The sequence below is a fragment of the Clostridioides sp. ES-W-0016-02 genome, assembly GCF_020641035.1.
In the GTDB taxonomy this organism is placed as follows: domain Bacteria; phylum Bacillota; class Clostridia; order Peptostreptococcales; family Peptostreptococcaceae; genus Clostridioides.
The window spans coordinates 2,381,799-2,439,469 of sequence record NZ_CP061361.1 but is presented as its reverse complement, the minus strand read 5'-3'; the positions used below and the strand labels follow the sequence as shown (position 1 = coordinate 2,439,469).

The following is a 57,671-nucleotide window of genomic DNA, read 5'->3' as shown; positions in this document are numbered from 1 at the left end:
CTATAATTGCTCCTATTATAGCTGTTAAAGCTGAGACGATTTGAGAGTATTTAAGAGTATTTTTTAAATCATTAAACTCTATATTAGGATGTAATAATTTATTATAAATATCTCTCGATATTATGGCACTCATTGAGGTCATTAATGAGTCAGCAGTAGACATTATGGCAGCTAATATAGCAGCTAAGAATAATACAGAAACTAAAGGAGGTAGAGTTGTTGATATCATTTGAGGTAAAACCTGAACAGATGATATGTTTGGAAATAAACTACCACCAATAGCTCCAATTATGCCTATAGGGAAAGCAAGAAATAATAGTATAAATCCTGCAATAACACTGCTTTTAACTGCATTTTTAGCATTATCAGCACATTGGTATCTCAAAAAACTTTCATAAGAAAATATTGAGCCTAAAACCAATGGTAAAACTGTATACATAAAATCACTAAGCGACTTATTTCCTGGGAAGAATGGTTCTTTTACCATTGATTGTAACATAAGTAAAGGATTGTCGCCAACTAATTTTAAGCTTATATAAGCTACTATTGGCAAAAATACTACACAAATAGCAAGTTGGATAAATGCTGATACTGCAACTCCCCACATTCCTGATGCATAAGTATATATAATGATTACTATGACTCCTACAATTACAGCTATATCATAAGGGATACCAAATGCAGTAGATACAGAACCAAAAGATATTAGTTGACTGCCCATAATAGCTAATATTGATATTGGTGTTACAAGACATTGATAAGCTCTTAAGAATATACTATGACCATATCTAGTTTCAATATAGTCAGCAGGTGTTATATCACATGATAAGCTTCTTAATTTTCCTGCAAAAAACGCATTTACAAAACAAGCTAAAGCCGCACCTATAGTAGAGTACATACCAACCCATAGTCCTCTTTCAGCTCCCCATTGAACTCCACCAACCAAACATCCTCCTCCAAAAGACGTAGCAGCAATAGTTGCGGCAAGTATGGGTAAAGGAAGATTTCTACCCGCAATTAGGAAATCGGATGCTGTTTTAACTTTTTTAGAAAAATAAAAGCCAATCCATATGTACACTGCACATGTAGCAATTAAAAGTAACATAATTTTTTCTCCTTATATAATATTTTTTAAATAAAATTTATAAAATATATTTATAAAATATATTTTATATAAAAGTAAGACAATATTGACTTTAACTGGCTTTGGATTAGTGTAGCTACAATAATTTAACATATGATGTTATGTAAAAGTTAGATAAAATAAGAAAATTGAAAATTCTGAAATTAAAGATTATAATAAACGTTTACTTGATATATTCTTTTTTGTAATTGTAACATGCTTTTATTTTAAAATCAATAGTACATGTATAAAAATAAAAGGAATTTAAAGGGTGAAAAAATATTTTTAATATCTGATTGTAGTATATAAAAAGAAGATAAAAATTATTCTTGAATAAATTTATAATAATTTAAAATAAGTAAAATTTTGATAAAATAATTTAGAATGTATGCTTTGGTGACACTTTATATGGATATATTAATAAAAATAACGATTTAAATTAAGTATAAATGCCTTTTTAGTTCATTTAAGTAATGAAAAAATAAAACCAAAAAGTGTTTGACAATTATGAATTTTAAGAATATAATTAAATTAAAATTATACACATATAAAAATTTGGTTCGAATCATAGAAAGTGTAGAGTTGGATTTGAAATTCAAATTATTATACGTGAATAAAAATAAATAAAGAATAAATTATATTAAGGAGGGGTAGATGTGAGTAGTCAAGAAAGCAAACCAAAAGGAAACCTTATATCAAACTTTAGAGATGATATGAGAGACCCTAAAAAGAGAGCAGTATACACTTACTCAGGTTCTATAAATTTGGCATATAATTTTATAGGCTACTTTGTATCAACAGTAACAAACATATTTTTAACTGATGTAGCAAAGCTTGGGGTAATTATGGCAGGTGGTATGCAAATAATACAATCTTTCATAAAGATGGCTGTGGCTCCGATAACAGGGACTGTATTTGACAAACAACCATTTAAAAAAGGAAAATATTATCCTTGGCTTAGATATACACCAGCAGCATTAGCACTAACATATGGAGTATTTTTCATAGTTCCATTAATGAAAATAAGCCCAACATTGCTTTTACCTTTAATGACAGCATTATTGTTAATAGCATCTTGTGCTCAGCAAGTAGTTTTCACTATAATCTATGCTATTTACCCTGTGGTTACTAAAACACCTAGAGACAGAGTTATAGGTTCGACTACTACAAATATATTCAAAGAAGTTGGAAAATTTTTAGTAGGTTTTTCATATCCGTTATTATTAGTTTTATTTGCAGATGTACTAGGTGGAGAAGGAATGGGTTATTTAGGTACTTATCTATTCTTTGCAGTAGGATGTCTTCTAGTATTTTGGTTTTCTTCAACAGAGATAATAAAGTCTGGAGCAGAAGCTGAAGTACTTCAAAAAGAAGAAAAACCAAAAATTAAAGCAAGTGAAATGCTAAAAGCTTTATTTACTAATGTACCACTTATGATGGCATTCTGTTTAGAGTTTCTTATATGCATAAGATCTATAGGTTTAGGACCTTTAGCTCCTTATTACTTTAAGTATGTAATAGAAGATGAACGTGGATTAGCAGTATTTTTAGCAATAATGCCTTTGGTAAGTGTAGGCTTTATGTTTTTCGCACCAGTATTTATAAGAATTTGTAAAGAACAAAAATTAGCTTCAATAATTTCTTTCTCTATATGTGCATTATGTCACTTGTTAGTTGCATGGACTCCTTGGGGGAGAACAACTTTAGGTGTAACTATGTTATTGGCAATTGGTGGAGGTTTCTCAAATGTAGTATCAATAATAAATCTTAACTTCTTTGCTGGTTCTTGTGATTATGGACATTGGAAATCAGGAAAAGATTTACCAGGTTTAAGTATGTCACTATATCCAGTTGCAATACAAGTAGGTGTATTACTTGCGACTACTATAAGAACAATTTTAATGAATTCAATGGGATATCAAGCTGATATGGTAGTTACAGCAGCAGTTAAAACAGGTTTTATAAATATGATTTCTTACTCTATGGCAATACCTTTAATAATAGCTGTTGTTATAGCAATCTTATATCCAGTAAGTGATAAAAAATTAAATCAAATAAGAGAAGAATTAAATCAAAGAAACGCTTAATAAAAAATTTGAGTAAATGACTTAGTTTAGTTGTGAGAGTAAGTAGACGCAATAGCGTTTATATAAATGAAAATACATATACAGAGGGGGCTTTTAAAAATGATAGAAAAATTATTGAGAAATACAGTAAAAGAATTACATCAATATGTTCCAGGTGAACCAATAGAAAAAGTAAAAGAAAAATATGGTGTAAAAGAAATAATAAAACTAGCTTCAAATGAAAATCCTCTAGGACCATCACCAAAAGCAATGGAAGCTATGATTGAAATGTTAAAACAAGGTCAACTTTATCCAGAGCCAGAAGCTAATGAACTTAGAAGAAAATTAGCTGAAAAATTGAATCTAAAAGCAGAAAATTTCATTGTTGCTAATGGAGCAGATAACGTTATCACGCTAATAGGTGAAGCTTTTATAAATAGAGGGGATGAAGTTATATACTGTGACCCAACATTCCCGTCTTATAGAACAGCAACTGTTAAAAATGAAGGAATACCAGTAGAGGTACCTTTAACAGAGGATTATAAGTATGATTTACAAGGTATATTAGATAAGATTACAGATAAAACAAAGTTAATATGTGTATGTAATCCTAATAATCCAACAGGAACAATTGTAGATGATAAAGAATTGGAAGAATTTTTAAAGAAAGTCCCTGAAAATATTATAACTATATTAGATGAAGCATATATAGAATTTTTAACAGTACCTAATTATGTGGATGGGCTTAAATATGTAAGAGAAAATTACAATGTTATAGTGACAAGAACTTTCTCTAAAATATATGGTCTTGCAGGACTTAGAGTAGGGTATGGTATTGCTAAAGATGAGATAATAAGAACTTTATTTACCGTAAAAGAACCTTTCTCTGCTAATCGTGTTGCGATAAGTGGAGCAACAGCAGCACTTGATGATGATGAATTTATAAAGGAGACATATGAGTTAAATAGAGTTGGAATGGATTATTTCAAAGACGAGTTCACAAAAATGGGATTTGATGTTGTAGATTCACAATCAAACTTCCTTTATGTAGATATGAAAACAGATATACCTAAGCTATTTGAAGACTTAAAACAAAGAGGTTTTGTAATAAGACCAAATGCTACACATGCACGTGTAAGTATTGGAACTATGGAAGAAAACAAGAAATTTGTAGCAGTTTTAAAAGAAATATTAAATCTTAAGGAAGAGCCAAGTATTGGCTAATAGATAGAAATATTACGAAATGGGGTGTAACTATGAGTTTAAAAATAAACGCAGAGAGATGTAAAAGTTGTGAATACTGCGTTATATCTTGTAAAAAAGGAGCATTAAAAATATCCGATAATATAAACACAGAAGGATATACTCATGTAGAAGTCGATGAAAGCAAATGCATACTTTGTGGAATCTGCTATCAAGTATGTCCAGATAATGTATTTGAAATAATTAAAGAAGAAGCATGTCAAGAGGCTTAAAAGGAGTTGGGAGAATATGAAAAAAATGTGGAAGGGGAATCACGCCATTGCAGAAGCAGCTCTAAGAGGTGGTTGTGAGTTTTATGCAGGATATCCAATTACACCACAAACAGAGGTAATGGAATTTTTATCACATAGAATGTCTGAACTTGGAAGAACTTTTATACAATCTGAAAATGAAATGGCTGCTATATATATGGTATATGGAGCATATGCAAGTGGAATGAGGTCTATGACAAGTTCTTCAGGACCAGGAATATCTTTAAAACAAGAAGGAATCTCATATTTATGTGCAAATCATTATCCTTGTGTAATTGTAAATGTGCAAAGATGGGGACCTGGTCTTGGTTCACTAGATTCAGCACAAACAGACTACCTAAGAGACACTAGAGGGGGAGGAAATGGAGATTATCATCTAATAGTTTATGCACCAAATAGTATTCAAGAAACTGTAGATTTAATGTATAACTCATTTGATGTAGCGGAGAAATATAGAGTGCCTGTTGAAATTTTGACAGAAGCAGCTTTAGGTCAAATGATGGAACCAGTAGAGTTTCCTGAATTTAAGAAAAGAGAAGAAGACTTAGGTTGGACTTATGATGGAAGCAATAGAGACCATGCAAAAGTTCCAGATAACCAAAAACCAGCTTTTTGTATGGAAAAGCGTATGAAAATAACTGAAAATGAACAACAATGGGAAGATTATCAAGTTGAAGATGCAGAATATGTGTTTGTAGCGTTCGGTATACCATCAAGAACAACTATGAATGCGGTTAGAAGACTTAGAGAACAAGGCGAAAAAGTTGGAATAATAAGACCAATAACAGTGTGGCCTTTCCCATATAAAGCATTTGAAAAGGTAAATAAAGATGTAAAAGGATTTATCTCAGTAGAGTCAACTGATACAGGGCAGTTAGTAGAGGATGTTGCATTAGCTTCAAAGAAAATATGCAAAGAAAATGTACCTGTTTATGGATTATTTAGTGGAAATCATATACCAAAAACATTACAAGTAATGGACACTTACAGCAAAATAAAATCTGGCGAAATTAAGGAGGTGTTCTAATATGGCTACAGATAGATTAACACCTAGCATTGTTTCAATACCAAATAAATTTTGCCCAGGTTGTGGTCATGGAATAGTAAACCGTATAATAGCAGAAGTGATAGAAGAAAATGGATATGAAAAAAATCATGTATTAACTTTAGGCGTTGGCTGTGTTTGTAATATGAATTTTAGCTGGAATGGAGATAAGATGCAAACCGCACATGGTAGAGCTTCATCTACAGCTATAGGAGTAAAAGTAGCACGACCAGATATGTTAGTTATGACTTATCAAGGTGATGGAGATGCATATGTTATAGGTCTTTCTGAAACATTAAATACTGCATATAGAAATCATAATATAACTGTGTTTGTAATAAATAACAATAACTTTGCAATGACTGGTGGTCAAATGTCATGGACTACTATGCCAGGTCAAGTTACAACAACAAGTGTAAATGGAAGAGATATAAAAACTACTGGTAGTCCATTAAAAGTTCCTGAAATGGTGGCAAATTACTTTGATGTAGCCTATGTAGCAAGAGGTTCAGTTCATAGTCCAAAAGAAATAATTAATCTAAAAAAATATATAAAAAATGCTATAGAAGCTCAATTGAATGGAGAGGGATATTCATTGGTTGAAATATTAGCACCTTGCCCAACTAACTGGGGTGTATCATTAGAAAAATCTATCCAGTGGATTGAAGAAGAAATAGTGCCATATTATACTCTTGGCGAATTTAAGCAAAGGGATGGTGAATAGTTATGGAAAAAGAGTTAGTATTTGCAGGATTTGGTGGTCAAGGAGTCTTAACTTTAGGTTTAATTGTGGCTGAATCAGCACTTGAATTAGGAAAACAAGTTACTTGGATGCCAGCATATGGTCCAACTATGAGAGGTGGAAAAGCATATAGTGTGGTTAAGTTTTCTGATGAGAGTATAGGTGGACCTGATATGGAAGAAATAGATGTTTTAGTAGCAATGAATAAGCCATCCTTAGATTATATAAATTTAGTAAAAGAAGGAGGAACAGTAGTTATTAATACGTCTGCTATAGATGAAAATATAGTATTAAGAGAAGATGTAAATGTAGTTAAAATAAATTGTCAGGAATTAGCTCAAAAGGCAAACAATCCAAAAGCCGCAAATGTAGTAGTTCTTGGAGCATTGATTGCAAAAACAGGATTATTTGAGAAAGAATTAGCTATAAAAACTATGTGTGATTTCTTTGAGGAAAAAGGAAAAGGCAAATTTAATGTTCAAAATGAAGCAGCATTCATGGAAGGCTATAATAACGCCATTTAATAAATTACCCTTATCTTAAGTGATTCATCTCAAGATTTAGCAAATCTTAAGTGCCAAGAGAAGCTTTATCTTGAGATGGAATTTACTTAAAATCACAACTATAAACATATAGGAGAGTGAATTTATGAGTTTGGAAAAACTTATTAGACCAAAGAGTATTGCTATAGTAGGAGTTACTGATAAACTTGGTTTTGGTAGAAGTGCTGCACTTAGCATAGTAAAAAGTAAAGATACAGATAGAGTATATTATGTAAATCCAAAAAGAGAAGAGTTATTTGGCAGAAAATGTTATAAGACAATACAAGAAGTTCCAGAAGTTGTAGACTGTGTGGTAGTATGCACACCTAGAAATGTAGTTCCATCTGTATTAAAGGATTCTGGAGAATTAGGAACAAAGACGGCAGTGGTATATGCTAGTGGATTTGCAGAAGAAGGAACAGAAGATGGAGTAGATTTAGAAAATCAACTTATAGAAATATCTAATACATATGATATGAAAATATTAGGTCCAAACTGTATGGGATTACTAAACTGTATAGATAAAGTTAATCTATGGGCTGGTGGTTCTAAGTGGGATTTGGATACTAAAAAACCAGGGATAGGAATTGTAGGGCAAAGTGGATTTATAACTGCAGAAATTGTTTCAAGTGATTATTTTAATATATCTTATGGTTTTTCAACAGGAAATGGAAATATAGTTACACTAGAAGATGCAGTAGACTTTCTTGTAGATGATAATTATGCATCAGTAATAGCTATTTATCTTGAGGGACTAAAAAATCCTCAAAAATTTATAAATGCACTAAAAAAAGCAGCTCAAAAAAGAAAACCAGTAATAATCTTGAAGTCAGGAAGGTCAGAAAAAGGAGCTATATCAGCTGCTTCCCATACAGGAAACTTAGCTGGTTCAAGTAAAGCTTTTGAAAGTATTTTTGAAAAGTATGGAGTAATTTCTGTAGAGAATTTAGAACAATTTATGAGTTTAGCTCAGGCTTTTAGTGTCTTAGAGGGTAATTTACCTAAAAATTCTAATTTTGCAGCAATAAACTTCTCAGGCGGAGAAAATACTATTTGTGCAGATTTAGCAGAAGAAAATTGCGTAGAACTTGCAGAAATATCTGCTGAAACTAAAGAAGAGATGAAAAAATATCTTCCAGGATTTGCAACACCTAAAAATCCATTGGATGCTACGACTGCACTATTCCATGAAAAAGATATGATAGTAGGATTATTACACACATTTGATAAAGATGATAGTGTTGGATTTACTATGATAGGTGCAAATATAAGAGATGAAGAAAATGAAATGCATGAGACTCTTTGTCAAGCTGTAAGCGAAGCTAGAGAGCAGGGATTAAAGAAACCTGTATTTGCAGTTCCTACACTTGAAGGAAATAGATATCTGAATTATAGGGCTAGGTTAGAAAACAGCCAAGTACCTATAATGTCATCAGTTGGGACTACATTTACTTGTTTCAATAAAATGGCTAAATTTGTAGATTATGATTATTCAAAGAGAACTTTAGAATTTGAAGCTGTTAAGAAAAGAAACTCAAATAATGTAGTAGCTTTATCGGAATTAGACAGTAAAATTGAAATGAAGAAATATGGAGTACCAGTGCCAGGTCAAGGTATTGCAAAAAGTATTGATGAATTGGATGAAATTTTAAATTATATAAACTATCCTGTTGTCCTAAAAATAAACTCTTCAGAGATATTACACAAGTCTGATGTTGGAGGAGTCAAAGTAGGAATTAATAATAGAGAAGAGGCAGTAAACGCATATAATGAGATTTTAACTAACGTAAAAGAAGCAAAGCCAAATGCCAAGATTGATGGTATATTGGTTCAAGAAATGGTTGAAAGTGGAATAGAAATAATTATTGGTATAACTAATGATGACCAGTTTGGACCAATGTTATTGGTTGGTTTAGGTGGAGTATTTGTAGAAGTATTTAAAGATACTACTTTATATCCTTTGCCTATAAATCATGATGAAGCTATAATGATGCTTAAGAAGTTGAAATCATTTAAGCTTTTAAATGGATACAGAGGTAGTGAACCTTGTGATGTTGATGCTCTTGCAGATATGATGGTTAAATTAGGTAAATATGCTTATGAAAACAAGGATGAGGTTAAGGAAATAGATTTAAATCCTGTGTTCGTATATCCTAAAGGAAAAGGTGTATGTGTAGTAGACGCCTTAATAGTTAAATATAAATAGTTAACAAGTTTTGGTATTCAACCATAATTAAAGTACTGACTGAAAATCACACTAATTTATAGATTGTGATTTTCAGTCACCCCACATTTAATACACCTTATCTATTATACTAAAAATTTTAATGGTAATATTTTTATATTGTTACAGGTGGATTTGTTGGTGCTGAATATGTACGAGTAGCCAATTCTTGGTCCACAAAGAATAACCCACCTTCTCCAGCAAGTTTAACACGTTTTATATTGTCTTCGCAAGTTGTCTCTTCTTCTGCTTGTTCAGATATAAACCAAAGTAAGAATTGAGAAGTTCTAAAGTCTGCTTCAGAGTTTGCTACAGCAGCTAGATTGTTTATTAAAGCAGTAACTTTTTGTTCATGAGCTAATGTACGCTCAAGAACATCCATTGCAGAAGTGAAGTCTGCATCTGGCATTGGTATAGCATCAAGCTGAACATTTCCTCCTACATTATGTAAGTATTTGTAGAAATACATAGCATGGTCTGTTTCTTCTTTATATTGAACATAAAACCAATTAGAAAATCCTTTAAGTCCTTCTGCTTCAAGGTAAGAAGACATAGAAAGGTAAAGATATGCAGAATATAATTCATGGTTAATCTGTTCATTAAGTAATTTTTCCATTTTAGCTGAAATCATTTTTATACCTCCAAATTTTAAACGCTCTTATAAGATATAATAATATTAAATGGAAAAATATTCAACAAAAGTGATTAAATATTTTAATATTTTACATATTTAATCAAAACTTATACTACCATTAAAAAAATTATAGCTTACTATGGCTACAGAACCAATTAGTGGTGCATTTGCTCCAAAATTTGAATGCCTTACATTTATTTTTTTATATTTAGAAAAACTTGCTGAAGCAGTCAATTTCTTTAATAATGTATTTTCTATAAATGTACCAGGAATATTAAAGTCATAACCTATTATTATAGAACTACAATCAATTAAGGTAAGTGTATTTACTAATGCATATGATATATATGTACAAAATTCATCAAGTAAAAACATACCTAGATTATCCTTGTTATTGGCTTCATCTATTAACTTGACTAGAGAAAAATCTTTACAATTAATTAGTGGAGAATCTGGATAAATATGACTTAACGATTCAATTCTTTTAATTAACTTACTCACACTTGTATAATAGTCTAGACATCCATTATTGCCACAACTGCATACTGGACCACTAAAATTAATAGATGTATGCCCTATTTCACCACTTTGCCCTAAATTACCAGTGTGAAGTTTATTTTCTAATACTAAACCAGCTCCGATTCCATTCATTATATGTAGATATATATAATTTGGAATATCTTTACCTAGACCATACATTTTTTCAGCCAAAGCACCTGCATTAGCATCATTTATCAAAAATATAGGTAAATCAGATATTTCTCCTATAAAATTTACTATGTTTAGGTTTGATACGTTTCCAAAGTCTGGAGGATTTAATATTATACCATTTATATTATCTACAGGACCTATTGAAGAAATCCCAATTCCAATTATATCTCTTTTGTTATTTTTCATTATTTTAGAAAACATTCGTTTTATTATATCTTTTAAAACGTCATTTGACAGATATTTAGGGTAAGTCTCAAAAAGTTGTTTGACAATATTACCTTTTAAATCTGCAATGATTACCTTACAAATATTTCTTCTTATCAAAATGCCACAAACACAAGGCGAGATATTAGAAATATCTAATAAAATAGGTTTACGACCTGATGAATGTGCATTTAAAGTTGATGATTCTATCTCTCTAATCATATTTTCATTAATAAGTTCAGTGACTAGGTTTGATAAAGTCATTTTAGTAAGACCTGTAGATTTAGCTAAATCAACTCTAGACATAGGAGTATTTGTAGAAAGTAGTTTCAGTATTATTAACTTATTTTTAATTTTTACATCTTTTATGTTAGAACCTTGTTTGTTGCTCATCGTAGATCTCCTTAAAAAAGTTAAGTATTTTTATGTATTTTCATATATATACTATGACCTTATAATAGAATAACATTTGATTAAGTTCGAAAATACCATTAATTAGAATATATCACATTATATATTAGAATAGCACTAAAAATATGTTATAATAGTATGAAAAAATATTAGAGTAAGTTAAGGTATACAATAATAAATTAGGATTTGAGGTGAAATACTTATAGATAAATATACAAAAGAAGAATTGATACAAACACTAAGAGTTGTATCTTCAGTTATCGTAAGATGTGAAAAAGCACAACTAAAGTTTATGGAAGGGACTTCTCAACACTCACTCCTTAAGAATAGGATAAAAGCAATGTATATTTCAAAATCATTAATAACAGATGAAAATATAATTGATAAATATACAAAAGAAGAATTAATAGAAGCACTACGACCTGTATCTTCAAGTATAGGCAAATGTGAAAAAGCACAGTCAAAATTTGCAGAGGGTACTACTAATTACAAACGATTTAGAAATATAATAAAAGCAATGTATATTTCTAAATCATTAATAACAGACGAGATTAATAGAAGAAGTTAGATTCCAGATTTTTAAGTTATTAGAAGCTTATTTTTTAGGTTATTTTGAAAAAATAATTATTCCTATTTCTAAAATGGGAAAGTCATTTTATATAATCAATTAGAATAATAGTCATCCACTTAAATGCTATATTTTTGTGCCCTTTCTTAACTTTTTCATATCTAAAATTTTCTATTTTAATATCATGATGAAGGATTAGTCATACCTGCTACACTTGTTACTATAATATTTCTGCTTAAATTTATTACAATTGTTCCTGCACATGTAGTTACAAATACAATAATAAGGGTTTCAAGAGCAAAACCGAACATTAAAGAAAGAAGCAGTGAAATATTGATTGTTATTTTTCTCATTAACTTTAAAATAACAATTAGTACAATAAATAGAAAGAACAGTGTAATAGCAAATAACATGCAAATGATAAATGATAATATGATTTTTGAAAAAAACAAATCCTAAATTGTCTTTGTGCTGTTATTGAAAAGAGCTACAGTACCACTAGTCAGTACAGGTATTAAAGATAGGAGCAGAAGAGAAATCATTTTTTTGACTCCTTGGTTCTTATCTCCTACGCAATACATTATATTTCGTTTATTCAAATAAAGCAATAAAAGATATCTTTTATTGCTTTTTATAATATGTTTATTCAATAGTGAAAGTCTTATATAATTTTTATTAAATTTTTATATGCAATAAATTTCATTATTGTATAATATTAAAATGAATACAAAGTGTATTTACTATCTTTTATTACAAATTGTTACCAAATATGTATACATTAGAATTAAAAAATGGAAAATTGTAACTAAAATGTAAATTTTTTCTCTAATCTATCTAATATTATGGAAACTTTTTGTAATTTATGATATAATAAGAAACATATAATTATTAAATTATAATAAATGACTATAGCGTAGATGTATTACTATGTTATAGTCATTTTTGGATTAAACTTGATATATCAAGGGGGAAGAATATGAGAACAATTAAAAGAGTTTTAGCATTAGGTTTAACATTAGCTATATTTCTAATGAACGCACCTAATGTAAGTGCATTAACATCAGATACCATTAAAGGTAAGAACATATACGAGACGGCTGGATTAATAGCAGATAAAACGAGTTATGATACAGCAATTGTGGTAAATATGGATAGTTCTATAGCAGATGGTCTTTCAGCAAGTGGTCTTGCTGGTGCTGTAGATGCTCCGATTTTACTTGCTCAAAAAAGTAACATACCAAATGAGACAAAACAAAGATTAAAAAATGTAAAAAAGATATACATAATAGGTAAAGAGTTATCAATAAGTAAGTCAGTAGAAACTGAACTGAAAAATACAGGAGCACAAGTAACTAGATTAGGTGGAGATGATAGAATAAAGACTAGTTATAGTGTTGCCAAAGAAGTAAGTAGCATTAAAAAAGTTGATGAAGTTATATTAACTAATGCATATAAAGGAGAGGCTGATACTATAAGTGCTGCACCTGTCTCAGTAAGAGATGTAGCTCCTATAGTACTTACAGATGGAAAAAGTGTTCCTTTTTCAACAAGTAATGTAAAATCATATGCTGTAGGTGGAAGTATTTCTATGAGTACGAGTTTAGTTAACAAGACTAACTCTAAGAGACTTGGTGGTTCAGATAGATATGATACAAATAAAAAAGTTATAAAAGAATTTTATCCAGATTCATCAGAATTTTATTTAAGTGATGGATATGATTTAGTAAATGCTCTTACAGGTTCTACAATTGCTAAAGATAATCCAATTGTATTAGTATCAGAAGATAGTGATAAATCCATACTAGCAGGAGCAGATAAGATTACTAGATTAGGCTCAATAAGCGATAGTGTATATAATAAGTGTGTTTCTGCTGCACAGAATAATGGTGATTCGTCTACAAAAGGGGATTCACCTATGAAAGATGAAACAAGTATATTAGGTGAACCAACAGCTAGCTTAGAAGCTTGTTTAAAATGGGCAAAATCTAAAAAAGCCAATGATTTATTTATAGAATTAATACCAATACTGTATGATACAGCTGTTCAAGAAGGTGTAAATCCTGTTTTAGCTGTAGCTCAATCAGCAAAAGAAACTGGTTTCTGTAATTTTGGTGGAGTATTAGATGCATCTTTTAAGAATCCTTGTGGACTTAAGACTTCTGTTGGTGGTTCTGATACTGACAAAAATGCACACTCAAAATTTGATACTTGGGAAGAGGGAATACTAGCTCAAATTCAACATTTATGTCTATATGCAGGACAACAGGGTTATCCACTTTCAAATCCAGTAGACCCTAGACATGAAAAATCTTTGTTTGGGAAAGCTAAAACAGTTGAAAGTCTTTCTAATAATTGGGCTGGTGGTCAATATGGACAAGACTTAGTTAGAATGATGGGAGAAATTGAGGCGATAAAGTAATTAAATTATTAATTTAATGGTTATATTTAATGAGTTTCATTAAATAACCAATTCAAAATTACAAATAAGGAAAATTTATTATGAAAAAGAGTAATGTTTTTAGTATTATATTTCCTACAATCATAATGTTATTGGTGTTTTTGACTTTTGCTACAGATATATTCAATATACCAGATATTCATTCTAAAGGGATTTTTGTAATAGGGATGATTTTAATTTTTCCAATTGCCTTTTTAATTCAAGGGATAGTTTGTGTATTGAGTAAAACCAACTGGATTTTATCACTTGTAGTATCTTTAATAACTTATATAATATTAATGTATATGTTTTTAAATGATTCAGCATATATCTATATTTTACTTTATGCCGCTTTTTATATGATTGGATATATAACCACTAAAATTTGTCAAAAAATGCAAATTTTTAAAAGATAAATTAACCAAAATATATTACTAAGGAAGTGTCTGCATTGATTTTTTTAAATCAAAAGATAGACACTTCTTTTATTGTAAAAATAAAATATTTATTTAAGAGGAAGTATTGTAAATAAAATTTAACTATTATCATTTTCTTTTAACAATTGTATACAATAAACCTGTAGTATAATTAAGATAGATAAAATAAAGGGAGGGATAATATGAATTTAATTGATAATCATATTCATACTAATTTTTCAAGTGATGGAAAGGATTCAATGGAAGATACAATAAAAAAAGCTATAAGTATAGGTGTTAGATATTTAACTTTTACAGACCATTTAGAACATGATGAAGGGAAGGGATTTTGTATAGATTATAACAACTATGTCCCAGTGTTTAATACACTAAAAGAAAAGTATAAAAAGGATATAGAATTATTGTTAGGTGTTGAAGTAGGATATAGAAAACATTTAAAAAATGAAATAAAAGATGTAATAAGTTCACATCCTTTTGATTTTATATTGTGTTCAACTCATACAATTGATAACGTACCTGTTCCATCAAAAAAATACTTTGAAGGACTTAGCAAAGAAGATGCGTACTATAAATATTTTAATAGCATACTTGAAACTAATCATGAGTTTAAAGATTATAATATATATGGACATTTAGATTATATATCTAGATATGGGATATATTCAGATAACAGAGTAATATATAATGATTTTAAAGATATTATTGATGAAGTTTTAAAGTCAATAATTAATAATGGAAGTGGAATAGAGTTAAATACATCTGGTTATAGATATGGATTAAATGCCATACATCCAAATGAAGATATCTTAAAAAGATATAGAGAACTTGGTGGTTTTATAGTTACTGTAGGTTCTGACTCTCATAGAGTAGAAGATATCTGCAAAGATTTTGATGTGGCTTACGATATGCTTAAATATCTTGATTTTAAATATGTATCATTATTTAAAGAAAGAGAAACTTATTTTTTAAACATAGAAAAAGTTAAATCTAATAATATAGCATAAAGAACTAATATGGCATATAGAGTCTTTTTAAATAATTTGAAAGTTAGTATAAAAATTAATAGCAGAATATTGTATCCTCTAGGAAAATACTAGAGGTTTTTATTTTGTAAAAAATGATAATAGAGAAGAGTTTAAGTTTAAGAAAAATGATTGTCTCAAATTAGAAAACTATTACTATTATATTTAACTATTATATCTTTTTATTATGATATAATAGTTAAATACATTAACCTATCTTTAAATCATGCAAATTATTAGAAAGAAGGGATAAAGTTGTCTAATAAAAATAAAGAAAATATAACCTTAAGTAATCAAATCACAGAATCAACTCAACAAACTTTAACAAAAGAGGCTATACTACATATACCAATGAGCAACTATGCTTATGGCTATGATAGAGAAACATTACATATAAGAATTAGAACCAAAAAAAATGAGGCAAAAAAAGTGACCTTAAGGATAGGAGACCAATATGTATGGGACAAAGGAGGTGCAGGAGGAGGGAATCTAAATGCATCTGGACTTGGTTGGTCTGGTGGAACAAATATAACAATGAACAAAGAAGTAGAAACAGAATTATTTGATTATTGGATAGCTGAGTGTAAGCCTTTAAATAAACGTTCGAGATATGGATTTATAATAGAAGGTCAAGAAGAAAAAATTTTATTTACAGAGAAAAAGATAATAAAATTAGGAAACGAAAATGATGAAAAAGAGTTATGCGAAATAAGTAATTTTTTTGGATATCCATATTTGAATTATATAGATATACCTAAAGTTCCAGATTGGGTAAAGGAAACTATTTGGTATCAGATATTTCCTGATAGATTTGCAAATGGAAATCCATCTATAAATCCAGAAGGAGTAGATATATGGGGCGCTATTCCAACAAGAGATAATTTTACAGGTGGAGATTTACAAGGTGTAATAGACCACCTAGATTATTTGAGCGATTTAGGGATAAATGGAATTTATTTTTGTCCTATTACAGTTGGAAAAACTAATCATAGATATGATACGATGGACTACATGGAAATAGACCCTACCTTAGGTGATAAATCTACTTTGAAAAAACTAATAGAAGAAGCCCATAAAAGAAATATAAAAATAATGTTGGATGCTGTATTTAATCATATAGGATATTATTCTAAGCAGTGGCAAGATGTAGTTAAAAATAAGAATAATTCGAGATATAAAGATTGGTTTTATATAAAAGATATGAGTAAAGTTGATACTCCAATAGAAGAAATAGATGAAAAAAACATACCTTATGAAACTTTTGGGTGTGAAAAATATATGCCAAAACTTAACACAGAAAATTCAGAAGTAATAGAATATTTATTGCGTGTAGGGAGGTATTGGATACAAGAATTTGATATAGATGCATGGAGATTGGATGTATCAAATGAAGTAGATCATGTTTTCTGGCGAAAATTCAGACAAGAGATTAAAAGAATAAAACCTGAGATATATATATTAGGAGAAATTTGGCATGGAAGTTTACCATGGTTGATGGGAGACCAATTTGACTCAGTTATGAATTATTTAATGTCAGAAGCTATGAAACAATTTTTTTGTACAAATGAGATAAATGCTGAAGAATTTAAATACATGATAAATGATGTAATAGTAAGCTATCCAATGCAAGTTAATGAAGTTATTTTTAATTTACTTGGAAGTCATGATACTACTAGAATATTGAGCTATGCTGATGGAAATGTGGATAAATTTAAACTTGCATATTTGTTTATGTTTATACAATCAGGAGGTCCGTGTATATACTATGGTGATGAAATAGGAATGCAAGGAGAACTAAGTCCAGTATCTGAAGGACAAAGAAAATGTATGGAATGGAATGAAGGAAAGTGGAATAAAGATATACTTGATTTTATGAAGAAGATTATTAGACTTCGTAAATCAAATAGAGAACTTAGAACTGTATCAAATGAATGGATACTAGCAGATAAAGAAAATGGAACAATTATATTAAGGAAAGAATCTATTACAATAATAATAAATAATTCATCCAAAGATTTAACCTTAAGATTACCAGATTATTTGGTAAATAGAAAAGTAAAAGATTTATATGAAGAAAAAATAGTTGATTTAAAGGAAGAAATAACATTAAAAAAATACAAGTTTATTATTTTAAAATAATATAACCATGTGTTTGTTAGATTATACTATAACTTTTTATATTATTTAAACAAAGTATCATTAATTATAATAAGTGAATTCAGTATAATTTTATATACAAATTATTTGCAGTAAAACTTGTTAAGTAAAGTTTTTATTTGAATAAAAATTAATATTGAAATTTTTAATTATTTTGTAGTTAAGTAAAGATGTATAATTACTGAATAAGTAGAGGGAAGAGAAAACATGAATGACTATGAAGAATATATAGTTACAGTAAAATCTAGTATCGTGAATCTAATTTTAGGTTTAATATTTTTATCAATTGGGATTGTATTAATTGTATTTTGTGTATATATTAAACAGTATTATATATTATTAATTACTCTTGTACTTACAATGTATGGATTAATTTCAATTCTCAAATATACAAGAAAGTATATTATTTTTGATTTATATAATATTAAAGTTCGTAAATGTATAGGGAGTGAAAAAGAGTATTCATATAATGATATTACTAGAATTTCAATAAATAATAAGAAACAGGAATGTCCAGTTAATATATATGTGGATAATAATAAAATTGCAACTTTTTTTGTATCGGATAAAAGTTATATGTCTGCTATAGCAGAAATGAAGCGAAGAGAGTTGCCATTTGATGATAAAAGTATAGACTATATATCAGATATGCCACTTTGGATTCCAATTCCATCTAGTGAGATTAAAAAATTTTGCAATGAAGCTTCAAGAAAACTTGAAAAACAGGTTAAAGAGGATTTGTGTAAAATAGAAAAGGAGTTTGGAAAAGATATATCCTTTTCTTTTGGTATAGATGTTGAAGAAAAAATATTTGTATGTGTATTTTTAGTATGTATTATGAAAAATGGCAACTATACAAAAGTTATAAAAAAATACAGAGGAAAAAAAGCATGGGCTATGTTTCCTGTATATATAGTGGGTCCACAACTATATAAGAAAGAGATTGAAGATGACAAATTTATTTGTAATATAAATTATTTAAATGCTTTTTCTGGAAAAATGTGGTCAAATTTTTCTAAAATGATAAAAAAATATGGTGTGCAAGAGAGTGAAATAGAAGTTGATTTTGAATTAAAGAGTGAATTGGATTAAATAGTTCTATAGAGAATATCTTAAATATAAGGTATAGACACAAAATAAATTAATTATTAGTCTAAAAAATCCTTATAGAGAAAGGGGTACAAGAATGCTAGAAGCACTTATATTTGATTTAGATGGAGTGATTACAGACACAGCATATTATCATTATTTAGCTTGGAAAAAACTAGCTGATGACATTGGCATAGATATAGATATAGAATTTAATGAGTCTTTAAAGGGTATAAGTAGAATGGAGTCATTAAATAAAATATTAGAATATGGATATAAAAAAGATTTATTTTCAGAAGAAGAAAAAATGAAAATGGCAGAAGACAAAAATAACTATTATGTATCTTTAATAAACAAAATAACTTCAAATGATATTTTGCCAGGTATAAAAAATTTACTTGATGATATAAAATCTAATGATGTAAAGATAGGGTTGTCTTCTGCAAGCAAGAATGCTACAAATGTATTAAAACATCTAGGCATAAGTGATAAGTTTGATTTTATAGCAGATGCGTCAAAATGTAGGAACACCAAACCATATCCAGATATATTTCTTATGTCAGCAAAGGGACTTGGTGTAAATCCTAAAAATTGTATAGGAATAGAAGATGCAAGTGCAGGTATTGATGCTATAAACTCAGCCAATATGTTTTCTGTTGGAGTTGGAGATTATAAAAATCTAAAAAAAGCAAATTTACTTGTAAATTCAACAAGTCAGTTAAATTTTAAGTATATATTAAGTGAGTATAATAAGTATATAGTTAGGAGCATTATATGAAATGTTTGTTTGATAATATAAATGAGTGGAAAGTTATACAAGACAAGATTGAAATTAAAGAAAATAGATTAGCAGAGTCTATAATGAGTATAGGCAATGGTTATATGGGTATGAGAGGAAACTATGAGGAAAGATATAGTGGAGATAGCCATAGAGGTTCTTATATAGCTGGAGTATGGTTTCCTGATAAAACTCGTGTTGGATGGTGGAAAAATGGATACCCAGAATACTTTGGTAAAATTCCTAACTCAGTTAACTATATAGGGATAAGAATTTTCATAGATGGGGTAGAGTTAGACCTTGAAAAATGTAATGTTGAAAATTTTTATAGAGAATTAGATATGAAAAATGGTATTTTAAAGCGTAAATTTACTGTGAATATTAATGGTAAAAAATTTGAAGCTAATATAACAAGATTTTTAAGCGTATCAGTTAAGGAATTAGCTGTAATAAAGTATGATATAAAAGCTTTGAATTCTAGTGCTAAAATAAAATTTATTCCATACTTAGATTCAGATATAAAAAACGAAGATTCAAATTACGAAGAAGAATTTTGGAATGCAGTTTCTTCAAGTTCCTCAGAATATAGAGGAAATATACTTTCACGTACAAAAGAAAATACATTTAAGACACCCATATTTACAGTAGGTGCAACGATGCATATTAAAACAAGAGGTAAAGTAGATGATATATCTTATTTAAGTACTGATAATTACTGTGAAAATTCAATAACAATGGATGTTTTAGAAAACGAAACTATTGGAATAGAAAAATATGTAACAATAACTTCCACTAGAGATTATAGTGAAAATGAGTTATTAAAGAAATGTGATGATATCTTAAATATAGAAATATCTAAAGAGTATGAAGAAATTTTAAATGAGCATACAAAATTGTGGAATAAAAGATGGGAAAGTGCAGATATAAAGATAGAAGGAGATAAGAGTAGTCAACAAGGTATAAGATATAATCTATTTCAATTATTCTCGACTTATTATGGAGAAGATTCAAGATTAAATATAGGGCCAAAAGGTTTTACTGGTGAAAAATATGGAGGTGCTACTTATTGGGATACAGAAGCATATTGTCTTCCAGTCTATTTAGGTGTAGCAGATAAGAGTGTAGCAAGAAATCTTTTAGTATATAGATACAATCAGCTAAAGCAAGCAAAAGATAATGCCAAAAAACTTGGACTTAAGGGAGCACTATATCCAATGGTTACTTTCGATGGAGTGGAATGTCATAATGAATGGGAGATAACATTTGAAGAGATTCATCGCAATGGAAGTATAGTATATGCAATATATAATTATACAAATTATACAGGTGATTTTGGATATATAAAAGAAAAGGGCATAGATGTAATAGTAGAAGTAGCTAGATTTTGGGCTAGTAGAGTACATTTATCTACAAGAAAAGATTTATATATGATACATGGAGTTACAGGTCCAAATGAATATGAGAACAATATCAATAATAATTGGTATACTAATTATATAGCTAAGTGGTGCTTAGAATATGCTGTAGAAAATGTCTTAAAGTTAAAAAAAGAGTACAGCGAATGTGTTGAAAGAAATAATGTAAGTTTAGAGGAAATTGAAATTTGGAGAATAATATCAAATAAAATGTATTTGCCATATGATGAAGACTTACAAATAATAGTTCAAAATGATAATTTTTTAGATAAGGAATTTATAGAGGTAAAGGATTTGCCAAAAGAGAATCTTCCTCTTAATCAAAAATGGTCTTGGGATAAGATTCTTAGGTCATGTTTTATAAAACAAGCAGATGTGTTGCAAGGAATTTATTATTTTGGAAACAGGTTTACTAAAGAAGAGAAAAAGAGAAACTTTGATTTTTATGAAAAATATACTGTACATGAGTCTTCTTTATCTTCTAGTGTTTATTCTATTATTGCTTCTGAAGTAGATGACTTAAAAAAAGCTTATGAATTATACTCAAGAACAGCTAGGCTTGATTTAGATAATTATAATAATGATACTAATGATGGTCTTCATATAACTTCAATGTCTGGCTCATGGCTTTCTATTATACATGGATTTGCAGGGATGAGAACATGGAATGAAACACTATCTTTTGAGCCTAAGTTACCTCAAGAATGGAATAATTATTCTTTCAATATAAATTATAGAGATAATAATATCCATGTTGATGTATATAGTAATTTAATTAAGATAGAAAATTTAAAGGGAAAACCAATAAAAATTATTGTATATGGAGAAGAGTATGTATTAGAAAAATCTATAGAAATTAATAGAAGTAAATTGAAATAATGTCTTAGTGTGTAAATAGTTAAAATAAATTTATCTAATTTTAAATTTATTTTAACTATTTTTTATTTAATGCAAACCTATATATTATAACAATAATCGTGCTTTAAATTAAATATATTACATAAATCTTCATAAAATCTTCATAATTTCGTAAAGAATATGTAACAAAAGTAGGGTATATTGTATTCTGTAGAGAATATAAGGGAGGAAATAATTTATGAAGAATAAGAAGTTCATTATAGCAATACTGATAATAATAGTTGGAATAGGTGTGTTAGTAAAAGAATATTCAATTAAAGAGATAAATAAGGCTGATATAGATGTTAGTAAGTATATAGAATATGCTGATTTAGCAAGTGAAAATAATGCACAAGTTAATTGGAAGTATGTGGCTTCTATCATTGCTGTATTAAATAAAAATAAGTTAGAAAAAGTTAATGATTCACAAATAAAAGAAGTATCAGATTTATTTGTTAAAGATTTTTCTAAAAATAATAAAGTAGAAAATTTAAGTAGTGTTTTAGATGAGTTGAAATTTAATAATAAACAAAAAAGATTGGTTAATGATTATATAGAGGACCTTAAAGATTATGGAATAAAGCCAGAAAGATTAAAATCTGATACACAATATATGAAATTTATTAATGAGATTGAAACATCTGCTATACAAAACTATAAAAATTATAAAATATTGCCATCTATAACCATTGCACAAGCAATAATTGAGTCTAGTTGGGGTAAATCAAGTTTAGCAAAAGAGTATAATAACTTATTTGGTATAAAGGCTGATGCCTATTGGAAAGGAAAATCAGTTACTTTAGAAACAAAAGAACATTTAGATACAATTATAGATGATAAATTTAGAATATATGATGATAAAAGTGAATCTATAAAAGACCATGCAGAATTTTTAGCTACAAATAAAAGATATAAAGCCAATGGTGTATTTGATGCAAAAACATATATCTATCAAGCTAAAGCATTAGAAAAAGCAGGTTATAGCACTGCAAAAGATGAAAGTGGAAGTAACATATATGCAGAACGTCTAATAGAATTAATTCAACAATATAATCTTCAATTAATAGATAGTGAAATTCAAAGTAAATTGTAACTTTGGTGTAACATGAGGGTGATATATTTATCGAGGAGGTGGATTTTATGAAAAAAATATTCTCGGTATTTACAAGTTGTATGATTATTGCAACTACTATCACTGGATGTAGTAGTAGTGAGGTTATTAATGACACATCATCTATGTATAATGTCAAAAATCTGGACTTTAATTTTGAAGTAAAACCAGAAACTTTTGAGGTATCAGTAGAATCTAATGGTTTAAAGGAAAAGATATCTGAACCATTAAAAGAAAGGAAAGTATCAAATTTTAAACAGACAAAAACAGAGACATCATGGACATATCCTGATGAAAACATAGACATAAATATAAAAAAAGAGGAAAGCTATTTAGATGTAGATATTAAATCTAATTCAGAAAAAGAAGCTAGTTTTAATTGGCCAAGAATTGAAGGCGAAAGTTATGTGTTACCACTTTATGAAGGTAAATTTATACCAAGTGATGATAAATACTGGAAAGAGCATTTAAATGAATCAGCTTACAATGTCATAGAATCCTTTTCGATGCAGTTTTTTGCAGTAAATAAGACAAAGTATTCTGTGCTTTATATTATTGAAAATGAATTTAATAATGAGATTAAATTTAATTCTAAAGATAAAATTAATTTTACATTTACACATGAATATCCAAGTATAAATAAAAATAAAGAGTATGGATTTAAAATATATTTGACTGATAAAAATATTACAGATGTGGCAAAAACCTATAAAAATTATATAGTTGATAAAGGTGAGTTTAAAACATTAGAAGAAAAATCTAAGGATAATAAAAACATTGAAAAGCTTTATGGAGCTCTTCAGATTTATTTTGCAGACAAATCTATAATAACAGTAGGTGATATTAAATGGGACAAATTAAAGGAAAATTTATCAGATGATTTAATTAATTGGATGAAAGAACTCCTAAGTAAAAAACCTGATAATAGTGAATTTATAACTGTACTTAATCAAATAAAAACCCAAGATTATATAGATAAATATCAAAAAAATCAAATAGTTCAAGCCTTTAATCAAGTTATGCAACTAAATACTTTTTATAATAGTAAGGTTTTTGATAGTAATGATAAAGAAATAAAAAAAGTACTAGATAAAGGAATATCTAAATTAAATAGAGTAGAACTTATAGAGTTTAACAAAAAGTTATTAAAGTTAAAATTGGGGAATAGTGTGAATAAAATTGATACATGGGCAAGATATAATACAATTGATGTAATTAATGATATGAATAAATCTGGTATTGATAATGCTTGGATAGGGTTTGATGATATGGAAGAAGGTTATGTATCACCAGAAATAGTCAAAAGAGCTAATGATTTAGGTTATCTTGTAGGACCATATGATTCATATCATTCTATACACAAGCCAGGGGAAGAAAAATGGAGTACAGCATCATTTAAAGATAAGTCACTATATGAAAATGCTACTATAGAAAATAAAAAAGGTGAAAAAGAATCTGGATTTCAAGGAGAAGGAAGACAACTAAATCCTACATTATCTTTACCAAGTGTAAAAGAGAGAGTAAAAAGTATATTGAATGAGGGGTATGAATTTAATTCTTGGTTTATAGACTGTGATGCTACAGGAGAAATTTTTGATGATTATTCTCCAAATCATATAACAACACAGTCACAAGATTTAAAAGCTAGACTTGAAAGAATGTCATATATAAGAGATAATGCAAATATGGTTATAGGTTCAGAAGGAGGAAATGACTTTGCAAGTAGCACTATAGCATTTGCACATGGGCTTGAAACACCAGCGTTTGCTTGGGTAGATAAAGATATGAGTAAGAACAAAGAAAGTGAATATTATGTTGGTAGATACTATTCTCCAACAGGAGGAGTGCCAGAAGTCTTTTCAAAGCAGATACCTGTAAAAGAAAAATATAAAAAAATATTTATAGACCCAACTTATTCTTTACCTTTATTTAGATTAGTTTATAATGATTCTGTTGTATCTTCTCATCAATGGCTATGGGGAACTTTCAAAATTAAGGATGAAGTTGGAAGTAGAATGATGAAAGAAGTATTATATAATACACCACCTATGTATTATATAGATAGAACTGAATGGGAAAAACATAAAGGTGAAATAATTTCTCATGATAAAGTATGGTCAGAGTTCAATAAAAAGGCTATTAAAAGAGAAATGACAGACTTTAAGTTTATTTCTGATGATAGATTAGTTCAAATGACTAAATATGGAGATGATTTAAAAGTAGTAGCTAATTTCTCTGAAAAAGATGTTAAATATGAAAATGAAATTGTAAAATCAAATTCTTTGGTAATATATGATAATAATAAGAAAATTATGTATAAACCAGAATAATAGATTTAATGAAAATAAATTCTATCAAACTCACATATAAAATAATATTTAATTAAACTATACAAAATGGTGACTATAATTAATTTTAATAATTAAGATAGTCACTATTTTTATATCATTTTTAATATTGAAAGCTTTACTTCAGTAATATTAAATATCCTAATTATTCTAATATATGTCATACTCATTGTGCCTCTTAATAAATATAAGTTTTATTTTTATTTTAGACAATATATTGACTTTTTGTATTTGAAATAGTATTCTTAGATAAGACACTATATTGTCTAATTGAAGTAATATTATTTTATGAATTATGAATGAATCAAATTTGAAAGATTTAATAAACACTAAAAATAAATACTGGTTCATAGAGAAAGGAAAATATTAAAGAAAATGAATACAATCATTAAAGTTCAAGATTTGGTAAAAGTATTTGATAATCAAGAGGTCATAAAACATTGCAATATAAATGTAGAGAAAGGAAGTATTTATGGATTTTTAGGTGCAAATGGAGCTGGAAAAACTACAGTACTAAAATTGATAGCAGGTTTATTAAAACCAACCACTGGGAATATAATGATTTCTGATATGAATATATCAGAAAATCGTAATAATATTTTAAGAAAAATTGGATGTATTATAGAAACACCAATTTTTTATGAACATTTATCAGCTGAGGAAAATTTAAAGATACATAATGCTTACATGAATTTTTATGATGCAGATATAAATGCTGTTTTGCAAAAAGTAGGACTCGAAAATACTGGAAAGATACAGGTATGTAAGTTTTCTTTGGGTATGAAGCAAAGGTTGGGGATTGCTCGTGCAATGATACATAATCCAGATATTCTTTTACTTGATGAACCTATCAATGGTCTTGACCCTATGGGAATAAAACAAATGCGTGATTTATTCAGAACACTTGCAAAAGAATATGATATGACACTTATTATTTCAAGTCATATATTAAGTGAAATAGAGTATATAGCTGAGACAATAGGCATTATTTCGAATGGAAGTATTTTAAAAGAAATTCCTATGTCTACAGTAAAACAAGAATTTCCTAATGGCTTGGAAGAGTATTTTTTTGAAATAATGAATGGAGGAAACAACTGTGTATAAACTTATAAAATTAGAACTTAAAAAAAATAATATTCGCCCTTATCTTCATGCCATGGGTATCATTACCTTATGTGTATTAGGATTTTTGTATACATTTGCTATGATTGCTTATACAGGGGGGGATACAGATTCTGCTGAGTTTTCTAATTACCATAATATTTGGGTAATCACTAACGTTCTACAAATGTCAGCTTATGCCATTTTATCAGCTGTATTGTTTTCCACATTTGTTATAAAAGAATATTCTGGAAAAAATGCAATTTTGATTTTTACTTATCCAATAAATAGAAAGACTTTATTGAACTCAAAGATTGTATTGATAGCTACATTATGTTTGAGTTTTATGTTGCTTGGGACGATTATTTCCCTCCTTATATTTATGGTTACAGAAGCTTTTTTTCCTATGATTTCTGATAATTTTACTCTTGGATTGTTTTTTAAGATTATTATTGAAACAATTTTGTGTGCTGTATTCTCTTTATTTATAGGTGTAATTTCTGCTAGCATTGGATTTCGAAAATATTCCATTCAAACAACGATTATAGTCTCTGTTATTCTTGCTTCCTGCACTGCTAACATTATAACAACTATGATTCACACATATATTCCTTTTATTATTGTCTGGATAGTAGCAGCAGTATTAGCTGGACTTTCGTATTTATGGCTTATCTCAAAAGTTGAAGACATAGAAGTATAATTGTATACTTAATAAAGGTAGTTCTAATGAATAAAGCAACAGATAATAATGCGTCATACTTTATTTATCTGTTGCTTTTTAACATTTTGTGGATGATTAAAGTCTGTTTTCCAATCGGTTTGTACATTTAAAAATAATTTTTAATTATTTTATACTTTATGCTTTTGATTCATTCTTATATAGATACTTAGCAAGAATTGAAATTAATAGCATAATTATGAACATACATACTATAGGTATATAGACTGTGGAACTGAAAATTTCAAATAATTTTCCATGCATAATTTGACCAACTGGAGCAACACACTGTGATACAGCGGTAATAGTAGCCATTACTTTACCCAATAATTCATTAGGAGTTTGTTTTTGAATAATAGTTAAAACGAATATAGTAATAATTGTCATAGACATGGCTATAGGTATAACACAAATAAATAACAATATAAAAGATGGATAATATCCTAGTCTAAGCATTAAAGGTGAAATAGAAATAGCCATTGGTATCATCAGAATACTAATTAACATTAACCAGCGATACAGTGTATTCATTTTCATTTTTTTAGCAAACAGACCTATTGAAAGTGCACCTAAAACACTACTAAATTCAATAATTCCTATCCCTATGCCATACATATTATTACTACTATGCATTGTTATACGTAAAATATATTGTATTCCTACAAGTAAGAATGGAGTCAAAAATAAATTTAAAGAAGCAGCTAGAATCATGGCTTTACTAATATAAGATTGTTTTATAACATAAGAAAATCCTTCTTTCATATCACTGACTATTGTTGATACTATGCTTCCATTAACTTTTCTTTTATTAAAAGGTATATGAATAAACATTTCCATTACTGCGGATAGAAAAAATGCAATACAACTTACAATAAGAAGCATCTTAATTCCAATAAGGCCATATAACAAACCTCCAAGTACAGGAGCAAACATACTTGAAAGAGAGCTTATTCCGTTTACAATTCCATTTGCTTGTTCTAAATCTTTTTCATTTGCTATTAAAGGTATGCTTGCTTGCACAGTAGGTTGATACATAGAACTAATAATTGATAATAGTACCATAATAACCCCAATTAATATAATAGAATTATTTAAAGTAGAAAGAAGACAAATAAAAGTAAAAATAATAACTGAACTAATAAAATCAAATATAACCATTAAATTTTTACGATTAAATCTATCAGCTATTGCACCACCAATTGGAGAAAATAAAAGAGGTATGCTTGATATTGCGTATAAAGCTGCAAATATGTCTGCACGTCCTGTCGTGTCTAAAATATAAGTGGAAAGTCCAAATCTTAACAACGATGAACCAAGTATAGAGACAATTTGACCAAGTACTATTAAATTAAAATTCTTATTAAAACAACTATTCATTTTATTTAAATCTTGCATTTCTAGAACACCTCACTTTTTAAGACTGACCGTCGGTCTATAAAAATTATAATCAATCACAAATAAAAAGTCAATAGAAATATTTAATTTATAATTTTAAAATTATATTTTTATTTTAAATAAAAGGTATGATATCTATCAAAAATATATCATATCTTATAAATAGCGATATTTCTTTCATACAAAATTAAAAATGGTAATTTGAAATAGTTATAATGAATAGTATTAATATATAGATATAGGGAGATTGATGAAATCATGCATGAAAAAGATAAGGTTATATATAATCTGGAAGAATGTGAGAGTCTAGAAAATACACTTTACTTTTCTCAATTTAATACATATAAAAATTTTAAGCTAGTTTCTAAAAAATCTGGAGTAAATTTAGGAGTAAATTTATTAGATACATCTGTTTGTGGCATGAATATCCACGATATAAAATTGATTGATACAATAGAATGTATGTCGTTAGAGGATGAGCAGATGACTGGTAAAAAGTTAATTTTAGTTGGCGATATAAATACTAACATAAGGTTAGAAAATATAAATAATGCTAAAAGAAATAGGAATTTTACAAAGAAAAATATACTTGAATTAAAAATACCTTTTAGTACATTTATACGAATGCCTAGAGGAATAAAAAATAACGATAAAATTAATTTAAAGTATATTATACAAGATATAACATCATCCATTTTAGATGACAATAATTTATTTATAAGTGTAACTACAATTATAAGTTATGACAATAATTTTAAAATAAGATAATATTTAAATTATAGAAAGGTGGGTGCAATGAGAGGTATCAATGAATATGGGGGAGATTTTAGTTATAAGTTATTATCTAGAAGCCCTATAATAACAAAAACTACTTTTAGTAATATTGTTTCAAATGATATGAGTGGAAATATTTTAGAGGTAGAAAAATATGTTGATAAAGAATGTGCATCTGTATTTGATATTTTAACATATACTATTGTTGTTACAAATATGAGTAATCGCAAAACTGGGAATATATTTTTTAAAGATTATATTTCTAAGTACATAAAATTTATAAATAATACTGTAGAAGTTAATGGTATCAGAAAGGGTGGATTAAATCCACAACAAGGTTTTTACATAGGTAAAATAAATGGAAATTGTAAAAAAATAATATCTTTTAAAAGTATAGTATTAGCAAATTCAGCATGTAGGGTTATAGAAAACCACGCTAATATATATTATTATTATAAGTATGATATGGAAAAATTTCCAATGAAAATATCAATAGAAAGTAATCGTGTTTATACAAGTATTAAAAAAGCTGTATTTAAACAATTAAATATAAGCAATACTTTAAAAGCACCTAAAAATCTAAAAGATATATTAAAAGTGAATACAAATAGCAAAATACTTAGTATAAAACTTATAAAAAATCCTATAAATAAAGACAAAAATCTAAAACTATGCAATTTAATAATTGTTGGAAGTATAGAGTTTGAAATTAACTATAGTTGTAGAAATTATAGTAGATTTAAATCAGTAAATAAATTAGATAATAGTTATAACATTCAAGAAGATAAGGACTATAGAAGTAATATAAAAATGGCTAATGAAAATATAGAAAATTACAAAAATCAAATTAATATTACTCCTAGCAAAGTTAAAAAAGTTACTAAAACCTTTGGTTTCTCTTGCTTTATTTGTTCACCTGTTGGAATAGTTTATGAAGATGTAAAAAGTATAAATATAAAAACTGAACATATATCAATAAATGAACTGAATAATGGTGAATTATTCATAAATACATCGCTTTTATTATACTATTAATTGGTTGTACATAAAATTTAAAATTACTAAAACAATTATATGGTTTAATGTATACAAATATTATTATAGATTAGATATAAGGTGATAATTATTGTTAAAATAGCATCAATTATAAAAAATCAGTTAATCAAGTATTTATGACTTATAAATTGATTATAAAGCCTTAACAATAAGCTATTATCAAATAATCTATTCTAATATTATAATTACAAGTATATAGTTTAAGAATAAAAGTGTTAGCAAAGTTAGAGATAAGAAATTTATGATTCTTGAGGAAATTTTAGCTTGCAATATATCTGTAATAAATATAGAAATATAAATTTAATAACCACAGTATTCTTAGGAATACACCAAATAATTCAATGTTTGTAACATATACTGTTAGATAATGTGTTGAACTATAATACTTATACTGGATTTACAGTAGTTATTATGAAATAGAGTTAAATAATAATTGTAATAAATAAAATTAAGCATCTAGATTTATGCTAAAATAAGACAAATATGTTAAAAAAATGATAAGTTATGAGAACTTTTGCCATCTTCAATTAATATATTATTACTAGTAATAGCTTTAAAATCATATTACTATTATACAAATTTTAGCTTTAAAAGAAGGTGACAAAAAGTAAATGAAAATATGCATAACAGTAGGTCATAGTATACTAAAAGGTGGAAAAAGTACAGGTGTAAATGCAATAGTTGATGAGTATAGTTATAATAAAAAATTAGCTCCTATGTTAGCAGAGATGCTCATAAGTCAAGGTAATACAGTAGATGTAATAATTTGTCCAGAAAGACATTTTGTAGCAGAAAAAGAAGAGTTTTTTTATAGAGTTCCAAAAGTAAATAGTGGCAAATATGATTTACTAGTAGAGCTACATTTAAATAAAAGTGATGGAAAAAGCTTTGGTGCAGAAGTACTTTATTATGGTAATGAAGGATTAGAATATGCTAAAAGAGTATCTAATAAACTTGGAGAATTATTTGAAAATAGAGGAGCTAAAAAAAGAGAAAATTTATATATCTTGAGAAACACGAATCCAGTTGCAATACAAATTGAAAGTTTTTTCTGTGATAATGTGGATGATTGCAATAAAGCCAATGAAGCAGGTTATGACTATATAGCACGATTAATTACAGAAGGTATTTTGAATAAAGATATAGGTATGTGAGATTATGGTAATTTAGGTATTGATTAATACCTTTTAATCTTAGATATAAATTGAAAAATTGTCTAGGAATATAAATTAAACCTAAGAAGTATACTAATTCAGTTTATTTAAATCAATTTAATTATCTAAAAAAAATACCCCTTGAAAATATTGACTTATCAATGTTAATAAGGGGTATTTTTTTAGATTTTATTTTGATTTAAGGACTAGTTCATAATTTTTTCTGCTAAAATCTATATATAATGATAAAAAGTATAAAAATATCGGTGTCTTACATTATAATAATATAATGGAGAAAAATATAATTGATAAGATAAAAATAAACATAATAAGGTGGTAATATATGAAATATACATTCGAAAGTTTTAAATTGGATAAAAAGATACTTAAGTCATTAAAAAATTTAGAATATAATGTACCTTCTAAGGTACAAATAGAAGTTATTCCAGAATTGTTAAATAGTAAAAATATAGCAGTAAAATCAAAAACAGGAAGTGGGAAAACAGCAAGTTTTGCAATACCTATATGTGAAAATATTGATATAGAATACAATAATATTCAAGCACTTATAGTAGTACCAACGAGAGAATTAGCGCTACAGGTAAAAGATGAGATATCAAGTATAGGAAGGTTAAAGAAGGTAAGATGTAGTGCTATATTTGGTAGACAATCTATAAAAGAACAAGTAGCTGAGTTAAAGCAAAGGGTTCATGTCGTTGTAGCTACTCCGGGTAGAATAATTGACCATATAAATAGAGGCACTATTAATTTAGAAAAAATAAAGTATTTAATAATAGATGAAGCTGATAAAATGTTTAATAAAGGTTTTCTTGAACAAATGGAAACAATATTAACAAATATACCTAAAGAGAGAACATTAGGTCTTTTTTCAGCTACAATAGGTGAAGAGATAAAATATATATGTGAAAAATATATGCCAGATTACAGCATTATAAATGTAGAAGGAAATGAAAGTAACACTAATGAAGGATTAAGACAAATAGATGATAAAATAATCAAGTCAAAGGAAAGAAATAAGTATGTAGTTTTAAAAGAATTAATATACAGCGAAAATCCAAGGAGTGTAATAATATTTTGTAATACTAAAGAAAAAGTATCTAAACTATATAATAAAATGAGTAAGGAAGGTTTTTTGGTAAGAGAGTTACATGCAGATTTATCACAAGAAAAAAGAATATTTGTGATTAAGGATTTTAAAAATATAAAGTTTAATGTATTGGTTAGTAGTGATGTAGCATCTAGAGGAATACATATTGATGATATTTCTTTAGTCATAAACTATGATGTGCCACAAGATAAGGAAAACTATATACATAGAATAGGTAGGACTGGTAGAAAAGGAAATAGTGGAAAAGCTATCACTATAGTAGATGAAAAAGATGAGAAATATATAGATAATATAGAAACATATGTAGGATATAAAATAAATGAGTTAACTAATATAGAACAAAGTAGTATTATTAAGGGTAAAGTTTTGTTTGAAGAATATTCAAAAGAAATTTTGAAAGAAGTATCGAAAAGAAAAAAAATTGCTAAAAATTCAAACAAAAGTAAAGATATAAAATCAAATCTAGAAAATGAAGTAGTTAAATTGTATTTAAATGCTGGCAAAAAGAAGAAGATAAGGGTCTTAGATATAGTTGGAGCATTTAGTAATATAAAAGGTATTACTAATGATGATATAGGTGTAATCGAAGTTCAAGATTTATGTTCATATATAGATATATTAAATTACAAGGGAGACTTGATATTGAAAAGATATAAAGAGATTCCTATAAAGAAAAAAATGGTTAAGGTAAAAAGAGATATACAATAATTCAATTATCATTATTAGTTAATTATTATAATAAATTGCATTGGTTTTGTATTTTCTAAGTATAATGAGATTATAAAGGCTAGATAAAATAAAATTAGAAGAAAAAAGAATTTGATTAAGAGGTACTATATGAAATATTTTGGAAATGGGTTAAGTGAAGTACACAAAGAATTAAATAAAATCATACGTAAAGAAGAAAAAATAGAACAGGTAAAAACACTATTTTTAGAAATTCATTCAAAATTACATCTCTCAGAAATATCAAATACAGAAAAAAATGAAGTGGACAAACTTATTAATGACTTAAACAGAAATGAATATGCTATTGTGCCAACAAGTAAAGACGAAACTATTGCATGGGTTTTGTGACATATCTCAAGGATTGAAGATTTAACAGTAAATGTACTAGTTGCCCAAAAAGAGCAAATTTTTAATGAACAATGGAAAGAGAGATTGAATATTTTTATTACAGATACAGGAAATGCTCTCTCTGATTATGAAATTATGAATTTAAATAAAAGTATCAATACTAATGAATTGCTTTGCTATCGAGATGAAGTTGCAAATGGAAAGAACATTTTCGTACAAAAAAGAAACTTTACAGAAGTTAGATTATAATAACTTAAGTAAACAACAAATCAACTAAGGTATTATTGATTTTGGTTATACTCTAAGTTATACTATTTTTAAGTGTTTATGACAATAGTCATTTTAAATGTAAATCATAAACATATATTTATAGAAATATTAAAGGGGGAAACATATGGCATACTTTAAATATAATAACAAACAGTGCTACTATAATGAAATTGGAGATGGTACACCATTACTTTTTTTACATGGAAATACAGCCTCATCTAAGATGTTTGATGATATAATCGATTTTTATAAAGATGAATATAAAATAATATTAATTGATTTTGTTGGTCATGGCAAATCTCAAATGGTTGATAAGTTTTCTGTCGATTTATGGTTTGATGAGGCTATGCAAGTTATATGTTTTTTAGAAAAGATGAACTATAAAAAAGTAAATATAATTGGCAGTAGTGGAGGAGCTCTTGTTGCATTAAATGTTGCACTTGAAAGACCCGATTTAGTGAATAAGGTAATTGCAGACAGTTTTGAAGGAGAAGCTCCTCTAGAGTCCTTTGTGCAAAATGTGAAATTAGAGCGTGAAGCATCAAAGCAAGATGATGATACAAAAGCTTTTTATATTTACAATCAAGGCGAAAATTGGGAGCAAGTAGTAGATAATGATACAGAAGCTATTTTTGAACATTATAAAACTATAGGTAAATTTTTTCATAAGCCTCTAGAAACTATGCAACCAGATGTACTTTTAACAGGAAGTAAAGAAGATGAATTTGTATCTTTAGTAGCTCATGATTTCTTTGAAAATACTTTTTCATCACTTCTTGAAAAAATTAAAAATGGAAAAATGCATCTGTTTAATAAAGGTGGGCATCCAGCTATTTTATCAAATGGATTAATTTTCTCAAATGTAGCAAAGAAATTTTTAAAAGAATAATTTAATGATATAATTTGAGCATGGAATAGAGTGTGTTATGGAAATAAAGAATACTTTATATTTTATAAAGGCGTTGGAATATATGAGATACGTACATACAAATATAATAGCAAGAGACTGGGAAAAGCTGTCTGAATTTTATAAAGATGTATTTGAATGCAGAAAAGTACCACCACAAAGAAACCTAAAAGGTGAATGGTTGGATAGATTGACAGGGATAAAAGATGCTCATATTGAAGGTGTGCACTTAGCTTTACCTGGATATGATGATTGTTTACCAACATTAGAAATATTTTCATATAATTTATATGGTGAAGTGCTTCAAAAAAATATAAATAATTATGGTTTTTCACACATCGCATTTGAAATTGAAAATGTTGAAGAAACCCTAAATAAAATAAAAAGTGCAGGTGGAGGTCAAGTTGGAGAAATTGTTAAAACAAAATATCCTAATGGACAAGTTGCTACATTTGTATATGCAACAGATATAGAAGGAAATATTATTGAATTACAGAGCTGGGATTAAATAATAACACAAACAAATTTTTATTTATATTACAAAAAATTTAAAAAGGGTGTTATTAAAATATGTAATTAGACATATCTATTATGTATTGATAACACTTTTTTAATAAATTGGTCATCCTGCAATTTTATCAAATGGTCTTGCTTTCTTAAAAATAGCTAAAGGTTTTCTTAAGAAGTAATTTAAAAAGTTTTTGTATATAATAATGAATAACAAACAATGGAAGAGAGACTTATAAAAAGTAATAGATATTGCTTATAAAAAGGATACTTGATTATTTCATAGAGAATTTATCAGGTATCCTTTTAAATGCTAAATTAATTGACATAGTTTTTCTAATGAGGCAGATTTATACTTATTTTTATTTATTACTACAGTAATATCATTAAAAAGTTTAAAATCAGGAATAAATATCTGTATAAGGTTTCCTTTTTCTATTTCTTGCTCAACTAGAATTTTAGGAAGAATTGAAACACCTAAACTATTTTTAGTAGCTTCTATTAGGGATTGTGAATCTACACTTTCCCAGCTTGCATGTACTTTGTAACCTTGCAAGGTTACAGCTGATTCAAAAGTTTCACGTACAGCACTTCCTCTTTCTCGTAATAGTAAATCCATACCCAATAGTTGAGATAAACTTAACTCGGCAGTATTGCAATAGCTTGGTGAAGATACAATGCATAATTCATAAGAAGAAAATTTTCTGATTTCTAATGCGCCTTGTATGATTTTCCCTTCAATAAAAGCTATATCAACCTTTCCTTGTTTCAATAATTTTAATGCTTTTAATGCACTATGAACTTCAACGTTAATCTTAGTATTTGGAGATATTTCTTGAAATCTCCTTATTAATTGAGGCAGCCATATTTGAGCAAACGTAATACAAGACGCAATATGTATGGGCGTTTCACACTCTAAGTTTTTAATCCTTGATTCAACATTTTCTAAATTTTCAAGTATTGGCAAAATTTCTTGTAAAAGAAGTTCTCCTGTTTTTGTTAATTTGACACTTTTATGTAATCGCTCAAATAATTTGGTTTCAGCCTCATTCTCAAGCTCTCTTATTGCATGGGAAACTGCTGATTGTGTAATAAATAGATTATTTGCAGCTTTAGTGAAATTTTCTACTCTTGCAACTTCTCTAAAAATAATGCAATGTTTAAAATTCATAATTAGACTCCTTTACTCATGAATTAAATTCATGTCTGCAACAATATTTTATCATTTTACAAATAGCAGTACAACATTTATAATATGTCCATGTGCACATAGAAAGGAATATTATGAGAAAAAATATTAAATTGTATTTATGGCTTTGCTATATAAATTTATTTATAAGTGCCTTTACTTTTGGTGGTGGATACGTTGTTGTTCCTATGATAAAAAAGTACTATATTATGGATAAAAAAATATTTAGTGAATCAGAGCTTGTAGAAATGGCTACAATTGCTCAATCTTCACCTGGAGCAATTGCAATCAACTTAAGCATTTTAGCAAGTAAAAGAACAGCTGGATTTATAGGAGTAATTATCAGTTGTATTTGTTCAATTATACCTCCTATAGTAATTTTAGGACTTGTTTCAAGGTGGTATGTTGCGTTTTCTTCAAATATTTATATAATTGCAATCTTAAAAGGTATGCAGGCATGCGTTGCTGCATTGATTGTAGATTTGACTATAGATATGTATAAAATGATTCTTAATGAAAAATCAATGTTATTAAATCTATTAGTAGCATTTTCATTTATTGCTTGTACTTTCCTTAAAATTAATGTAATACTCGTATTACTTTTAAGTTGTTTGATTTGTTTATTTGCTATATATATTCAACTTCGAAAAAAGGGGGAGAGTATATGATTATAAATTTATTCTTTACGTTTTTGAAAATAGGAATGTTTAGTATAGGTGGTGGTTATGCTATTATTCCAATTATACAGGAACAGGTAGTTTTTAAGCAAGGATGGATAACACAAAAGGTTTTTACTGATATTATTACAATTTCTCAAATGACTCCAGGTCCATTAGCTGTTAATACTTCTACTTTTGTTGGTATGCAAGTGGCAGGAATTGAGGGTGCTATATCAGCAACAGTTGGTTGTATAATATCAGGAATAATTATTTCTATGTTTTTATATGGATTTTTTAAAAAATATAAGAGTTCGAAATTTGTTTTTGAAATTTTAAATGGACTGAAAGCATCCTCTTTAGGATTAATCATCTCAGCAGGATTTACAATTATATTGTTGACATTTTTTGGTTCTTCAAATTATTATACTACCAATATTTTCAAAAATATAGATATTATAGCTGTTATTTTATTTTGTTGTTCATTGTACTGTTTACGAAAATATAAGATTGGACCTATACTTATGATGGTGTTATCTGGATTGTTTGGATTAATTGTATATTTATAAAGAAGGTTAATATATAAGCAAAGAAAGATTTACATATAATTTGCAAAGCTTAAGATATTATGGAGTCTCCTATATTTTAGGAAACTCCTGTTTATCAATTACAAATAACATAGTAGTATTTTATTTTTACTTACTATATATCTTACCTTCAATTAAACAAGTCCATTATCTCACTATCAGATAAACTTCTTAATACACCTTCGTTAGAAAGCTCTCCATTTATAAATTGATTTATAAGCTCTTTTTTATTTTCTTGTAATTTTATTATCTTTTCTTCTATAGTGCCTTTAGCAATTAACTTTATAACTTGTACTACATTTTTTTGACCGAATCTATGAGCTCTGTCACTAGCTTGATTTTCTGCTGATGGATTCCACCATGGGTCAAAGTGAATTACAATATCAGCAGTTGTAAGATTTAATCCTGTACCACCTGCCTTTAAAGATATTAAAAAAACTTTTTTGTCAGTACTATTATTAAATTTATCTACAAGTTCAAGCCTTTCTTTAGCATTAGTTTTACCATCTATATAGTGATATGCAATTTTACACTTATCAAGTTCCTTGCCTATATTTTTAAGGACAGATGTAAATTGTGAAAATAATAATATCTTGTGATTTTCATTTATACTATCTCTAAGTATTTCTAGACATGTTTCTATTTTTGAACTTTTTTTATTATAATCTTTTACCACTATACTTGGGTCTAAACAAAGCTGTCTTAGTTTAGTTAAATAAGAGAAAATAACTATTTTATCTTTCTTAAGATTTTTATCTTTCATTTTATCTTGTATATCTTTTGCATACACACTATATATTTTTTTCTGTTCCTTATTTAATTCAACAAAAAAGTTTTTCTCAATCTTGTCTGGGAGTTCTTTCATTACTTCTTTTTTACTTCTTCTAAGAATAAAAGGCTTTATAAGTCTTTTTAAATTTTCAACATTATCTTCTTTATTTATAAATAACTCTTGAAATTTTCCTCTACTATATAAATATCCAGGCATTATAAAATCAAATATAGACCATAACTCTACTAAATTGTTTTCCATAGGTGTACCAGTAAGTGCAAATTTATTTTTGGCATTTATATTTTTTACAGCTTCTGTTACTAAAGCCACTGGATTTTTAATGTTTTGAGCCTCATCTATTACACAATAATCAAAAATTATTTCATTATATTTTTCTAAGTCATTTCTAAGAGTACCATATGTTGTAAGGACTACATTAAAATCGTTTATTTCTCTAAAGCACTTTTCTCTATCTTTTTTATTTCCATGTATAAATAGAACTTTTATATCTGGAGCAAATTTTTCAAATTCATTTTTCCAATTATAAATAAGTGATGTTGGCGTAACAATAATACTTTTTTTATTGAATACAGATAGTAAAAATGTAATAGTTTGTATTGTTTTTCCAAGACCCATTTCATCAGCTAATATACCACCAAATTTATAAAAATCTAAAACTTTAAACCAATTAAAACCATTTATTTGGTAGTCACGTAGATTTGCTTTTAAATTACTTGGAATTTCTGAATTTATAACATTAAAATTTCTAAATTTAGCACATGTATTTTCTAATTCATTTTTACCAGTTATAAATTTTAAATCTTTACCTTTTATCATTTCATTTATATATAGAGCTTTATTATTATGAATTTTATTATCTTTTGATTTATCAATTACATCCAAATTTTCAACCAGTTCAAAAAAATCTTTAGTTTCTTTTTCTGATAAGTCTATAAAACTTCCATCTTTTAGCTTATAAAAAGTACGTTTTTCTTGGAGAGCTTTTAGAATATCTTTGTACTCTTTTGGATTTATATCAGATATATTAAAATTAAATTCTAGATAATTTTGATTAGTTTGATTAATTGAAGCTTGAATTGATGAAGAATTATATATTTTCTTCAATTTAAACTTTTCAGAATAATAGATATCTCCAAATTCCTTTAAAGATTCTAACTGTGAATCTAAAAATGTAAATAGGTCATAGTCAGTTCCTTTAAATGTATATCTGTTATTTTCTTTTACAAATTGTGAAGAAAGCATTTTATTTTCAATTTTAGCCTCCTTTTGTATATTGGGAAGTATAAATTTTTTACCACTTTCATCATCATAGATATACTTTATGTCGCAACATACATTGCCATCAATTATATCAAAGTAAAACTCTGTTTCAAAATTATTTGCTATATTATTTTTTATGTTTTCATCCAAATAAACTTCTTTGGATATTGACTTTAATTTAGGCACTAATAGCCCTAAAACATCTTTAGAGTCTTCTTTATCAAATTTTAATTCCTTAGATTTTGATAATACTTGATAGATTTTTGAATAATCTCGAGCCTTTTTATGAGACAATAAGTAGATATTATTCTCATATAAAAGTACATCACCTTTTCTACTAAGTGGAACAGGTAGTAAGTCTTTGGAGGATAAGACAATTTTATCTTCTATATTTTTAAAATTAAATTTTATTGGTAAAATATCACTTGATACTTTTGGATGATATTCTTTCTTAGAAAAAATTAGAGTAAAATCCTTGTCCTTAAGAGCATTCAAAAATTGTTTCAGAGAACTCATATTTATTTCCATGAACTTTTTTGAGTATGACGAAGAAAAATTATATGAAAGATTTGTTCCATATTCTTCTATCATATCTATTAACTTCTCATCTTCATCAGCAAAATAATGGATGTTAGGATTATAAATAAATTTTTTTCCAAACTCCAATTCATATCCATTAAGTTTTGAATATGCAAATTCAGTGATATTTTTTAAAACATACATTTTATCGATTCCAATTTTAAACTCAGCAATTGCTTTGTTTGAATCAATGTTTAATAATACATCTAAATTGACTCTTTCTTTTTTAGTATCATTTAAAAAAGAAAGTAGTTGTTTACTTAAGTCCAAGCCGACTTTAGAATCAGTCTTAGAAAGTTTATCTTTATCATCATCTAATATATCTATTAGAACAGGAGGAATGTCATTTTTACTTTTTATTTGCTTTAGGCTTTTTATCACAATAGCAACTAGATGTTTACATATAAAGATGCCTCGATTTGTAATATTTGATTGACAATCAACACAACTACAGTCACTTTCAATTATTTTAAAGTGTTTTATATCTATTGTTATTGAATTAAAATAAAAGCTATAATTATCCTCAGAATTGACTCCACCACGAAATGTTAGCAAGTTATTTTGTAAGTCATCAATATCAATGTCTATATAATCAACTAATTGATTACTATAGTATTTTATACCTCTTGACCATCTTGATGGTTCTGTATTTCTTTTGATTAATTTATATATCATATCTATTTTCATTTTATTCACCTTACCTCACTGTATATATTATAATCTAAATCTATTCAATTTACACTCTAAATACAGTGTTTAAATTAAAGCATATATAAATAGCTTTTATCTATTGCAAAATATATATAAATAACAATTTGCTATTAGATTTTTATTGTAATCTCCTGTAAACTAGGAGTGAAAAATAATGATTTAAGTAGTTTATAAATGTATATAAAATTTAATTATTAAAAACATATTTTAAGTTTATGATATTTAAATTAAAAGAATGTATAATAATTATAGTGTTTTATATTTATCATTGGGAAAGGAAGATATTGATATGGATAGTTATAAATTGATTAAGGCTAAGATACCATGTAAGGAAACAGGAATAGAAATAAAGAAGACTTTATGTGATATTTGTTCTCCAGGAATTCATTGTGGAATTGATGCATATGTCAAAGATGGCAAAGTAATAAAAATAGAAGGAACAAAAGAGCATCCAATGAACAGAGGGTTGTTGTGTACAAAGGGGCTTTGTAATAGAGAATATATGTATCGAGAAGATAGAATAAAAACACCACTGAAGAGGATTGGAAAAAGAGGTGAAGGAAAGTTTAAGCCAATATCATGGGAAGAAGCTTATAGTGAAATAGGGGGAAAATTAAATAAAATAAAAGACGAATATGGAGCAAAACATGTAGCATTTTTTACAGGGTATGGAAAGTGGTATAGACCGTTTTTACAAAGGTTTGCATCTTCATTTGGTTCTCCTAATTATGGTACAGAATCAAGCTCCTGTTCAACATCAGCACAGATGGCTGGAAATGTTGCAACTGGGAGAAATTTTACAATGCAGGATATGGAAAATGCAAATACTTATTTAGGTTGGGGGTTTAATCCATACTACTCTAAATTTTTAAATAGTGTAAATTTAAGTAAACTAAAGGAAAAAGGTTTAAAATTTATAATTGTAGACCCTAGGATAACACCAACAACTCAAAAAATAGCAGATTTGCACTTGAGAGTTAAGCCTGGTACTGATGGAGCTTTAGCTCTAGGAATGGCTAATTTATTTATAGAAAAAGATTTGATAGATAAAGAATACATAGAAAAACATGTACATGGGTTTGATGAATACAAGGAATATGTAAAATTATTTGATTTAGATACTGTCAACAAAATTACAGGGGTTTCTAAAGATGATATAGTAAAAGCTGTAGAGATGTTATCGAAAGGTCCATTTTGTATAAATGAAAGTGCTGCTCCAGTAGTTCATCACCAAAATGGATTTCAAAATTATAGGGCAATGATGTCTCTATCTGCTATAACAGGTAATTATGATAAAATTGGAGGTAACATACCAAAACAAGATTATTTTGCTGGTAAGGTAGGAGGATTTCAAACATTAGAAAAAGAGTTTGTAAAAGAAGTGCTACCTAAAAATATAAATGAAAGAATTGGTGGGGAAAGATTTACTCTTTGGAATGAAATGGTAAATCAATTTCAAGCTATGGATTTAACTCGACAAATAGAAGAAAAGACACCTTATGAAATAAAAGCATTGTTTTGTCATGGTATAAATGCTAGAATGTTTCCTAATTCAGGTAGGCTTTTTAACGCTCTAAACACTGTAGATTTCTTTGTCAATATAGATTTATTTATGACAGATGCATCAAAATATGCAGATATACTTTTACCTGCATGCACATCTTTTGAAAGAGAAGAATGTAAGAGTTATCCAGGTGGATATATTACATATACGAAAAAAGTAATTGATACATTATATGATTCAAAATCAGATGTAGAAATACTTTCTGACTTAGCAAATGTTATGGACATAGAAGATGATTTCTTAAAAGCAGGTTATGAAGCAAGTATAAGACATATGTTTAAAGGAACTTGTGTAGATGTAGATGAACTTAAAGAAAGTGATTTACCATTGAAATGTAAAGATTTTAAATCATATGAGGTAGGTTCGTATACAATGGAAGGTTATGATACTAGTACATCTAAGTTTGAATTAAAATCTACAATTATTGAGAAATATAAAGATTTTGGATTAGATGCATTACCAACATACAAAGAATTTAATGATGATATAGATGAGTATAATTACCTATTAACATCAGGTGCAAGAATTCCAAATGCATTACACTCAAGACTTCATGATGTTAAGCTTTCGAGAATATTAAAAAATGAGGCTAGTTGTGATATTTCTAGTTTAGATGCAAAAGACTTAGGTATTAAGAATGGAGATTATATAAAAATAACTACTAAAATAGGAAGTTTGAATGTCAAGGTCAATGTTACTGATAGAGTTTTATATAAAAACATACATATGTATCATGGATATAGAGAAGTTGATGTAAATAGTATCATCTGTGATAATTTTGACCCTTATAGTGGATTCCCTGCATATAGAAGTTGTAAGTGTAAGATTGAAAAAGTGAATAAATAATTGGGGGGATATAATGAAAAGTTTATTTGAATTCAATAAAGAGTTATGTACAGCATGTGGGGCTTGTTTGCTTGCTTGTATAGACCAAAATGATAATGACATAGATAATGGTGAATTTTTTAGACATGTATTTACAGTGGAAGAAAAAGAAAAGGTAGAATATTTTTCATTATCATGTGTTCATTGTGATGAAGCAAAATGTGTAGATGTATGTCCTAAAGATTGTTTTAAAAAAGAAAATAAATTTGTCATATTAGATAATCAAGATTGTATAGGATGTAAACTTTGTGAAAAAACTTGTGAATATGGAGCTTTGATTTATGGAAATGATGGTAAAGCAAACAAGTGTAATGGTTGTGTTGAACGAAATGAGTGTGGTATGGATGCACCTTGTGTAATGGTATGTCCTACAGGAGCATTAAAGTTTAATATGGAAGTAGATTAATTATAAATTATAATTTATACTAAGATGTAAAATGAACTTTGTAAAAGACTACATTAAATTTGTATTATAACTAATTTAATGTAGTCTTTTTATGTATATACTTATAAAATAAAAAATTGAGATAGTTAGAAGTTTAAATTTTTATTTTAAAAAGTTTGTCTTATGGATTACTAATCAATTAACATGTTTAAGAATTTTTCTTTATGATTTAAAAAATCTTGAGTAAGTTGATAATTTTCACTATCTTCGCATTTAACTTTATTAATGCCATTCTCATTTATTTCATAGATGATTGAATTAGGATAACAAATTAATATGGGTGAGTGTGTTGCTATGATGAATTGGCAATTTTGGGTTACTAATTCGTGTAATCTTGTTATAAAAGCCATCTGTCTAGCAGGTGAAAGTGCTGCCTCTGGTTCATCTAATATATATATTCCTTCTTTAGAAAATTTATGAATAAATAATGAGAAGAATGATTCACCATGAGATTGTTCATGCAATGATACTCCTCCATAATAGTTTATAGTTTTTACTCCTGACAAAAACCTAGAAGCTTTATCTATTGCAGTAGCTACATTATAAAAAGATTCAGCTCTCAAGAAAAAATTTTGCTTAGGTTTTTTAGGTCCTTTTGTGATTGTTATATATTTATGAAGTTCAGAGTGGCTATTATAAGTACTAAAGCCAAAGTTTTTTGTCCCACCTTCAGGGTTGAATCCATATTCAATAGCTATTGCTTCTAATAATGTTGATTTTCCACTTCCATTTTCACCAATTATAAAAGTTACGTTTTTATGAAACTCAAGTTGATATAAGTTTTTTACTATTGGTAGATTAAATGGATATTCATTTATACTATGTATACCTTTTCTGTTTAGTTTAACTGACCTAATATATTGATTTATTTTTTCAGCATTCAAATTTAAAACTCCCTTTTATTGATTTTAATATACTTATTATAACTTAAAATTAGTGACTATATTTAGGTTTTTATCTAATAAATTTTAATATAGATATTAATAATTTTTAAATTGGAATCTAGATATAGATATTCATAGTGTTAATTATCAGAAACCTTACACTAACAACAGCTAATTTTAATTACTCTTAAAATATTTACTTAGGAAATTAAAATATTTTATATTTTTAACAATAAAAATATATCTTTTATTATAAAAAAATTATTGAAAAACGATATTGTATGATGTAGTATATAATATATAAAATATTTTAAAGGAGTTGATATAGTGTCTGATAAATTTATAAAAAATCTATTAAATGGTATATTACAAATTTTATTTTTTCTTTTAGCATTAGTACTTTCTGTAGGAGGAATTAAAGGCTTTAGTTATATTTGTTTTAGTGGTGAAGCAACTATACAAAGTTTTATATCTGGTATGTTAAGGTTTTCTTTGGTTGTATCATATTTTATTATAGTAAAGTCATTGTTAGAAATATTAAATAGTTCTGAATATAGCTTATTCATAAATGAAAATGCAAAAAGATTTAGACTTATTGGCTATCTTTTACTTTTAAATTCTGTTATAGAATTTAGTTCAACTTTCGGTACTACTGGAACAGGAATGAGGTTCCTAGATTTAGGATTCGGATTTTACTTTACAGTCCCAACTCTTGTATATTTTGTGGTTGCTCTTATGAGTTTTGTGATTTCAGACGGATTTAAGAAGGCAATAAAGATAAAAGAAGATAATGATTTAATTATTTAGGAGGCACACTATGTTAATTATAGTAAATTTAGACATGATGTTTCGATAACTCTATATTTATGTTTAGTATATGGTAATAAAATATTTAATATATACTCAGTCTTTATTTTAATATATCCAGTATTCGTTCCATCACTACATCCATAATAATTCTTCTGAAGTAAATGATACACGAGATATATTTAATTCTTTACTAAATTTTTTCGTATCTAATTTTTTATTGATTAATATACAGTCTTCCACGGAGGTTGATTTGCAATAGCAGTAATGATATGTAAATATCTATATCACAACTTTTTCATATGTTTTAATTTTATAAAAACGAGTTAAACAGCCCAATTATATTAAATAAATTTGATATTAAAAAGGGCTATATAAGTGAATAAGGAAATAGTTTTTTTCTATTGGAAAAATAAAGAAAATTCTATTATAATTGAACATGTGACAAAAGTTTGCAAAAAACAACATTAAGTGAGGGGGACTTATTTTATGATTTTTAACATGAAATATTTTTTGGAATTATTTCAAATAATAATGAAATCATTCAATGTAACTGTGATTTTAACAATAAGCTCACTGATATTTTCATTAACTATAGGAACGATATTAGTGTTATCATCTTAGAAGAAAAAGTGCTTTAAAAATACTTGGAGATGAAAATATTGAAATGATTGATTTTCCAGCAATGACAGGTGAAGATTTTGCTATTTATATGAATGAAAGACCTGGTTTATTTATGTATATAGGGGTAGGAAATAAATAAAAAAATATAAATTACAGACTTCATAATAACAAGTTTAATATAGATGAAAAATGTTTAAGCACAGCATCTTCATTATTTGCACAACTTGCAGTAGATTATCTTTGTCAATGTTAGATTATAATTATAAGAATATATTCTATTTAAAAATAAAATGACTAAGTTATTTTTAGATTTCAAATTAACATATTAATTTTAGTATCAAATATATGATTAGTCTATTATATTTATTAAAAAAGGTGGATACTGATGATAAAAGTAGAGAATTTACATAAAAGTTTTAAAGGTACAGAAGTTCTTAAAGGTATAAATTTAGAAATAAATCAAAGTGAAGTAGTAGCTATACTTGGTCCATCTGGAACAGGTAAATCTACGTTACTTAGATGTTTAAATTATTTAGTTGAGCCTACAAAAGGAAAAATAATGATTGGAGATGTAAAAGTAGATGTAGAAAAAGCAACAAAAAAGGATATAGCAAATTTAAGAAAACATACATCTATGGTATTCCAAAATTATAACCTATTTAAAAATAAAACAGCATTAGAAAATGTAATGGAAGCATTGATAGTAGTACATAAAAAGAGTAAACAAGAAGCTAGAGAAATTTCTCTAAAATTAATAGAAAAAGTTGGGATGTTAGATAGAAAAGATTTTTATCCATCAAAGTTATCTGGAGGTCAGCAACAAAGAATAGGTATAGCTAGAGCGATGGCAGTAAATCCAAATGTAATATTATTTGATGAACCAACATCTGCACTTGACCCAGAACTTGTTGGAGAAGTTTTAAGTGTTATAAAATCGCTTGCAAAAGATGGAATAACAATGCTTATTGTGACTCACGAAATAAATTTCGCAAAAGAAGTTGCTGATAAAATTATATTTATGGATAAGGGTGTGATAGCTGAAGAAGGAACTCCTAATGAAATATTTAATAATCCAAAAAATGAAAGAACGGCAAAATTTTTAAATGTTATTAGGAAAGAAGAAGTATTTAATTAAAAACATATAATTGAAGTATGTCTTAATACATATGAGATACTTTCATAAAAGTAAGCTAATTAACATACAAAATTAATAGATATCTTAATTTATATAATTAAGATATCTATTAATTTTTTGAGTAAAAATATAAATTCTAGATTTAGATGTAATGCCTATAATTTGAATTAATTAAAATTATGTGTATTGAATCATATAAGTTTAAATATCAAACTTATTTTGGAAACAAAAGATTTCAAACTTATTTTTGTTAAAAGATAATAGACCTTCAGCTCTCATTTTTCCAAGTTCTCTTGACATAGAACTTCTATCAACACATAAAAAGTCAGCCATTTCATTTCTTGAAAAAGGGATTGTAAACTTATAGTTACCCGTTCTCTCTATTTGATTTGAAAAGTACATGAGCAATTTTTCACGAGTTGTTTTACAAGAAAGCAACTCTATTTTGTTATGAAGTAAAATATTTTTTTCAGCTATTAATTGTAACATATTTTCAACAAGTCTATTGTGAAATTCACATGTAGACGAGCAAATACCAGTCACACTTTTAAACTTTATAAATAGAACTTCACATGAAGATGTTGTCACTACTGTTACAGTACTTTTATGTAGTCTAGTGCAAGCAAACACCTCTCCAAATAAATCACCAGGTAAAAGTTCAGCCACAATATTTCTATTACCTTCAATATCTTCTTTTATTATGTGTGCACTTCCCTTAAGCATAATTCCAATAGAAGTCACTTCATTTCCTACAGAAAATATTATGTCATCTTTTGGATAAGTCTTATCAGTAACACCCAAACATTCTAACATTGCTTCAAGTTCATCATCTTTAATCCCTTCAAACAGAGAAATCCTTCTTAATAGATTTATATGTTTTTCTAAAAATTTTTTCAAATAATCACTTCCTTGTTGCATATGCAACCGATAATTTCTTTTCATTGTACTATACTAAATTTATAAAAGCAAGGAGATATAAAAATCCTGATACAAAAATCTAAAATAAAAAAGACCTATGTCTTAAAAATAAATATCTAGTAAAGTAGTATTTTAAACAAAAAAATTTTATGAGGTGATATAAATGATTAGAAAAATAATTAAAATTAATGAAGAAAAATGTAATGGTTGTGGATTATGTGTTGAAGCTTGTCATGAAGAAGCTATAGGTATGGTAAATGGAAAAGCAAAACTTTTAAGAGACGATTATTGCGATGGTTTAGGAGATTGTTTACCAACTTGTCCAACGAATGCAATTTCATTTGAAAATAGAGAGGCTGCAGAATATGATGAAGAAGCAGTAAAAGCAAATATGGAAGCAAAGAGAGCACAAAAAGAAAATTTAGCATGTGGATGTCCAGGTTCTCAGTCTAAGTCTATAAAAAGACAAGATTTAGATACTATATCTACAAATAACAATATAGTAATGGAGGCACAAGAGTCTCAGCTTAATCAGTGGCCAGTGCAAATAAAACTAGTACCTGCTAATGCATCATATTTAAAGAATGCAAGTCTTTTAATAGCAGCAGACTGTACAGCATATGCATATGGAAATTTCCATAATAAATTTATGAAAAATAAGGTTACATTAATTGGTTGCCCTAAACTTGATGAAGTTGATTATGCTGAAAAACTTACAGAAATTTTAAGATTAAATGATATTAAAAATATAGTGGTAACACGTATGGAGGTACCTTGTTGTGGTGGTATCGTAAATGCAGTTAAAATAGCCCTACAAAATAGTGGAAAGATGATACCATGGCAAGTAATTACTATATCTGTAGATGGGAAAATAGTAGATGGAGAAATCTAATTAAGTAAATCGTAAACAATTTAATAAATTTTAATAAATAAAATTAAATGGGAGGAATAAAAGATGGAGAATATGTTTTGTTTTCAATGTGAACAGACAGTTGGTGGTAAAGGATGTACTATAAATGGAGCTTGTGGTAAAAAAGGGGGAACAGCTAATTTACAAGATGAACTTACAGGAGTATTAATTGGACTTTCAAGAGCAACTGTTGGAAATAAAAATAGACCAACAAGAGAAACAGATAAAGTTATGATAGAAGGATTGTTTACTACTGTAACAAATGTAAGTTTTGATGATGAAGCTATAAAAAGACAAATTGAAAAAACTGAACTAGCAAAAAGTGAACTTGTACCTAGATGTTCAGATTGCTCAACAACTTGTAGTAGAAATGATAACTATGATATGAAGAATTTATGGAATGATAATGAAGATATACGTTCATTAAAATCATTAATTTTATTTGGATTAAGAGGGATGGCTGCTTATGCTTATCATGCAATGGTACTTGGATATACAGATAAAGAAGTGAATGACTTTTTCTACGAAGGGTTAATAGCAGTTGGAGAAGACTTATCTAGTGATGAACTTTTAGGATTTGTAATGAAAACTGGGGAAATAAACTTAAAATGTATGGAATTACTTGATAGAGCAAATACCGAAACTTATGGAACACCAGAGCCAACTCAAGTACCTATGAAAATTGAAAAAGGTCCATTTATTGTAGTTACAGGGCATGACCTTTATGATTTACACAAATTGCTAGAGCAAACAAAAGATAAGGGAATAAACATATACACTCATGGAGAATTATTACCAGCACATGCATATCCAAAATTAAAAGAATATAAGCACTTAAAAGGAAATTTTGGTACAGCATGGCAAAATCAACAAAAAGAATTTGACAATATACCTGCTCCAATACTATTTACGACAAACTGTTTAATGCCTGTTAAGGATAGTTATAGAGATAGAGTATTTACTACAGAAGTGGTTGCTTATCCTGGTATGGTTCATATTGGAGAAGATAAAGATTTTTCTAGTGTAATAGAAAAAGCACTTGAACTTGGAGGATATAAAGAAGATATGCATATGACTGGAATAAATGGAGGTGATATGCTAACTACTGGTTTTGCAAGAGGAACAGTTTCATCTGTACAAGATACAGTAGTAGAAGCTGTAAAAAATGGTGACATAAGACACTTTTTATTAGTTGGTGGTTGTGATGGTGCAAAACCTGGAAGAAATTATTATACTGAATTTGTAAAACAAGCTCCTGAAGACACTGTTATATTGACTCTTGCATGTGGAAAATATAGATTTAATGATTTAAATCTTGGAGAAATAGGTGGTTTACCACGTTTAATGGATATGGGACAATGTAATGATACTTACAGTGCAATTCAAGTGGCTATTTCATTGGCAAATGCTTTTGAATGTGATGTAAATGAATTACCTCTTAGCATAGTTCTATCATGGTATGAACAAAAAGCTGTTTGTGTACTTCTTACATTGCTTTACTTAGGTATAAAAAATATCTATATAGGACCTTCTTTACCAGCGTTCTTGTCTGAAAATGTATTGAATATATTGGTTGAGAAATTTGCTTTAACTCCTATATCTACTCCAGAAGAAGATATGAAAAAAATATTAGGATAAAGAAAATACGCTTAGCTGATAAGGTATAAATTTTATAATCAAAGTATTATTAAGATTAATTATAATTAACATAAATAAGGGGTGGCTTTGTATAAGGTCAACCCTTATTTATATTTTTATGGTCTATTACTAAAGTATATATTATTTTAATCAATTATTTATAATAAATCATACTTTTAAATATTTATAATAAATCATACTTTTAAACTTATAATACTTAAAATATGTGTATAGTACAAACAAATAAAAAGTATAGTTTTAATAGTGCAGGATACTGAATTTAATTATAGAAAGAGGAACTTTGTAATATAGAATTTGCATAATATATATATATTATAGTGTAATTATTTTAACTAAAATTTAAAATATATAAGGCATTTTATATGGGGGTATGTATATATGAAAAATTCGAATTTTAATATATTAACATTCGATGGTGGTGGATTAAAGGGAGCATTAAGTATATCCATACTTGAGAGAATAGTAGAGGAGTATCCAAGTTTGTTAAATAACATAAATATGTTTGGAGGAACATCTACAGGCAGTTTGATTGCATTAGGGCTTGCATATGGTGTAAGCCCAAAAGAGATAAAGACTCTCTATTCAATTGAAAATTCAAAGTATATTTTCAACAAAAGTTATGCAGAAATGCTCAGACCAAAGTATGAAAATAAAAATTTAAAGGAAATTTTACTAAGTATATTTCCAGAAGACTTAGAATTGAAAGATTTAAGTAAATTAGTCATGGTACCAAGCTTTTATATAGGTAATGAAGAACATTCATGGAAGCCTGTATTTTATAATAATATGCCAAATTCTCTTAATAAAACTAGTAAAGTTGTGGATGTAGCAATGGCAAGTAGTGCTGCACCAGTATTCTTTCCAACCTATAATTGTCATGTTGATGGTGGTATAATAGCAACTGACCCAAGTTTAGCATGTATAGTTTATTCAATTGACAGTGGACTTAAGCTAAATTATAAAAATACAAGACTTTTTTCTATAGGGACTGGATATGTATATAATAGTATAAAGACAGATACAACTGAATGGGGAGCTATTGACTGGATAATCAATAAGGAGCCAGACTTACCAATTATATCTGTTACACTAGAAGGGAACTCTCAAATGAGTCAACTATTTTCTCAAAAACTTCTTGGAGATAATTACTATAGGTTAAATCCTAAAATGGAGAGAGATGTAGCTATGGATGATTGTGATTCACTAGAATATTTAATATCTCTAGGTGAAAACTGTGATATAAAAGATGCATTTGAATGGATAAATAAAAAAGGTTTTTATAAAAATTAGGTATAGTTTTTCATTATATTTATAAGTAGAAAATTTTTATAGTTTATAATTTTGATAAAAGATTTTGTAATTTTAAATACTTTAATATCATATAGTATTTTCTAAATAAAGTAAAAAATAATAAAATACAAGATTATTAAGTTACTTCTTAGGGAATAAATAAAATATAATTTTTTTAAGGAGTGATGAAAATGATAAAACTTGCTACTTTTGCAGGTGGGTGTTTTTGGTGTATGGTAAAACCTTTTGATAAATATGATGGGGTTATAAAAGTAGTTTCTGGATATACATCTGGTCATGTTGAAAATCCTACATATCAAGAAGTATGTTCAGGAACAACTGGCCATGTTGAAGCTATTCAAATAACTTATGATGATAATATAATAAGTTATGATGAACTTTTAAATATATTTTGGAAACAAATTAATCCTACGGATGATGGTGGACAATTTGGTGATAGAGGAACTCAATATAAAACTGCTATATTTTATCATGATGAAGAGCAAAAAAATACAGCTTTGAAGTCAAAAGAAAGCTTAGAAAATAGTAAAATATTTGATAGTAAAATAGTTACTGAAATAATTCCAGCAACTAAATTTTACGAAGCAGAAGAAAATCATCAAGATTATTATAAAAAAAGACCATTAAATTATAATATGTATTATAAAGGTTCAGGAAGATATAATTTTGTAAAAAGTTATTGGGATGGAAATAATGTAGATAGGGAAGCGTTAAAAAAGACTTTAACTCCTATTCAATTTGAAGTTACTCAAAATGACATGACAGAAGTACCTTTTGAAAATGAATATTATGATAATAATGAAGAAGGTATCTATGTGGATATAGTAAGTGGAGAGGTTTTATTTTCTTCAAAGGATAAATTTGATGCAGGATGTGGATGGCCTAGCTTTGCAAAGCCAGTTATAGATAAGTCTATAATTGAAAGAAGTGATTTTTCACAAGGCATGTATAGGGTTGAAGTAAGAAGTGCTAAAGGAAATTCTCATCTAGGTCATGTTTTTGATGATGGGCCAAAGGAACTTGGAGGTTTAAGGTATTGTATAAATTCTGCTTCTCTTAAGTTTATACCTAAAAAAGACATGGAAGAATTAGGATATGGAGAATATTTAGAGCTTTTTAAATAATTAAAACTAGTTATATCATATATTCAGATTAGAGATGGAAATATAAATTTATGTTTTCATCTTTTGTTTTTTTGCCAATAATATGATAAATTATTAATTGTAATGTTATAATTTATATTTGTATGACTAAAGAATTTAATTTTTGAAAGAGAGAAAACAAATGAATTTAAAAGACTTTAATGGAAAAAGATTAAAATCAGCTAGAGTTTTTAGAGCTAAAACTCTAGAGCAGTTATCTAAAGAAACTAAAATAAATAAAAAAGATTTACAAGCTTTTGAAGAAAATAAGTATGTTCCAAATATTGAAAATGCATTAAAATTATCAAATATATTAAACTTCCCAAAAGAGTATTTTTATAAAAACGAAAGTATAAATGTTATTGTGGAAGATAGTCATTTTAATCCTCAATCTAAACTTCCTAGAGTGGAGGAAATTTCTTATAGAGAAAAAATAATAATCATTCATAAAATATACTCGTTTATGGAAAGTTATATAAAATTTCCAAAAGAAAACTTACCAAATAGAAAACTAATTAAGGATGTTAATATAAATGATATAGAAAGTCTTGCTAATAAGACTAGAGAACTTTGGAATTTAAACAACAATCCAATAGTAAATATGGTAAGTTTATTAGAGGCTAATGGGATTATAATATCAGGAATGAATGTAGATAGAAAAGGAGCAACCGTATTTACTCAAAAACAGAGAATAGGTAAAGAAACTAAATATCTAATATCTCTTGGGAATGATAAAAAATCAGCATCAATTAGAAACTATGATTTAGCCTATGAGCTTGGATATATAATATCAAGTCAATTGGGAATACCAAATAAGCAATTCTTAGCAGATGAATATGCCTGTGCATTTTTGCTTCCAAGAGAGACTTTTTTAGAAGACTTGGTTTATCCAGAAGACCTAGATTATTATGTAGAACTAAAGCAAAAATGGATTGTACCTATATCTGTTATGATTTTTAGAGCATACAATTTAGGTGAGATAAGCTATAAAAAGTATAATTATCTTATGAGCGAAATGGATAAACGAGGATGGTTAATAGAAGAACCATTAGATAAAATGAAGGGTGTAAGTCCAGTATATTTAAAAAAAGCAGTCGAATTACTGATAGAAAACAAAATAATGAACACAGACAATATAGTATCAAATTTAGGAGATATAGGAATAAGTCTTTATCCAGAAGACCTAGAATTATTGATGGGATTGAAAAATGGACTCCTATCTCAAAATACAAAGAAAAAAAGTAAAGTTATAAAATTTGATGGGAAAAGATAAATTAATATTTTAATATTGAAAGATAAAAGCAGGTATTTATGATTTAAATTTAAGGTTTATTAAGATAATTTTTTATCATAAGAAATTTACCTGCTTTCAATATTAAATTTGAGATACACTTAAAATATGCTATTAACTTAAATATGTATTCTAATATGGTATTAATCTAAATATCCTTAGCAATTTTAATGTATTCTTTTAAAATAGTACATGATTTATTGAATTTTTTTTGTTCATCATCAGTTAAATTAATTTCTACTATAGACTCAACTCCATTTATGCCAATTATGGCAGGAACACCAGCAAACACATCTTTTTGCCCATACTGACCATCTAATAAAGTAGAAACAGGAAGGATTTTTCTTTCATTATGAAAAATTGTCTTTACTATTTCTGTTAAAGCAGTACCAATACCAAATTCAGTAGAACCTTTGCCATAAAGTACATCCCAACCAGCTCTAGCTGTTTTTTCAGTTAATTCATCTAAGTTTAATTTTCCATAAGTGTTAGGATTTTCTTTCATAATATCAAATAATGGTTTACCACCAATTGAAACATGAGACCAAGGAACCATCTGAGAATCTCCATGTTCACCCATAGAATAAGCTTGTATTGATTGTTGAGGAAGATTTGTTTCCTCAGATAAAAGCCTTCTAAGTCTCGAAGAATCGAGTGCAGTGCCTGTACCCAAAACTTTATTTTTAGAAAATCCAGAAACTTTCCAAATATAATCAGAAATTATATCAACTGGATTTGAAATTACAATAAATATACCATCAAATCCAGAATCAACAATAGGTTTTACAATTGTTTTTACAATGTTGACTGTAGACTCAAGAGTATCCAATCTAGTCTGATTTTTTTCAGGTAATGGACCTGCACTTATTACTACAATATCAGAATCTTTACAATCATCAAGTGTTCCACTTTTTATTTTTGTAGCATGTTTAAGATAAGAAACTGCATCTGATAAATCTAAAGCTTGAGCCTTTGCTTTATTTTCATCTATATCAATCATCAGTAGTTCATCACAAACACCTTGAGTTATTAAACTAAATCCACAATGTGAACCGACATGACCAGTTCCTATTATTGATACTTTTCTTGGTTTTATTGACAAATTTAACATCTCCTTACAATTTGTTTTATGTATACATATGAGAATACTCTATAATAATTATAGAGTATCTAAATAAGTTAATTAAAGAATAAATCGTATAGATTTAAAACTAAATAGTCTTTGAAAGTGCAATATGGTCTCTTAAAACAGAACAAGATTTACTAAATCCTTCTTGCTCATCATTAGTTAAATTGATTTCAACAATTCCCTCAATCCCACTTTTTCCTATAATACAAGGAACACCTGCAAATACATTTTCTTCATTGTATTGACCTTCTAATAATGTAGAGACTGGTAAAATCTTTTTCTCATTATGTAGTATAGCCTTTACAATTTCTACTAAAGCAGTTCCTATTCCAAACTCTGTGCAATCTTTGCCATTTATTATGCCTATACCTGTTTTCTTGTTTTTTTCAACTATTGATGGTAAGTCTAATTTGCCATAAGTATCTGGATTATCCTTCATCATATCTAAAATTGGTTTGCCACCAATTGAAACATGAGACCAAGGAACTATTTGAGAATCTCCATGTTCACCCATTGAGTAAGCCTGTATTGATTGTTGAGCGATTCCAGTTTCTTCAGATAAGAGTCTTCTAAGTCTTGTTGAGTCTAAAGCTGTTCCAGTTCCAATAACTCTGTTTTTAGGGAAACCAGACTTTTCCCAGATATAATTTGTAACTACATCAACTGGATTAGAAATAACGATAAATATACCATCAAATCCAGAATCAATTATAGGTTTTACTATAGATTTTATCATCCCAATAGTTGGTTTTAGTAAGTCTAACCTAGTTGTGTTTTGTCTGCGTAAAGGACCTTCTGAAGAATCTGCAACACTTATCACTACAATATCAGAATCCTTACAATCATTAAAAGTTCCTTTTTCTATATGTACTTTATGTGGAAGATAGGAAACCGCATCAGCTAAATCTAAAGCTTGAGCCTTTGCTTTAGCTTCATCAATATCAATCATAAAGAGTTCATCACAAACTCCTTGAGTTATCAAACTAAATCCACAGTGTGAACCAACATGACCTGAACCTACAATAGATATTTTTCTTGGTTTTATTGGCATTTTAAATCACTCCCCCTACAAAATAAAACGATATATTTATAATACAATGCTATATGTTATTAAATATGTTTTTTATAGATTGCAATATTCTATCATTTCAGAAAATTTATTTAATATGATTTTATACTAAAGTTTTTAAAAAAGCAATGTTAATATACTTTATATTATTGAATATTTAAAATAATATATAATTATAAATTTGTTAACATTAATATCTATATGTTAAAATATAGTAGAAGATTACTATTAAAAAATAGGTTAAGCTCTATCTGGTGTAATTACTTTAAACTTAACCTAAAATATGTGTATATTTAAACAATAAGGCAGTTTAGAATAAAGGAAATGGAGATAAAATCATAATGGAAAAGTTATACTATACAAATCAGTATATAAGAGATTTTACAGCAGAAATAATTGAGATAAGAGAAATAGAAAATAAGTTTCATGTTTTGTTGGATAAAACAGCGTTTTTCCCTGGTGGAGGAGGACAATTTGGAGATTTAGGAAAAATAGATAATTATGAAGTAATAAGTGTATATGAAGAAGATAAAAAAGTATATCATATATTAGATAAAAAA

Annotated in this window: 50 protein-coding genes (2 of these 50 cut by a window edge); 40 read left to right on the top strand and 10 right to left on the bottom strand. The window is 27.4% G+C overall.

Translation table 11 applies throughout. The features are described 5' to 3' along the window. Window positions 1-1,105, bottom strand: the 5' portion of a protein-coding gene (locus IC758_RS11740) for a sodium:solute symporter family protein (protein ID WP_227860446.1). It extends 260 nt beyond the left edge of the window; the window shows 1,105 of its 1,365 coding nt (coding positions 1-1,105); it begins with the start codon at window positions 1,103-1,105; the stop codon falls past the left edge of the window. 674 nt (window positions 1,106-1,779) lie between these two features. Here IC758_RS11740 and IC758_RS11735 point away from each other — a divergent pair. The 7 genes from IC758_RS11735 to IC758_RS11705 all read left to right on the top strand — a co-directional run bounded on the left by IC758_RS11735 (window position 1,780) and on the right by IC758_RS11705 (window position 9,238). Next, window positions 1,780-3,210, top strand: coding sequence for an MFS transporter (locus IC758_RS11735; protein ID WP_227434873.1), 1,431 nt, complete (start codon window positions 1,780-1,782; stop codon window positions 3,208-3,210). Window positions 3,211-3,309: 99 nt separating this feature from the next. Then, window positions 3,310-4,413: a histidinol-phosphate transaminase gene (gene hisC, locus IC758_RS11730; protein ID WP_227835427.1), complete on the top strand. Its 1,104-nt coding sequence runs from the start codon at window positions 3,310-3,312 to the stop codon at window positions 4,411-4,413. A 32-nt stretch (window positions 4,414-4,445) separates the two neighbouring features. Next, entirely contained in the window at window positions 4,446-4,664 is a 219-nt protein-coding gene (locus IC758_RS11725; RefSeq protein WP_227434869.1) for an indolepyruvate ferredoxin oxidoreductase subunit alpha, read from the top strand. Window positions 4,665-4,680: 16 nt separating this feature from the next. Continuing rightward, the gene (gene vorB, locus IC758_RS11720; protein ID WP_227482503.1) at window positions 4,681-5,730 is read left to right on the top strand and encodes a 3-methyl-2-oxobutanoate dehydrogenase subunit VorB; all 1,050 of its coding nucleotides are present in this window, start codon (window positions 4,681-4,683) and stop codon (window positions 5,728-5,730) included. 1 nt (window position 5,731) lies between these two features. Continuing rightward, window positions 5,732-6,472: a thiamine pyrophosphate-dependent enzyme gene (locus IC758_RS11715; RefSeq protein ID WP_227434863.1), complete on the top strand. Its 741-nt coding sequence runs from the start codon at window positions 5,732-5,734 to the stop codon at window positions 6,470-6,472. Between the two features lie 2 nt (window positions 6,473-6,474). Beyond that, a complete protein-coding gene (locus tag IC758_RS11710; protein ID WP_227840925.1) occupies window positions 6,475-7,014 on the top strand; it encodes a 2-oxoacid:acceptor oxidoreductase family protein in 540 nt (179 codons plus the stop codon). 124 nt (window positions 7,015-7,138) lie between these two features. Further along, a complete protein-coding gene (locus IC758_RS11705) occupies window positions 7,139-9,238 on the top strand; it encodes an acetate--CoA ligase family protein (protein WP_227855265.1) in 2,100 nt (699 codons plus the stop codon). A gap of 133 nt (window positions 9,239-9,371) precedes the next feature. Here the strand turns inward: IC758_RS11705 and IC758_RS11700 are convergent, their stop codons facing one another. Next, entirely contained in the window at window positions 9,372-9,887 is a 516-nt protein-coding gene (locus IC758_RS11700; protein ID WP_227482506.1) for a ferritin, read from the bottom strand. 99 nt (window positions 9,888-9,986) lie between these two features. Continuing rightward, a complete protein-coding gene (locus IC758_RS11695; RefSeq protein ID WP_227434857.1) occupies window positions 9,987-11,198 on the bottom strand; it encodes an ROK family transcriptional regulator in 1,212 nt (403 codons plus the stop codon). A gap of 244 nt (window positions 11,199-11,442) precedes the next feature. On the opposite strand from IC758_RS11695, the gene IC758_RS11690 reads away from it, so the two are divergent. The 12 genes from IC758_RS11690 (at window position 11,443) to IC758_RS11635 (ending at window position 27,276) form a co-directional block, all read left to right on the top strand. Continuing rightward, complete coding sequence (locus IC758_RS11690; RefSeq protein WP_255612860.1) at window positions 11,443-11,784, top strand: hypothetical protein; 342 nt, start codon at window positions 11,443-11,445, stop codon at window positions 11,782-11,784. 976 nt (window positions 11,785-12,760) lie between these two features. Beyond that, window positions 12,761-14,203: a cell wall-binding repeat-containing protein gene (locus IC758_RS11685; RefSeq protein WP_227434856.1), complete on the top strand. Its 1,443-nt coding sequence runs from the start codon at window positions 12,761-12,763 to the stop codon at window positions 14,201-14,203. Window positions 14,204-14,283: 80 nt separating this feature from the next. After that, complete coding sequence (locus IC758_RS11680; RefSeq protein WP_227434853.1) at window positions 14,284-14,637, top strand: hypothetical protein; 354 nt, start codon at window positions 14,284-14,286, stop codon at window positions 14,635-14,637. Window positions 14,638-14,840: 203 nt separating this feature from the next. Next, window positions 14,841-15,662, top strand: a complete 822-nt coding sequence (locus IC758_RS11675; protein WP_227434851.1) for a histidinol-phosphatase HisJ family protein — start codon at window positions 14,841-14,843, stop codon at window positions 15,660-15,662. A gap of 273 nt (window positions 15,663-15,935) precedes the next feature. Next, the gene (locus IC758_RS11670) at window positions 15,936-17,819 is read left to right on the top strand and encodes a glycoside hydrolase family 13 protein (protein ID WP_227434850.1); all 1,884 of its coding nucleotides are present in this window, start codon (window positions 15,936-15,938) and stop codon (window positions 17,817-17,819) included. Between the two features lie 225 nt (window positions 17,820-18,044). After that, window positions 18,045-18,929 (top strand): hypothetical protein, encoded by an 885-nt coding sequence (locus IC758_RS11665; RefSeq protein WP_227860445.1) that lies wholly within the window; start codon window positions 18,045-18,047, stop codon window positions 18,927-18,929. 94 nt (window positions 18,930-19,023) lie between these two features. Further along, entirely contained in the window at window positions 19,024-19,704 is a 681-nt protein-coding gene (gene pgmB / locus IC758_RS11660; RefSeq protein WP_227860444.1) for a beta-phosphoglucomutase, read from the top strand. Next, entirely contained in the window at window positions 19,701-21,998 is a 2,298-nt protein-coding gene (locus IC758_RS11655) for a glycoside hydrolase family 65 protein (protein ID WP_227860443.1), read from the top strand. The genes pgmB and IC758_RS11655 overlap by 4 nt, the downstream gene beginning before the upstream one ends. Window positions 21,999-22,215: 217 nt before the next feature. Next, the gene (locus IC758_RS11650; RefSeq protein WP_227434846.1) at window positions 22,216-23,109 is read left to right on the top strand and encodes a glycoside hydrolase family 73 protein; all 894 of its coding nucleotides are present in this window, start codon (window positions 22,216-22,218) and stop codon (window positions 23,107-23,109) included. 47 nt (window positions 23,110-23,156) lie between these two features. Further along, entirely contained in the window at window positions 23,157-25,457 is a 2,301-nt protein-coding gene (locus IC758_RS11645) for a glycoside hydrolase (RefSeq protein WP_227860442.1), read from the top strand. 393 nt (window positions 25,458-25,850) lie between these two features. Further along, the gene (locus IC758_RS11640; protein WP_227860441.1) at window positions 25,851-26,579 is read left to right on the top strand and encodes an ABC transporter ATP-binding protein; all 729 of its coding nucleotides are present in this window, start codon (window positions 25,851-25,853) and stop codon (window positions 26,577-26,579) included. Beyond that, window positions 26,572-27,276 (top strand): ABC transporter permease, encoded by a 705-nt coding sequence (locus IC758_RS11635; RefSeq protein ID WP_227482511.1) that lies wholly within the window; start codon window positions 26,572-26,574, stop codon window positions 27,274-27,276. The genes IC758_RS11640 and IC758_RS11635 overlap by 8 nt, the downstream gene beginning before the upstream one ends. Window positions 27,277-27,432: 156 nt before the next feature. On the opposite strand, the gene IC758_RS11630 is transcribed toward IC758_RS11635, so the two are convergent. Then, complete coding sequence (locus IC758_RS11630; RefSeq protein ID WP_227860440.1) at window positions 27,433-28,689, bottom strand: MFS transporter; 1,257 nt, start codon at window positions 28,687-28,689, stop codon at window positions 27,433-27,435. Window positions 28,690-28,947: 258 nt separating this feature from the next. Between IC758_RS11630 and IC758_RS11625 the strand changes: the two genes are divergently transcribed. The 8 genes from IC758_RS11625 (at window position 28,948) to IC758_RS11590 (ending at window position 35,564) form a co-directional block, all read left to right on the top strand. Continuing rightward, the gene (locus IC758_RS11625) at window positions 28,948-29,457 is read left to right on the top strand and encodes an SPOCS domain-containing protein (protein WP_227860439.1); all 510 of its coding nucleotides are present in this window, start codon (window positions 28,948-28,950) and stop codon (window positions 29,455-29,457) included. A gap of 27 nt (window positions 29,458-29,484) precedes the next feature. Continuing rightward, complete coding sequence (locus IC758_RS11620) at window positions 29,485-30,498, top strand: DUF11 domain-containing protein (RefSeq protein WP_227482514.1); 1,014 nt, start codon at window positions 29,485-29,487, stop codon at window positions 30,496-30,498. 632 nt (window positions 30,499-31,130) lie between these two features. Next, window positions 31,131-31,673 carry an N-acetylmuramoyl-L-alanine amidase gene (locus IC758_RS11615; RefSeq protein WP_227434839.1) on the top strand — a complete coding sequence of 181 codons (543 nt, stop codon included), beginning with the start codon at window positions 31,131-31,133 and terminating at the stop codon, window positions 31,671-31,673. Window positions 31,674-32,016: 343 nt separating this feature from the next. Continuing rightward, window positions 32,017-33,510: a DEAD/DEAH box helicase gene (locus IC758_RS11610; RefSeq protein ID WP_227860438.1), complete on the top strand. Its 1,494-nt coding sequence runs from the start codon at window positions 32,017-32,019 to the stop codon at window positions 33,508-33,510. Window positions 33,511-33,639: 129 nt separating this feature from the next. Further along, a complete protein-coding gene (locus IC758_RS11605) occupies window positions 33,640-33,879 on the top strand; it encodes a hypothetical protein (RefSeq protein WP_227482516.1) in 240 nt (79 codons plus the stop codon). A gap of 84 nt (window positions 33,880-33,963) precedes the next feature. Continuing rightward, window positions 33,964-34,128 carry a hypothetical protein gene (locus tag IC758_RS11600; protein WP_227860437.1) on the top strand — a complete coding sequence of 55 codons (165 nt, stop codon included), beginning with the start codon at window positions 33,964-33,966 and terminating at the stop codon, window positions 34,126-34,128. Window positions 34,129-34,273: 145 nt separating this feature from the next. Next, window positions 34,274-35,038, top strand: a complete 765-nt coding sequence (locus IC758_RS11595) for an alpha/beta fold hydrolase (protein ID WP_227860436.1) — start codon at window positions 34,274-34,276, stop codon at window positions 35,036-35,038. An 82-nt stretch (window positions 35,039-35,120) separates the two neighbouring features. After that, window positions 35,121-35,564: a VOC family protein gene (locus tag IC758_RS11590; RefSeq protein WP_227824032.1), complete on the top strand. Its 444-nt coding sequence runs from the start codon at window positions 35,121-35,123 to the stop codon at window positions 35,562-35,564. A 312-nt stretch (window positions 35,565-35,876) separates the two neighbouring features. On the opposite strand, the gene IC758_RS11585 is transcribed toward IC758_RS11590, so the two are convergent. Then, window positions 35,877-36,734 (bottom strand): LysR family transcriptional regulator, encoded by an 858-nt coding sequence (locus tag IC758_RS11585; RefSeq protein WP_227845935.1) that lies wholly within the window; start codon window positions 36,732-36,734, stop codon window positions 35,877-35,879. A 113-nt stretch (window positions 36,735-36,847) separates the two neighbouring features. On the opposite strand from IC758_RS11585, the gene IC758_RS11580 reads away from it, so the two are divergent. Next, window positions 36,848-37,420: a chromate transporter gene (locus IC758_RS11580; protein ID WP_227860435.1), complete on the top strand. Its 573-nt coding sequence runs from the start codon at window positions 36,848-36,850 to the stop codon at window positions 37,418-37,420. After that, window positions 37,417-37,977, top strand: coding sequence for a chromate transporter (locus tag IC758_RS11575; RefSeq protein ID WP_227434832.1), 561 nt, complete (start codon window positions 37,417-37,419; stop codon window positions 37,975-37,977). Before IC758_RS11580 ends, IC758_RS11575 begins: the two co-directional genes overlap by 4 nt. A gap of 148 nt (window positions 37,978-38,125) precedes the next feature. Here IC758_RS11575 and IC758_RS11570 read toward each other — a convergent pair whose 3' ends face one another. After that, window positions 38,126-41,314 (bottom strand): DEAD/DEAH box helicase, encoded by a 3,189-nt coding sequence (locus IC758_RS11570; RefSeq protein ID WP_227860434.1) that lies wholly within the window; start codon window positions 41,312-41,314, stop codon window positions 38,126-38,128. A 259-nt stretch (window positions 41,315-41,573) separates the two neighbouring features. Here IC758_RS11570 and IC758_RS11565 point away from each other — a divergent pair, with 259 nt between their 5' ends. Next, on the top strand, window positions 41,574-43,748 hold the full coding sequence (locus tag IC758_RS11565) for a molybdopterin-dependent oxidoreductase (protein WP_227860433.1): 2,175 nt from the start codon (window positions 41,574-41,576) through the stop codon (window positions 43,746-43,748). A gap of 13 nt (window positions 43,749-43,761) precedes the next feature. Continuing rightward, window positions 43,762-44,193, top strand: a complete 432-nt coding sequence (locus tag IC758_RS11560; RefSeq protein WP_227860432.1) for a 4Fe-4S dicluster domain-containing protein — start codon at window positions 43,762-43,764, stop codon at window positions 44,191-44,193. A 170-nt stretch (window positions 44,194-44,363) separates the two neighbouring features. Here IC758_RS11560 and IC758_RS11555 read toward each other — a convergent pair whose 3' ends face one another. Continuing rightward, window positions 44,364-45,116, bottom strand: a complete 753-nt coding sequence (locus tag IC758_RS11555; RefSeq protein WP_227860431.1) for an AAA family ATPase — start codon at window positions 45,114-45,116, stop codon at window positions 44,364-44,366. 327 nt (window positions 45,117-45,443) lie between these two features. Between IC758_RS11555 and IC758_RS11550 the strand changes: the two genes are divergently transcribed. The 3 genes from IC758_RS11550 to IC758_RS11545 all read left to right on the top strand — a co-directional run bounded on the left by IC758_RS11550 (window position 45,444) and on the right by IC758_RS11545 (window position 47,682). Continuing rightward, window positions 45,444-45,923 (top strand): DUF2975 domain-containing protein, encoded by a 480-nt coding sequence (locus tag IC758_RS11550; RefSeq protein WP_227434827.1) that lies wholly within the window; start codon window positions 45,444-45,446, stop codon window positions 45,921-45,923. A 489-nt stretch (window positions 45,924-46,412) separates the two neighbouring features. Next, window positions 46,413-46,547, top strand: a complete 135-nt coding sequence (locus IC758_RS21030; protein ID WP_255615797.1) for a hypothetical protein — start codon at window positions 46,413-46,415, stop codon at window positions 46,545-46,547. 385 nt (window positions 46,548-46,932) lie between these two features. Further along, a complete protein-coding gene (locus IC758_RS11545) occupies window positions 46,933-47,682 on the top strand; it encodes an amino acid ABC transporter ATP-binding protein (protein WP_227860430.1) in 750 nt (249 codons plus the stop codon). A gap of 201 nt (window positions 47,683-47,883) precedes the next feature. Here the strand turns inward: IC758_RS11545 and IC758_RS11540 are convergent, their stop codons facing one another. After that, window positions 47,884-48,600, bottom strand: coding sequence for a Crp/Fnr family transcriptional regulator (locus tag IC758_RS11540; protein WP_227860996.1), 717 nt, complete (start codon window positions 48,598-48,600; stop codon window positions 47,884-47,886). Window positions 48,601-48,763: 163 nt separating this feature from the next. On the opposite strand from IC758_RS11540, the gene IC758_RS11535 reads away from it, so the two are divergent. The 5 genes from IC758_RS11535 to IC758_RS11515 all read left to right on the top strand — a co-directional run bounded on the left by IC758_RS11535 (window position 48,764) and on the right by IC758_RS11515 (window position 54,895). Continuing rightward, entirely contained in the window at window positions 48,764-49,492 is a 729-nt protein-coding gene (locus IC758_RS11535; RefSeq protein ID WP_227860429.1) for a 4Fe-4S binding protein, read from the top strand. A gap of 63 nt (window positions 49,493-49,555) precedes the next feature. Then, a complete protein-coding gene (gene hcp / locus IC758_RS11530) occupies window positions 49,556-51,148 on the top strand; it encodes a hydroxylamine reductase (protein ID WP_227860428.1) in 1,593 nt (530 codons plus the stop codon). Window positions 51,149-51,547: 399 nt separating this feature from the next. Further along, window positions 51,548-52,459 (top strand): patatin-like phospholipase family protein, encoded by a 912-nt coding sequence (locus IC758_RS11525; RefSeq protein WP_227830613.1) that lies wholly within the window; start codon window positions 51,548-51,550, stop codon window positions 52,457-52,459. A gap of 191 nt (window positions 52,460-52,650) precedes the next feature. Continuing rightward, window positions 52,651-53,604, top strand: a complete 954-nt coding sequence (msrA, locus tag IC758_RS11520) for a peptide-methionine (S)-S-oxide reductase MsrA (RefSeq protein ID WP_227482529.1) — start codon at window positions 52,651-52,653, stop codon at window positions 53,602-53,604. Window positions 53,605-53,764: 160 nt separating this feature from the next. After that, complete coding sequence (locus tag IC758_RS11515; protein WP_227434820.1) at window positions 53,765-54,895, top strand: XRE family transcriptional regulator; 1,131 nt, start codon at window positions 53,765-53,767, stop codon at window positions 54,893-54,895. A gap of 166 nt (window positions 54,896-55,061) precedes the next feature. Here the strand turns inward: IC758_RS11515 and IC758_RS11510 are convergent, their stop codons facing one another. Together IC758_RS11510 and IC758_RS11505 are read right to left on the bottom strand one after the other, a co-directional pair. Next, window positions 55,062-56,015 carry an L-lactate dehydrogenase gene (locus tag IC758_RS11510; RefSeq protein WP_227434819.1) on the bottom strand — a complete coding sequence of 318 codons (954 nt, stop codon included), beginning with the start codon at window positions 56,013-56,015 and terminating at the stop codon, window positions 55,062-55,064. Window positions 56,016-56,124: 109 nt separating this feature from the next. Beyond that, window positions 56,125-57,093, bottom strand: coding sequence for an L-lactate dehydrogenase (locus IC758_RS11505; protein WP_227434818.1), 969 nt, complete (start codon window positions 57,091-57,093; stop codon window positions 56,125-56,127). A 359-nt stretch (window positions 57,094-57,452) separates the two neighbouring features. On the opposite strand from IC758_RS11505, the gene IC758_RS11500 reads away from it, so the two are divergent. Next, on the top strand, window positions 57,453-57,671 hold the 5' end (the start) of the coding sequence (locus IC758_RS11500) for a DHHA1 domain-containing protein (RefSeq protein ID WP_227482531.1). It continues 981 nt past the right edge of the window; the window shows 219 of its 1,200 coding nt (coding positions 1-219); its start codon is at window positions 57,453-57,455; the stop codon falls past the right edge of the window.

Excerpts from the sequence above, each read along its gene's own strand:
- hisC (WP_227835427.1), top strand. The coding sequence starts at position 3,310 with ATGATAGAAAAATTATTGAGAAATACAGTAAAAGAATTACATCAATAT.
- IC758_RS11725 (WP_227434869.1), top strand. The coding sequence starts at position 4,446 with ATGAGTTTAAAAATAAACGCAGAGAGATGTAAAAGTTGTGAATACTGC.
- vorB (WP_227482503.1), top strand. The coding sequence starts at position 4,681 with ATGAAAAAAATGTGGAAGGGGAATCACGCCATTGCAGAAGCAGCTCTA.
- IC758_RS11715 (WP_227434863.1), top strand. The coding sequence starts at position 5,732 with ATGGCTACAGATAGATTAACACCTAGCATTGTTTCAATACCAAATAAA.
- IC758_RS11710 (WP_227840925.1), top strand. The coding sequence starts at position 6,475 with ATGGAAAAAGAGTTAGTATTTGCAGGATTTGGTGGTCAAGGAGTCTTA.
- IC758_RS11705 (WP_227855265.1), top strand. The coding sequence starts at position 7,139 with ATGAGTTTGGAAAAACTTATTAGACCAAAGAGTATTGCTATAGTAGGA.
- IC758_RS11700 (WP_227482506.1), bottom strand. The coding sequence starts at position 9,887 with ATGATTTCAGCTAAAATGGAAAAATTACTTAATGAACAGATTAACCAT.
- IC758_RS11695 (WP_227434857.1), bottom strand. The coding sequence starts at position 11,198 with ATGAGCAACAAACAAGGTTCTAACATAAAAGATGTAAAAATTAAAAAT.
- IC758_RS11685 (WP_227434856.1), top strand. The coding sequence starts at position 12,761 with ATGAGAACAATTAAAAGAGTTTTAGCATTAGGTTTAACATTAGCTATA.
- IC758_RS11680 (WP_227434853.1), top strand. The coding sequence starts at position 14,284 with ATGAAAAAGAGTAATGTTTTTAGTATTATATTTCCTACAATCATAATG.
- IC758_RS11675 (WP_227434851.1), top strand. The coding sequence starts at position 14,841 with ATGAATTTAATTGATAATCATATTCATACTAATTTTTCAAGTGATGGA.
- IC758_RS11665 (WP_227860445.1), top strand. The coding sequence starts at position 18,045 with ATGAATGACTATGAAGAATATATAGTTACAGTAAAATCTAGTATCGTG.
- pgmB (WP_227860444.1), top strand. The coding sequence starts at position 19,024 with ATGCTAGAAGCACTTATATTTGATTTAGATGGAGTGATTACAGACACA.
- IC758_RS11655 (WP_227860443.1), top strand. The coding sequence starts at position 19,701 with ATGAAATGTTTGTTTGATAATATAAATGAGTGGAAAGTTATACAAGAC.
- IC758_RS11650 (WP_227434846.1), top strand. The coding sequence starts at position 22,216 with ATGAAGAATAAGAAGTTCATTATAGCAATACTGATAATAATAGTTGGA.
- IC758_RS11645 (WP_227860442.1), top strand. The coding sequence starts at position 23,157 with ATGAAAAAAATATTCTCGGTATTTACAAGTTGTATGATTATTGCAACT.
- IC758_RS11640 (WP_227860441.1), top strand. The coding sequence starts at position 25,851 with ATGAATACAATCATTAAAGTTCAAGATTTGGTAAAAGTATTTGATAAT.
- IC758_RS11630 (WP_227860440.1), bottom strand. The coding sequence starts at position 28,689 with ATGCAAGATTTAAATAAAATGAATAGTTGTTTTAATAAGAATTTTAAT.
- IC758_RS11625 (WP_227860439.1), top strand. The coding sequence starts at position 28,948 with ATGCATGAAAAAGATAAGGTTATATATAATCTGGAAGAATGTGAGAGT.
- IC758_RS11620 (WP_227482514.1), top strand. The coding sequence starts at position 29,485 with ATGAGAGGTATCAATGAATATGGGGGAGATTTTAGTTATAAGTTATTA.
- IC758_RS11615 (WP_227434839.1), top strand. The coding sequence starts at position 31,131 with ATGAAAATATGCATAACAGTAGGTCATAGTATACTAAAAGGTGGAAAA.
- IC758_RS11610 (WP_227860438.1), top strand. The coding sequence starts at position 32,017 with ATGAAATATACATTCGAAAGTTTTAAATTGGATAAAAAGATACTTAAG.
- IC758_RS11605 (WP_227482516.1), top strand. The coding sequence starts at position 33,640 with ATGAAATATTTTGGAAATGGGTTAAGTGAAGTACACAAAGAATTAAAT.
- IC758_RS11595 (WP_227860436.1), top strand. The coding sequence starts at position 34,274 with ATGGCATACTTTAAATATAATAACAAACAGTGCTACTATAATGAAATT.
- IC758_RS11590 (WP_227824032.1), top strand. The coding sequence starts at position 35,121 with ATGAGATACGTACATACAAATATAATAGCAAGAGACTGGGAAAAGCTG.
- IC758_RS11585 (WP_227845935.1), bottom strand. The coding sequence starts at position 36,734 with ATGAATTTTAAACATTGCATTATTTTTAGAGAAGTTGCAAGAGTAGAA.
- IC758_RS11580 (WP_227860435.1), top strand. The coding sequence starts at position 36,848 with ATGAGAAAAAATATTAAATTGTATTTATGGCTTTGCTATATAAATTTA.
- IC758_RS11575 (WP_227434832.1), top strand. The coding sequence starts at position 37,417 with ATGATTATAAATTTATTCTTTACGTTTTTGAAAATAGGAATGTTTAGT.
- IC758_RS11570 (WP_227860434.1), bottom strand. The coding sequence starts at position 41,314 with ATGAAAATAGATATGATATATAAATTAATCAAAAGAAATACAGAACCA.
- IC758_RS11565 (WP_227860433.1), top strand. The coding sequence starts at position 41,574 with ATGTATAATAATTATAGTGTTTTATATTTATCATTGGGAAAGGAAGAT.
- IC758_RS11560 (WP_227860432.1), top strand. The coding sequence starts at position 43,762 with ATGAAAAGTTTATTTGAATTCAATAAAGAGTTATGTACAGCATGTGGG.
- IC758_RS21030 (WP_255615797.1), top strand. The coding sequence starts at position 46,413 with ATGATTTTTAACATGAAATATTTTTTGGAATTATTTCAAATAATAATG.
- IC758_RS11545 (WP_227860430.1), top strand. The coding sequence starts at position 46,933 with ATGATAAAAGTAGAGAATTTACATAAAAGTTTTAAAGGTACAGAAGTT.
- IC758_RS11540 (WP_227860996.1), bottom strand. The coding sequence starts at position 48,600 with ATGCAACAAGGAAGTGATTATTTGAAAAAATTTTTAGAAAAACATATA.
- IC758_RS11535 (WP_227860429.1), top strand. The coding sequence starts at position 48,764 with ATGATTAGAAAAATAATTAAAATTAATGAAGAAAAATGTAATGGTTGT.
- hcp (WP_227860428.1), top strand. The coding sequence starts at position 49,556 with ATGGAGAATATGTTTTGTTTTCAATGTGAACAGACAGTTGGTGGTAAA.
- IC758_RS11525 (WP_227830613.1), top strand. The coding sequence starts at position 51,548 with ATGAAAAATTCGAATTTTAATATATTAACATTCGATGGTGGTGGATTA.
- msrA (WP_227482529.1), top strand. The coding sequence starts at position 52,651 with ATGATAAAACTTGCTACTTTTGCAGGTGGGTGTTTTTGGTGTATGGTA.
- IC758_RS11515 (WP_227434820.1), top strand. The coding sequence starts at position 53,765 with ATGAATTTAAAAGACTTTAATGGAAAAAGATTAAAATCAGCTAGAGTT.
- IC758_RS11505 (WP_227434818.1), bottom strand. The coding sequence starts at position 57,093 with ATGCCAATAAAACCAAGAAAAATATCTATTGTAGGTTCAGGTCATGTT.